Source organism: Acinetobacter sp. LT1, from assembly GCF_059800965.1.
On record NZ_JBBAXE010000023.1, the window covers coordinates 1 to 57671 of the forward strand.

Here is a 57671-nt window from a genome sequence, read left to right on the forward strand (position 1 = left end):
GGCAGCAATTGACCTTGCAGGGATTGTTGAGCATGTAACTCTGGTTGAGTTTGACACCAAGCTTCGTGCTGACCAAGTGTTGCAAAACAAATTGCATAGCTTGCCAAACACAACGGTGATTATGAATGCCTTAAGTACAGAAGTGTTAGGTGATGGTTCACAAGTGACTGGTCTTAAATATAAAGACCGTGCGACTGATGAAGAGCATGTGGTCGAGCTTGCAGGGATCTTTGTACAGATTGGTTTACTGCCAAACACTGACTTCTTGAAAGACAGTGAAGTTGAATTAACCAACCGTGGCGAGATCATTGTGAATGACCGCAACGAAACCAATGTGCAAGGTGTATTTGCTGCGGGTGACTGTACGACTGTACCTTACAAGCAAATCATTATTGCTACAGGTGAAGGCGCTAAAGCATCACTCTCAGCGTTTGATTACATCATCCGTTCTGGGCAGTAAAATTTAAGTTCAAAACGAAAGAGCCAAAGGATAACCTTTGGCTCTTTTTCTTTTTATGGTTTATATAAACCGTGTTCGACTAAATGCTCTCGTAAAATACGGCGTAACTCTAATACAGCTTGTGGTGTCAGTTGAATTGAATGGCCACCTGGAAGAACTTTCTCAGATTTTGCACCTTCTAAGTGAGCACTTTTGTACGGAACGATGCCATCGGTAATCACATTTGGATCATCACTCTTGGTAATATTTCCCATTATTGAATGGAAAACTAATCCTTGGTGTGGATTAATATTTTTAGTCAGCTCCATAAATTTAGATTGATGACTTAGATCACTTGGTCCATTTTGAATCAAACCATTATCAATATTACTCAAGAAATCCTTAACATCTAAATTCTCGGTTGTCAGTGAAGTCGCTACAGCCGACAAAAATGCACCCGGTAAACGAATAATTTTACGTGCTGCCAAGGTAAACCAACGATCCGCATAATCTGTACCGCGATGAGGGGAAGCCAAGAAAATTGCACGATCAAAATTATTGATTGAATGCATTTGCAATCGTTCAGTAACCATCGGATGTTTTTTAAAGCGGTTTTGCTGACGGATCGTCATTAACTCTAAGGCAGGTTTAGTAATATCTCCATCACTGACCAGTAAACGGCTGATAATACCTCCCATACTATGTCCAACAAGGACCGCATCATGCGCGGCAGGGTCACTTGGGTTTAATGAACCAAAAGCTTGTTTCAAGAGTGCATAAATCTGAAAACGACTTTCCAAAATTGGCATGTTGGTCGAATAGAAAACTTGCCAAACTTGGTAATTGTCTCTTAAAACCGTATCGCCCATAACATCATTGGTCAGCGCAATCCATGCCTCGGGGCTACTTGCCAAGCCATGCACCAACACGATAATTTTTTTGTTTGGATTATAAGGTTCGAGCATATATAAATGCGGCATAGTTAAATGCTGATCGCGGTCAATCAGAGTTAAATAAGCTGCAACTCCTAAATTGTTTTCGGCTAACCATAGGCCATAAGGTGCTGAAAAGTTAGCTGCTAGCGGATATTGCTTGCCTGCTACATTAATATTATCTGTCCGATATGGATCATAAACTCGAATCACGAATTCTGGATTATTAATAATTTCTTCGACAGTGGTCGCGTGTTTGGGTTCAGCTACAATAGTCGCAGCTAAGTAGCGTGCGTTATGAATATTTGGATTAACACCATTTTTATAATTATATTTAAGTGGATCTAAAATATATTCATTAATATCTTCATTTCCTGAACTCGGAAAAACAGCCACAAATTCGGAGCCAAAACCATCGCGGCGGTTAATGGTTCTTAAGCCAGAAAAATTCAGGTTATAACTTGAAATTAATTTCTCTAACTTTTGGCCTGATAGTTGTTTATGAAATTCAAAGTCTATTGAATAAACACTCTTACCAATATGGATTTGTGGCTCTACCACATTTTTTTTCGGGTATCTTAAATCATAAACACTGACCATTTTGGCGATTGCTTGATTATAGAAATCGCGAATTTGAACTTGTCTATTATCAAAAATACGGTCATTAGGCTTACGTTTTGTTGAAAATAGATAGGCATAGCTATAGCGAATACTTTTATCTAATAGGCTCAATTGTTGGTCTAAGCAATCATCATATCTATTCAGAATATTCTTTTGTTCTTCTTCAGATTTATGTTTAGTAAATCTACTTACTTTACAGTCAGATGTATCTGATAAAGCCATTGCTTTTGCGAGATACATCTCGCTTGCTGCTGATAAGAACTGTTCATCTAAAATTTGAGGAAGGTTTTTGAGTTGATTTACACAGGTTTCAGGTGTATCTGTACAAACTTTAGCTTCCTGACCAGACATTGATAAAACATTCAGACTCGCTTCGCTAAGTTTATCTTGGGTAAGAATACTATTACGTTCATTTGCAATCGTTACATTCAAAGCTTGCTGTTTAACATTTACGACCTGACAACCACTCAGAATTGAACCGAGTAGTATGACCGTCAACAGTGTTTTGCTTCTTTTTATTGAAAACATTATGGTCAAAATATAGTGGCTCAATGGTAGGTAAATCATACAAATTTTAAAATATTTTTCAAATGATCAAATATAAAAAAGGGCTGTCAAAACAGCCCTTTTTTATAGAATTAAGCTTATTTTTTAGGTGCAGCAGGAGTAGTTGCTGACATTGCTGGGTTAGTTAAAACTTGCCATACGTTCCAACGACCTTGTTTTTCAATTTCTTGAATTAAACGGTCAGCAATTTCCGCTTCATCTGGATATTTAACTTTATAGTTCTTTAGCGTCTGGATCGCGTTTTTCTTTTGCTCCATTGCAATATAGTTATTTGCAGCAGCTAAATATGCTTCTTGAACATTACCTTTAATGGCTTTGTCTAAATATGGAATCGCTTCACGTTGACCGCCACCTTCAGATAAACCAAAACCGAACCAGAAATTTGTCTCCGCATCATCTGGATTAATTTTTAAAAGTCTTTGAGCATATTCTAAAGATTTAGTGGTATGAACAGTACCTAAATCAAGGTTACGTGCAAGAACACTTGCTTTAAAAGCACGAATTAAAATATCAAATGATGCATTTGGATTTGCAGCAAGTGTATCAAGTTGTTGTGTTACTTCTTTAAGTTTACTTTCAAAGCCTTTACGTTCTTGACGGTCAGTAAAGCGAGGTGGGTAGTGACGTGCTTTACCTTCCACTAATTGTAAGAAGTCATCAATAGTAGTCACGTCAATTTCATTTTCACCGGCTAAAACTGCGTATTTCATTGAACGTTGTGAATTATTGACAGTCGGGACGATCAGTTTATTGACGTCGAGAGTAAGCTGTTTGGTTGGATCATCTTGACGATTAACGACCATTTTGGTTACAGGCTGTGCAGCAGCGTCTTTTAATGCAACTTCAAATGCCGGTGGCTGATCATAGTTAAAAGGGTTTAGCGCATAAAAAGGAGGAGTAAGCTCTGGTTCCTTGAAAACAAAAGGCTCAATTTTTTGTTCTTTTACGGGTGCCATTGTACAAGCGGTTAAACTTGAGGTCGCAAGGATTATATATGCCAAAGGCTTAAAATTCATAGGATCTTCCGTTCATTTTAGTAAAGTCAGATTTGGTACAGGTAAGTCTAGGAAAAGCTAAACATACATGCAAGGGTAAGCGTGTTACATTATGAATCAAGAATATTACGTTTTTGATGTCTTATCTTGCGCACCGCATTCACGACGAACTTCTTCAATAATTTTCAGTTCTTCATCACTAAAAGGCTGTTCATCCTGACTTTCTTTTTTGAAGCTCGGGTCTAGCTCTGATAAACGTTGGCATAAATTATTCATACGCGTTTCATTATGCTGAATACGATCAAGTAAAACGCGCATACCCTCTAAAATAGGGTCAGACTGATCAGCAGTTGTCGCATATGGAGCGAAACCAATACTTTGCGCATAATCACGGCGACGTTCTTCATCTTTATTCTTGTCAGGCGCATCTTTATAAATATAGCGAGCAGGGTTCCCTACAGCGGTCACGCCAGCAGGAACAGCTTTAGTTACCACAGCATTTGAACCGACTTTAGCACCTTTGCCTATGGTAAATGGACCTAAAATTTTTGCACCAGCACCAACAACAACGCCATCTTCTAAAGTTGGGTGGCGTTTGCCAGTCTTCCATGTTGTTCCACCTAGGGTAACACCGTGATAAAGCGTAACATCATCGCCAATTTCAGCCGTTTCACCAATCACAACACCCATACCGTGATCAATAAAAAAACGTTTACCGATTTTAGCGCCAGGATGAATTTCAATTCCTGTTGCAAAACGACTAAATGAAGAAAGAAGGCGAGCAGCACCTTTACAATCTTTTTGCCATAACTCATGTGCGACACGATGCATCATAATCGCATGAATGCCAGGGTAGGTCGTGAGAACTTCGAGTGTATTGCGGGCAGCAGGATCTCGCGCAAATACAGCCTTTATATCTTCTTTCAGCTGTTTAAGCATTGGGTTGATCCTCCTTGTCAGATAATGCTTTTTTCCATTTACCACTGGTTAGGGCTTGTACACGACTAAAAATACCGCGAAGTAAATGATATTCCATACGATCTAATTGTATACGACCAAATAAACGACGCAAGCGTAAAGGTAACAAACGTGGATTATCTGGATCTAAAAATTCAATTTCAGTCAGCATTTTCTCTAGATGAGGGTAAAACTCTTCCATTTGTTGCTGAGTAACCAAAGGCTCATCCCATTGCATGCTTTGACCTTGGACTAATGGCATTTCTTCTGCATCTTGGTCCACGTTTTGTTGCTCTAGAGCAGACATGCGAAGTTCGTAACATACGACTTGAATTGCTTGCGCAACATTTAATACGCCATAGTCAGGATTGACAGGAATTGTTAAATGATAATTGGCCAATGCTAATTCTTCGTTTGTTAAACCACGATCTTCACGGCCAAAAACAATCGCAATTTGTTGTCCCTGACAGGTGGCTTTAATGGCTTCTTTGGCAGCAGGTCTTACGTCAAGTAAAGGCCAAGGAATGGTACGGCTACGTGCACTTGTTCCAAACACTAAATGGCAATCTTTAATAGCATCTTCTAAAGTATCGACAATCTCAAGATGTTCAAATAAATCCTGCGCACCAGCAGCAAGCGCTTGTATGTCTGGGTGAGGATATGTTTTAGGTGCAACAAGAACTAATTTAATTAGCCCCATTGTTTTCATGGCACGTAAAGCACTGCCAATATTGGCAGGCAAGGTAGTGTTTACCATGACAATACGCACTTGTGCTAATTGTTTTGACACAGTGTTGTGATCAAACGAACTCATAAGATTTCCAGAAATTACGAATATTGAGAAACTTCGCTTTGGTATAAATCCAATGCATCGTCCATAGTCATGTCCGCGGGAGGGGAAGCAACGGTTTGCGGACGAGCAGGTTCTGCTGCTTTAGCTGCTTTCGACTTTACTTGATATTCAATATAAATATTATCTTTACCAAAATAATCTCTGAGTTTAGCAAGTAATTCATCGAGAGGAGCAACTTTCCATTGCGGACCAAGTTGAAGCTCGGCTTGAGCATAAGGTTGATCAATCTGTAGCTGTAGAGTGATATGTTGATGCATATCTACATTGCAAAATGGCAAGATGATATTTTGTAAATCTTTTGCCAAAGTGGCTTGCATAAACTCTTCTGTTAATTTGATCTGAATGCTATTAGCACGTTTTTGTCGTATTTCATTTAAAGTAAAAGCCTTGGTTAAACGGCCCATTGGACGTTCAAAGCCTTCTCTTTCATAAATTTCGCCTTCAAAGACGACAACACGCTCAACTTGGATAATATCTTTAAAACGTTGGAAACGCTCATGGTTGCAACTTACTTCAATACGAGCTGTACCATCATCTAGTACAATAACTACCCGATTTGGGAAGTTTGCGACGTCAATGACTAAACCTGCATAGACTGTTGTAACACCACGACGTGTAGCCGTAATTTCATTAAGTTTTACAGGAATAAAAGCTTTAAGCTCTTGGCGGTAAACATCAATTGGGTGACCAGTGAGATATAGACCAAGCGTGTCTTTTTCGCCTTTTAGACGAACTTCATCACTCCACGGTTTAACGGGTTTAGCTGGCTTACGCTGAACTTCTTCAACCTCACCAAATAAATCCATAATACCGCTTTCACGATTGCTGCGCGCTTGTTCGGCAGCTTGAACCGCCTCAGGCAATTGTGCCATTAGGCTTGCACGTTCAATTCCCAAGCAATCGAGTGCACCTGCACGAATCAACGCTTCAAGAGTACGCTTATTGATTTTCTTCAAATCAATACGATGGCAAAAATCGAATAGATCTGTATAAGGACCAAATTGTCGACGAGAGTCAATAACTGACTGCATAGCTTGTTCGCCGACACCTTTAATTGCACCTAAACCATACACAATAGTTTTATCATCGCTCGCATGAAAATGATAAGTCGACATATTGACTGATGGTGGTAAAACTTCTAGGCCATTATTTCGGCAGTCATCAATTAAAAATACAACACTGTCGGTGTTCTGCATTTCCGATGACATTACCGCTGCCATAAACTCAGCAGGATAATGTGCTTTTAACCATGCAGTATGGTAAGCAACTAGGGCATAAGCGGCAGCGTGAGATTTGTTGAAACCATAGCCAGCGAACTTTTCCATATAGTCAAAGATATGGTTGGCTGTACTTTCATCAATCCCTTTTTCTGCAGCACCTGCCAAGAAAATTTGGCGCTGCTTAACCATCTCCTCAGGTTTCTTTTTACCCATTGCACGACGTAGTAAGTCCGCGCCACCGAGCGTATAACCCGCACAGATCTGTGCAGTCTGCATCACCTGTTCTTGGTAAACCATAATCCCGTAAGTTGGCTCTAATACACCTTCAAGAAGTGGGTGAAGATATTCAAAATCTCCACCATGCATACGGTGAATAAAGTCAGGAATAAGATCCATTGGACCAGGACGGTACAATGATACGAACGCAATAATCTCTTCAAATTTACTTGGACGTGCTTCTTTAAGCATTCGTTTCATGCCGACGGATTCAAACTGGAATACCGCGGTTGTATTTGCATCGGCAAAGACTGAATATGCTTTAGCATCATCAAGTGGAACATGCGAAATAATGAGCGGATCATTACTATCGCGATTTTTATTAATATTTTGAATTGCGTCTTCAATAACGGTTAAGTTACGTAAACCCAAGAAGTCGAATTTGACGAGACCAGCTGCTTCTACATCGTCTTTATCATATTGAGCAACACGGCTTGTTCCATCTTCATCACAAAGTACAGCCGAGAAATCGGTAATCTTACCTGGTGCAATAACGACACCACCGGCATGTTTACCAGTATTTCGAGTGATGCCTTCTAGTTTTAAAGCCATTTCCCAGATTTCACTCGCATCATCATTATCTGGGTTTGATGGGTTGGTAACGATATCTTTAAGCTGAGGTTCCATCTCGATAGCAGTGGCTAAGTCCACACCGAGCGGTTTAGTCGGTACCATTTTTGAGATACGGTCAGCTAAACCGTAAGACTTACCCAATACACGGGCAACGTCACGAATTGCACCTTTTGCCGCCATCGTACCGAAAGTTGCAATTTGCGACACGGCTTCACGTCCATAGGTACGGGAAACATAATCAATAACGCGGTCACGTCCGGCAATACAGAAGTCGACGTCAAAGTCGGGCATCGAAACACGTTCTGGGTTTAAGAAACGTTCGAAAAGTAGATCGTAACGAAGAGGATCAAGATCAGTAATTTTTAAGCTATATGCAACGAGCGAACCCGCACCTGAACCACGGCCTGGTCCGACAGGAACGCCATTATTTTTTGCCCACTGGATGAAGTCCATGACGATAAGGAAGTAACCCGGGAATCCCATTTTGAGGATAATGCCGACTTCGTAATCAATTCGTTCATCGTAAGGTTTACGAATCTCTGGCCAGTCTTCGCCACGTTTTTCGACAGGGTAGAGATAATCTAAACGTTCTTCTAGACCTACTTTTGACAAATGCTCAAAGTAAGTGTCAATGGTAAAGCCATCTGGAATTGGATAGTCAGGTAAAAAGTAGGTGCCTAGTTGTAGGCTAACATTACAGCGTTTTGCTATATTGTAGGTGTTTTCGATAGCACTTGGGATATCTGAAAACAACTCGATCATTTCATCGGAGGTTTTAAAATGTTGCTCAGGACTATATAAGCGTGGACGACGATCATCTGCTAATACATAGCCATCAGCAATACAAACACGGGCTTCGTGTGCTTCAAAATCTTCTTTTTCTACAAAGTGCACATCATTATGCGCAACTACCCCGACATTATATTGGGCAGCAAGTTTAGCGGCTTCTTGAATAAAGTCTTCTTCACCGGGACGATCGGTACGTGTTAAAACTAGATAAACACGGTTACCAAATTTTTCGATCCATGCTTCTAAAAGGGGAGCCGCTTTTTGAGGGTTAGATGAGCAAAGCATCTGACCTACATCACTATGCTGGCCAAGTAAAACGATAATATCTTGATGTTGTTCAAGTACCCATTCTTTTTTTACACATGGAATACTAAGTTGTTGACCTTCAATAAAACCGCGTGAAACGATTTCAGTTAGACTTTTCCAGCCTACATTACTCATTGCAAGTAAAGTTGCACGATGTTGAGCATCGTCAAGGCGAATTGTGCTACCTAAAAGCGGCTTAATCCCTTTTTTTAAACAAGAATTATAAAATTTTACTGCTGCATGAAGGTTTGATAGATCGGTTAATGCCAGCGCAGGCATTTGGTCTTTAACCGCAGCGTTGACCAAGTCAGGTATGCGAACTATCGACTCTGTAATCGAAAATTCTGTATAAATACCGAGATGAACAAACTGCATAAACCAATCCTTAATACGACTGCAGCATAGTTTAGCACGCAAAGTTAAAACGAAATGCTTAATATTTTGGCAAACTGTTAAGGATTTTATTATTTAAGAAGAATGATTTGAATATCTATTGTACAGATTGAATATAAAAGAGCTTATTTTTAAGAAATAGGACCAACCCAAACTTTATGTTTGGGCTGGTTGAAAAACTTAGTACTGCCAGAACATGCGCTGAATTTCTTTCGTGTCATTAGTCTTAGTAAGAGCTAAAGCTGCAAGAAGACGCGCTTTTTGAGGGTTTAAATCATGTGCTGCTACCCAACCATATTTAGAGTCAGGTTGTTCTGCATCACGTAATACGAAACCTTGTGCGACACGTGATGAACGGATAATTTGAATACCGTTTTTGTCGTGAAGATTTTGTAAGGTTGGTACGATATATTTTGGTACAGAACCGTTACCAGTACCTGCATTAATGATCGCTTTAGCACCAGCTTTTGCATACGCTTCATATGCATCTGGAAGCATAGAGTCCGAACCATAAACGATCTGTACAGTTGGAAGTGCATCGCCTTTAATATTTTCAATATTAAACTCTGAAGCATTTGTATGACGTTTTACAGATTGTCTGAACCAATAAGGCTTGCCTTCAACCAATGTACCTAAAGCGCCCCATTGGCTAACAAAAGCATTTGTATGAATGTTAATGCCTTTAGTTACATCACGCCCAGCAAAAATAGAGTCGTTCATGAGAACCATAACGCCTTTATTTTTCGCATCATCAGAAGCTGCTAAAGCAACTGCACTATAAAGGTTAAGTGGGCCATCAGCTGAAAGAGCAGTTGAAGGACGCATTGAGCCAACAAGTACAATCGGTTTATCAGTATGGACAACCAAATTTAAGAAAAATGCTGTTTCTTCTAAAGTATCTGTACCGTGTGTAATTACGACACCATTAACAGATGGCTTTTTAACAAGCTCATTCACTTGACGAGCAATTTCTAATAATTCCTTGTCAGTAATACTCTCAGAAGCGATTTGTAATGCTTGAATACCAGTTACATTTGCCAAATCTTTGATTTGTGGAATTGCGTTAATTAGCGTATCAACAGGAACTTTTGCAGCAGTATAAGTTGCACTATTTGCCGAGCTTGCGCCAGCACCAGCGATAGTACCGCCAGTCGCAACTACAACAACATTATTTTTTGCATAAAGTGGGAGAGAGCAGGCTAACAAGCCCATCGCTAAACCTAAAGATTTAACAGTTTTAGTCAACATCGAAAATATCCTTATGAAGTGACGAAGTAAAAGTTTGTTGAATATGACTGCTTTTCCTAAGCAAAATACATACCATGTAAAACATATTCATAACTTGTTTGAATAAGAAGCATCCTTGAATAGCATTTTGTTTCATCAACAATTGCTTAGTCATTGCTTTTATTTAGCGCTAATAAATAACATGAATAAAATAAAAAATCTATTAAGTTTTTCTAATTTATCTTGATTTGTTTACTTTTTTATATAAATAAAACAAATGATTTTTTTATCTGTATAAAATTAAAAAATAATAGAGGTGTTTAAGTAATTTTTTGCCATTTGATATTTTTATATTGTTGATTTTTATTGTTATAATTTAATATTAAGATGATTTTAAATTTTTCAGTATGAATTGAAAAATAATTCCATTAATTTAATATAATTTAATTGTTGTAAATTGAATTAAAATTTAATCACTTGGTATTTATTTTTAAAAATATAAAATTTGTTTGAATCATTTTTATTCTATTTTTAAGGTTTGATTTAAGAAAATTTAATAGCAGTTTAAAGTCATTATTTAATATAAAAATATAGGTGAATTTCTGCCAGTAATTTTAAAATAAAAAAAGAGCAATTTTATAAGGTCATATAAAATTGCTCTTAAGTTGGGAGAGTGGGAGAAAAGAGAAACTTATGCGGTCGTTTGTTCTTGAGTTGATTTAATTAATACTGGCTCTGGTAGTTCTTCAGTATCGGCCACTTTATCGCCTTCAAGCTTGGCAACAACTGCGGTAGCAATACTGTTACCTACTACGTTTGTTGCGGTACGGCCCATATCAAGGAACTGATCGATACCGAGCAATAAAAGGATGCCAGCTTCAGGTAAGTGGAACATAGTGAGCGTCGCTGAAATAACTACAATAGAAGCTCGAGAAACACCTGCAATACCTTTACTTGTTACCATTAGAGTTAACAAAATTAAGATTTGTTGAGTGAAACTAAGATCAATATTGTAGGCCTGAGCAATAAAGAGCACTGCAAACGTGGTGTACATCATTGAACCATCAAGGTTGAATGAATAACCTAAAGGTAATACAAAGCTCGTTACTTTTTTAGGCACACCAAATTTATTTAGTGCATCCATAACTTTAGGATAGGCTGATTCACTTGAAGCTGTAGCAAAAGCAAGCGTTACAGGTTCACGAATTAATTTACCTAAGCGGAAAATATCTTTTTTAAGTACGATTGCACCTACAGAGAATAAGATGATCCACAGTAATAAAAGACCGAAGTAAAACTCTGCGATTAAAATGCCATAGTCAACAATCAAGCCTAAACCTTGTACTGTAATTGCTGAAGCGATTGCTGCAAATACTGCAACAGGTGCAAACATCATGACGTAATCAGTAATACGGAACATGATTTTGCTGAGTTCATCAGTTAAACGAATGATAACTGAATCTTTTTCTTTGCCTTGATTTACAAAAGCAAGGGCTGAGCCAAAGAAAATAGAGAAAACAAGGACTTGCAAAATATCATTGTTTGCCATTGCTTCGGCAATACTGCGTGGGAAAACATGGCTTAAAAATGATTGTAGAGTGAAGCCTGTAGTCGCTGGAGCAGAAGAGCTACTCAATTGTTGCGCAGTTGGTAATACTAAATCTAAAGCTGCACCTGGTTGGAAAAAGTTTGCCAGACCCATACCGATAGCAAGCGATACGAACGAAGCAGTAATAAACCAAGTCATTGATTTAAGGGTGATACTGCCGATTGATGTAGATTTCCCCATTGATACAATGCCTGAAACAATAGTGGCAAATACCAATGGAGCAATAATCATTTTGATAAGGCGTAAAAAGATATCTGTAGGTATGTTGAGATAAGAAGCGATTTGCTTCAATTGTTCACCCTCATTAAAGAAGTGGTGACAAATCCAACCTGTCAGTATGCCAAGTAAAATAGCAACAACAATATACTTGAGCAATTTCTTTTGCTTCATATGAACCTCTATCCATTTGATTCAATCATCCTTTGATGGGATTTGAATGATTGAAAGCTTTCCTTGTTAGTTCAGTTCGGTCGTTCTAACGATGTTATCTTCCTAGATCTGTATCTGTTTTAACCGAATCGAATATGGCGATGTTGTTATGGAGATGGATTGTTGCTCGATTTTGAAGCGGTGTGAAATGCAAAAAAATATTGATCCATGCATTTTTTGCATAATAAAGGTTAAGTAGATTGAAGAAAATCAAGTGATTTTAAACGTATGGTAAAAAATATATAAATCAAAAAATTAACTAATTTTTAAAGTTAAAAGAATTATAAAATTTATAAAAATAATTTAAATACAATAATTTATTTTGTGTTGGTAAAATTGTTATGTGGTTAGGAGATTCTTCTTTTATAAAAATGAAAAAAATAGAATTATAAAAAAGGCACCTATTTATAGATACCTTTTTTGTTATGCATTTTTTAACGACGATTGGCTAAGAAACGACCTAGACGGGTAATTGCTTCACGTAATTCATTTTCAGCAGGTAAGAAAACCACGCGGAAATGATCAGGTGTTGGCCAGTTAAAGCCTGTACCTTGCACCAATAAAACTTTTTCTGCACGTAGCAAATCAAGCATTAACTTTTCATCATCTTCAATTGGGTAGATGTTCGGGTCAAGGCGCGGGAAACAGTACATTGCTCCATCTGGTTTTACACAACTTACGCCTGGAATTTCATTAAGCATTTCCCAAGCAATATTACGCTGTTCATATAAACGGCCACCAGGACGGATCAAGTCATTAATTGATTGATAACCGCCTAGGGCAGTTTGAATCGCATATTGAGCTTGAACGTTAGCACATAGGCGCATTGACGCTAACATATCTAATCCTTCGATATAGTCGGCAGCACGGCTTTTATCACCCGTAATTGCCATCCAACCTGAACGGAAGCCTGCAATGCGATAAGCTTTTGATAAACCATTAAAAGATACACAAAGCTGGTCGCCCGCTAATGATGCTACTGAAACATGTTCAATACCGTCATAAATAATTTTGTCGTAAATTTCATCAGCAAATAAAATTAGATCATATTTTTTTGCAATCGCTACAATTTGTTCAAGAATATGGCGTGGATATACCGAACCTGTAGGGTTGTTCGGGTTAATGATGACAATACCGCGTGTATTCGGAGTAATCTTACTTTCGATATCAGCAATATCTGGATACCAGCTATTTTCTTCATCACATTTATAATGAATTGCTGTGCCGCCTGAAAGATTAACTGCTGCTGTCCAAAGCGGATAGTCCGGCATTGGAATCAGCATTTCGTCTCCGTCATCTAATAGGCCTTGCATAGCCATTACGATGAGTTCAGATACGCCATTACCAATATACACGTCATTGACATGCATATTGAGAATTCCTTTTTGCTGGTAATACTGACAAATTGCTTTACGAGCAGGGAAGATACCTTTTGAGTCAACATAACCAATTGCATTTGGTAAGTTTAAAGCAACATCATTAATAATTTCTTGGGGTGCTTCAAATCCAAAAGGAGCAGGGTTGCCGATATTCAGCTTAATGATTTTATGTCCTTGCTCTTCCATTTCATTGGCGGCTCGTAAAACTGGTCCACGGATGTCATAACAAACATGCTCAAGCTTCGATGATTTTTTGATTTCTCGAGTAGATGGCATGGAATGGATGGTAGCAGTATTTTTAGACATAACGGGATTCACTTTTGCATATCGGTATAAATAACTTTTAAATGTTTTAACTGTTACCAAATTTAGATCATGTTGATCTTTCAATAGTTCAACAATTTTTTCATGGGTAAAACCCGATTGTTGATATTGTTTGATAATTGGTAGTAGTTGTTGGAAAACCACACTTTTTTTCTGAGACATGTTCTGTCCTATACAACCGTGCGCACTTAGAATAGCACTATGTTTGCTTGCTTTAAAGTAGATTGGTAATAAATTTGCTTACTTTTGATTTTGTATTTTGCTTACTTTTTGCTTTTTGTTCTTTATATGTTTAAATTCCAACAAATTTTACGTTCAGAGACTAGTGTTTTTGTGATGAATGGCGTAAATATAAAACTCGATCATCAGAAATGTTTACTTCAGAATAAAAGGTGTATGTCATGGGAAAAGTCAATAAAACAGACCGGGAATGGCAAAGAGAGTTATCACCAGAAGAGTATCGGATTACACGACAAAAAGGCACTGAACCTGCATTTACGGGGCAATACTGGAATACTAAGCAACATGGTACCTATGTTTGCCGTTGCTGCGGCGCAGAGTTGTTCTCATCAGATACCAAATATGATAGCGGTTGCGGTTGGCCAAGTTTCTTCCGTCCGATCAATGGTGCTGTCATTGATGAACATGAAGATTTAACGCATGGTATGGTCAGAACTGAAATAGTTTGTCATGATTGCGAAGCTCATTTAGGGCATGTATTTGAAGATGGACCACAGCCGACAGGTTTGCGCTACTGTGTAAACTCGGCATCATTACAACTGAAAACAGAAGAAAAAAATGATGAGGAAACCTATCCATGAGTAATATTTATCAGTTTGAAGCTGAGCTGTTAGAGGGTGAAGTTAAGCAATTGGCTGATTACAAAGGTAAAGTTTTACTAATTGTAAACACTGCCAGTAAATGTGGTTTTACACCACAATTTGCTGGCCTCGAAAAACTATATGAAAAATATAAAGATCAAGGATTAGAAGTTTTAGGTTTTCCCTGCAACCAGTTTGGTGGGCAAGATCCAGGAAGCAATAAAGAAATTGGTAGCTTCTGTCAGCGTAACTATGGGGTAAAATTTCCCATGTTTGCTAAAGTTGATGTAAAAGGTCCGGAAGCCCATGTGATTTTTAGATATTTAACACGTGAAGCTAAAGGTATTTTAGGTAGTAGTAGCATTAAATGGAACTTTACCAAATTTTTGGTAGGCAAAGATGGTGCTGTTTTAAATCGCTATGCACCTACGACTAAGCCAGAAGCTTTAGAAGCTGATATTGAAAAAGCATTAGCGAGTTAATCGTTTAAATGAACGCTATTCCTCAAGCTTTTGAGTTTTGGCAAGATGGGCGAATGCCGTATGTTGAAACCAGAAGATCCTGTTTTAGCCGAACGTGTTATAAGTCTCATAGTCATCCAACGTTTTCTATCGGGGCTATAGACGAGGGGAATAGCGTTTTTCATAGTTCATTTGGTACGCCCCAAAAGATTGATGCTGGTACTTTGGTGATTGTACCAGCACATATTGAGCATTCATGTAACCCTTTGCCGGATCAGGCTTGGAGTTACCAAATGCTACATTTGGACATAAGGTGGTTAAATCAGCTGTATTCAGAATTTCGAGAACATGGTCTGGATTTACATCTGCCTCAGCATAAGCCGCTCATAATAAAAGAAGAAACTTTATATCAGGCTTTTTCTGATATGAATGAAACTTTATTCGATCCTGAAAAATTAATTATTGAAAAAGAACAGTCGCTGATCTATTGCCTTACCCAGTTGTTACTCCCACATTTCGTATTAGAAGAAATACAAAAAACTGAATATTTGTATGAAGATTTTTTGGACTTAATTCATATTATTAAATCGTCAGAACAATTTATTTCTCTTGAAGAGCTTGCAGAGCAGGTTGGTCTTAGTCGATATGCAATCATTCGTTTATTCAAGGCCAATGTTGGTTTAACTCCACATGCATTTCAAATTAATTTAAAGATTAATCAAGCCAGAGCTCAATTAAAGCAAGGGATTTCACTCGCAGAGCTAGCTGTCAATTTAGGCTTTAGTGATCAAAGCCATTTTCATAAAGCTTTTAAAGCACATACGGGAATTACTCCTCGACAGTTTCAACTTGCAGCCGCGCAATAATTTACAAGAAATTATTTTTCTCTATTTTTAAGCTACTCCATACAATTTTAAAGATGAAATCGTTATGGAAGTTTTTTTGGTTATCGCCTTTACTCACTTTTTAGCACTACTATCTCCAGGTCCAGATTTTTTTCTTATTTTGACCAGTCTTTTGCAAAAAGGAGCACGTTATACCTATGGCGTTATTCTGGGAATTACTTTGGGTAATGCTGTTATCTTAATGGTGTGTATATTTGGATTTATGGTGCTTGGCAATTTAAGCAAAACGATTCTTTTAGTACTTAAATGGCTGGGGGCTGGATATTTAGTTTATTTGAGTTTTCTTTGTTTTAGAGCCACTCAAGGAACAAACTTAAATATTACTGTTGCTGAAAATAGTTTGGTTGAACAAGAGTCTAGTTATAAGAGTAAAGTTAAAAGCTTGGCTCTGGGTTTGCAATCTAGTCTTCTTAATCCTAAAAATATTATGTTTTATAGTAGTTTAATGTTACCTATTCAACAGGAATTTAGCTTATTTCAAAAATTACTAATGAGTATATGGATGACAGGAGTGGTTTTCGGGTGGAATTTATTATTAGTTCGTTTATTGCGTCAAGAGCGTGTATTAGCACAGATTAAACGCTCTGCTAGAGGAATATATTATTGCTCCAGTCTGGCTTTCATTTTTTTCGCAGTGTTATTGGTTGCCTATAGTTAAAGCAGATCGCATAGCCTTCTAAACAAAATGAAGGCTATGCAATTTTGCTGGGTTTAAAGAATCGCTTTTAAACGTTTAACAACGTCTTCACATTGTGCCAAATCTGCTACTAAAGCCATACGCACATGATTGGCACCAGGGTTACCTTGTTCGGTATCACGAGATAGATAACGACCCGGTAAAACTTTAATGTGTGCTTTTTCCATCAGTATCTTGGCAAAAGTTTCATCATTATCGACTTTTAACCAGTAATAAAATCCAGCATCAGGTTTTTGTAATGGCAGTAAATGGCCTAGCTCAGATTGGAATAAGTCAAACTTTGCACGATATTGCTTACGGTTTTCTTCAACATGGTTTTCATCGTTCCATGCTGCAATTGAAGCAAGCTGGTGTTGAACAGGCATTGCCGCGCCGTGATAGGTGCGGTATTGTAAATATGGCTTTAACAGATCGGCATCACCCGCTACAAAACCTGAGCGCAAACCCGGCAAGTTTGAGCGTTTTGAAAGTGAATGAAATACGATACAGTTTTTGTAGTCATCACGACCAAGCTCAGCACAAACTTCTAATAGACCAGTAGGTGCTTGGTCAAACCAAAGCTCTGAATAGCATTCATCAGAAGCAATAACGAAATTATATTGATCAGATAAGGCAATTAGCTTTTTAAATTGTTCTTTGGAAAGCACAGTACCTGTTGGGTTACCCGGTGTACATACAAAAAGTAGGGCTGTCTTTTCCCAAACTTCTGCTGGTACTGCATCAAAATCACCTAAATAGCCATTTTCTTCCGTGCAATTAATGAAGTATGGCTTTGCACCTGCAAGTAAAGCTGCACCTTCATAAATTTGATAAAATGGGTTCGGCATCACCACATAAGGTGCATCTTCACGATTAATTAATGCCTGTACAAAAGAGAAAATGCCTTCACGTGTACCAGAGACAGGCAAGATGTGGTTTTCAGCACTAATGCTGTTAAGTTTAAAGCGCTTAGTTAACCAATCTGAAATGCTTTGGCGAAGCTCTGGTAAGCCTTTGCTGTTTGGATAAGTTGATAAATGGTTAAAGTTATCAATAATAGCCTGTTTAACAAACTCTGGTGCTGGATGCTTAGGTTCGCCAATTGATAGAGGAATCAAGGGAAGGTTAGCAGGAGTAGTATCCTTAAAAAGTTGGTTTAACTTTTCAAATGGATACGGGTGTAATAACGACAAGCTAGAGTTCATTAAACAGTTACCAAGTAGTTGAGTTTCAGTGCTGACAAATTTGATTAGATGCTTCATCTAATGCAGCTTTCAGTTTTTCCGAGAAGAGTTTGACCTCTTCGTTATTCAGCGGTTTTCCATCTTTTTTGGTGACAAAGAAAATATCTTCGGCACGTTCGCCTAAAGTTGCGATTCGGGCTGAATGGATGTCTAAACCTTGCATCATAAATAAACCACCGACGCGTGCAAGTAGGCCGGGGTGATCGAGTGTTGAAATTTCGACCATATTTTGCTGTAAGGCTTCATTTAATGTTACGTCGACTGTATTTTCAATATCGAAATGACGTAATTGACGTGGAATACGACGTTGCATGAGTCCCGGATATTGGTCTGGTTGGCTAAGGGCTTTCACTAATGCATTTTTAACGGTTTCTTCACGTTCTGGGTCGGTAAGCAATGTCCCGAAACGATCAAGTACAACATAAGTGTCTAAGCTAAATGCTGTACTTGCCGTGATAATTTTTGCGTCCTGAACGTCTAAGTTCATTCGGTCTAAAACGGCAACAGTGGTGGCAAATAGGTTAGGTTGATCGCGAGTATAAATAAAGATTTGCACCGCATCTTGAGCTGCTTTACGGTGAGCACGCAATAGGACTAATGGCTCTGGATTATCACCGTGTTTTAAAATTGCTTGTGTATGCCACGCAATTTCATCCGCCGATTCTTTAATGAAGTATTCATCACCTAGTTCTTGCCATACTTTTTCGACATCAGCCAATGCAAAGTTATTTACTAATAATTCACTTGCTGCAAACTTGGTGTCTTCAATCAGCATTTGGTAGTCAACAGGACGGCCTAAACCTGTACGGATTACATCACGAGCATGCGTATAAAGCTGACGCATGAGAGAAGCGCGCCATGTGTTCCATAGTTTTGGATTTGTCGCGTTAATATCGGCAACCGTTAAGGTATATAGATAATCGAGATGCTCCATATCGCCCAGTTTTTCGGCAAAATCTTTCACGACATCAGGATCAGAAATATCTTTTTTCTGAGCGGTCAAAGACATGAGCAAATGGTTTTGAATAAGCCATGCAATTAATTTGCATTCACGCTCTGTAAAGCCATGTGCACGGCCAAACTCAATCGCGTCTTCTGCGCCGAGTTCGCTGTGGTCACCACCGCGACCTTTTGCGATGTCATGGAATAAAGCAGCAATGAACACAATATCTTGACGAGCAAGACGTTGGAAAACTGAACTTACTACAGGGAATTCTTTGGCAAATTCAGGTTCTCTAAAACGATTTAAATTACGCAGCAATAATAATGTATGAGCATCGACCGTATAGATATGGAATAGGTCATATTGCATAAGGCCCATAATTTGGCCAAAAGCAGGAATATAGTTTCCTAAAACCCCATAACGTTTCATCGCAACCAAGGTATCGTATAAACGATATGGTGAACGAATAATCGACATAAACAGTGCTTGATGCTCTGGATTATCGCGATAACTTTGGTTGATTCGTTTTGCGGCAAGAATAAGTAAGCGTAAAGTTCGGGCGCGAATACCTTCAATATCTGGTCGATTGGCTAAAATATAGAACAGCTCTAAAATTGCGCTTGGATGTTCTGCGAATATTTTATGATGCTGTACCGCAAGTTTATTGTCGACAATTTTAAAGTGATCATTAACAACTTCAATTTTGCGTTCATAGTTGGGGAGTCGAGGAGTAATCACTGACTCGCTAAAATACGCCAGCAACATTTCATTGAGTGTTGAAACCTGTTGCGCCGTACGGTAGTAGCGCTTCATGAATTGCTCAACACCATAATTTACAGGTTGACCTTCTTGACGCACATATCCAAATTTAGCGGCAATTTCCCTTTGGTGGTCAAAGAGTAAACGGTTTTCATCACGTTTAGCTAAACGGTGTAAATGATGTCGAATTTCCCAAAGAAAACTTTCTGCTTCTTCTAAAACTGCCAATTCAAACTCTGAAATGAAACCTAAATGCACTAAGTCATAAATCCGGTTTACGCGAAAGTGACGTTTGGCAATCCAGCCAATTTGGTTAATGTCACGGATACCGCCTGGTGCATTTTTAATATCGGGTTCTAAATTACTTTCAGTATTGTTGTGTTGATGGTAACGCTTGGCTTGTTCGGCCATTTTTGCGTCATAAAATGTTTTGTCAGTCCATGTCTGCGAAACAATACGGCGAGGCCATTTCGCAAGCTGACTATTGCCAGTAATTAACCGCGCCTCAATTAAAGTTGTTGCAACGGTTAAATCGGTAGCGGCCTGCTCAACACAGCTTTGAATCGTGCGAACACTAATGCCGGGTTTGAAATTGCCAACGTCCCATAAAGACGAAATAAATGTAGAGATACGTTTTTCGTTTTCTTCGTTAATTTCATGCTCCGATAGGATCATGATATCGACGTCAGAATAGGGCAACATTTCACGGCGTCCATAACCGCCTACAGCAAAAAGGCCCAGTTCTGTCTGATCGAGTTCAGCATGTTTCCATAAAAAGATCAGTGCTTCATCTACTAAATCTGAACGGGCTTTAATGATTTCACGAATAGATTGCCCATTTTCATATGAATCTTGCAACTGCTTTTCTACATCCGTTCGCCATTGATTAATGGCTTTAATATCATGATGACTTGAGACATAGTTCAACAATGGCGATATATTGATCATGAAAATGGGTCTACCAATAAGTAAAAATTAAGAGTTTGTTTGAACGCTTACTTGATCAGCGGTTTCTTTCGCTAAGGTACGAGCAAGATCAGTATTTTCAGCACGAGCGGTTGCTACCCCCATACGACGACGTTTGAAACCTTCTGGTTTGCCAAACAGGCGTAAATCGGTGTCTGGGTGTGTTAAAGCTACATTGAGATTGCTATAACTTAAATTGCTGGCATCAACTCCAGCATAAATTACTGCACTTGCTGCAACACTGTGGCGTGCTGTGTTTACAGGTAAACCTAAAATTGCACGTGCATGCAGTTCAAATTCACTTTGAAACTGAGATGCTAAAGTTACGAGTCCTGTATCGTGTGGGCGAGGTGAGACTTCACTAAACCAAACCTTGTCACCTTTAATAAACAGTTCTACACCAAAAATACCACAGCCACCAAGTGCAGTTGTCACTTTATTTGCAATACGTTTTGCTTCTTCGAGTGCCGCCGCCGTCATTGGTTGAGGTTGCCAGCTTTCTACATAATCACCGGCATCTTGGCGGTGACCAATTGGGTCACAGTAATGAGTTTCAATTTCACCAGTTTCAGGGTTTTTAGCGCGAACGGTAAGTAATGTAATTTCAAAATCAAAATCAATTTGAGATTCAATAATGACCGTACCTTGGTTAACACGGCCACCTTGCATTGCATATTCCCATGCAGCATCAACTTCATCGAAACTTTTTACACGAGACTGTCCTTTACCTGAAGAAGACATGACTGGTTTTACAAAGTTTGGATAACCAATGTCATCGCAAGCGGCGCGGAAGCTTTCGAGCGTATCAGCAAAACGATAAGCAGAAGTAGGTAGGCCAAGTTCTTCAGCCGCAAGACGGCGGATGCCTTCACGGTTCATTGTGAGGTTTACAGCTTTAGCAGAAGGGATGACAGTTGCTGTTTTGCTCGCTTCAATTTCAAGTAAAACTTCTGTCGCAATTGCTTCAATTTCTGGAACAATTAAATTTGGCCTAATTTTCTCGATGAGTTGTTTTAATTGAGCAGGATCTGCCATGTTTAACACATAAGAAAAATGTGCAACTTGCATTGCTGGTGCGTGATCATAACGGTCGGCTGTATGTACTTCTACACCAAGGCGTTGTAAGGAAATTACAACTTCTTTGCCAAGCTCTCCTGAACCTAACAATAAAACTTTAAATGCAGAAGATTGAAGTGGGGTACCGAGTGTCACGCTCATGCGAATCATCCTGACAAAATTATTTTTTTAAGCATAGCAGAACTTATGGTGGAGTTAAGCCTTATCATGCATAAAAAAGTAATTTTGTCGGACAATTAAAAAAGTGTTTTTTAGACATTAACCTGATAGTTTAAAAGCAACTCATCAGCATTTTTACCACGGATGCCCCAATTTTCTTTAGGTGTTTCAAAAATAGTAATTTCAATGTCTTGTGGAGAAATTCTACATTGTTCTTGAATATTACGGAATAAGGTTTGGATAAGCTGCTTTTTAGTGGCTGCACTGCGGCCTGCAAACATTGAAAGTTCAATAATAATGTAATGCTGGCTTCTGTCAGAAGGGTAAATGAAATTTCCTGATTTAAGGCTAATAAAACGTTGAAATCTTTTCTCAACAGGATATTTCAATTCTTCAATAAGCGCCTGATGGATTGCATGAGAAAGTAATTCTCGGTAATGCATAATGGTTTGTTCATTTGCATAAATTTTAACTTGTGACATTTTTATCTCTATAAGTAGCTAAGGTTATCTTTTTAATCAATTCAAATTCAAAAATTAGATTTTTCAGGCCTGAAGTTTCAATCTTAAACACTTCTGGCCAGATTTTATTTTATATAAGAAAGATAAGTTTATCTATTTATAAAGGTAAATAAGTATAGATCAGACCATAAACAATTGCGGCAGTTAAAGTTGCTGGTACGATTTTCTTAAATTTAAAATAAAGACCTGCTAAAACTAAAAAACCGATAAGCATAGCTAGGCTTTTGTCTGGATTTTCAAGAAGTGGTGGAAGAGTGGCAACCACAAGCATGGCGCTAATTGCAGATATTCCAATACTTCCTAAAGCAATTTTGATCCAGATTGAGCCCCGTCTTTGTTGGTTGCCCTGTAGTTTTTGTATTACGAAAAAAGGTCCAAAGCGTGAAGCAAAATTGGCTATGCCCACGATAATGCCGACCAGAATAATTTCTAGGTTCATATTAAGCCTCAACCTCATCATGTTGTTTCAGCACATAATATTTAAATAGACCAGCTAAAATGCCTGAAAAAATACCAATAAAAATAGCAGCTGATAAGTTAATCCAATAACAGGCCAAAGCTGAAACTACTAAAGATACAGCAACAACAAGGCTATGCTTTCGTTCAAATGCCGCTAATAAAAAACTTAAAAATAAAGCAGGTAATAAGAAGTCTAAAGCTGCTTGTAAAAACTTTGGTAAATGAGCAACTTGATCGGCAAATAATCCACCTAACAAAGAGCCACTTGCCCAAGCCATCCAACTAAATAGGCTTAAGCCAAGCATCCAAGACTCGGTCCATTGTTGTCTGCGCTGTGAAAGTTGGATCATTCCACTGGCAAAAACTTCATCCGTTAAGCCCCAAGCCCATACTGCCGTTTTCTTAAGATTTAATTTGTTTGGAATCAGGTTGTATAGAGCAGGTCCATACAGGACATGGCGAATATCTAGTGCAATGACTGTTAATGCTGTTAGCCAGATGGATGAACCGCTAGCCAAAAGAGCGACAACCAAAAATTGGCTAGCGCCAGCATACATTGAACAAGATAGAAAAAAAGCTTCCCATGGTGTAAAACCAAACTGAGATGCAGAAACGCCAAAGGCAAAAGAAACGGGTAAATAGGTGAGTACGATAGCTTGGCTATCTTTGGCGCCTTGCCAAAAAGTTGCTGTTTGGGCAGGCATCAATTGTTGTTCGGACACAATACACCTTGGCAATAAACCAAATGATAAAAATACTTGAAAGATTGAGTATTGTAGCCGAATTTAATAGCATAGTGCCGAAATGTTTAATCGGCAGTTTGATATGTTCAAGGCAAAGATTCGTTTAGTTTATATCGCCATGATAAGTGCAGGTATTTTTACATTGCAGGGCTGTGATAATGGTAATCAGGGTGCAGAAAAAAAAGTAGAAATTAAGCCAGCACCGAAACTAACCAATGATGCAACTGTTTATGCTCAAAAAGCATGGACATTGATTAACACGGTTGAGCATTTAGTTTATGAAAAACAACTCAGCCAAATTGATGACAAAGTTCGTAAACCTTTACGCCAATTAAGTACAGACTGGCGCATTAATGTAAAAATGACGGATTCGGTGACAGAAGGGAAATATGCACTCTGCCGTAAGGCCCTGACAAGTTTAGATATATGGGCACGCGAAACACTAGAAAACAATAGTTCAGTTGCCCAAAAACAAGCGGACTATGAGCGAGATAAGGCTCAATGTAAGGATGCGATCGATACGCCGAATCTTGGAAATACTTCGCCAAAATAAAACTAATGAATGTAAAAAAGCGAGATGATCAATCTCGCTTTTTTTGCTTTTAAACAATAATGTGAATTACGGTTTTGTGGCAGCTTTAGCGGTGTTTGCAGTCTTCACAGCATCTTATTTCATTTGATGAGTCATTTGCTGTGATTCATGTTGAGCATGAGTCGCGCTGGTCATTGCATCATGTTTTTGAGTGCTTAAGTCTTTTTTAACATCCTGTTTAGTTTTAGTTACCTCTTTCTTGGCTTTTTGAGCGGTAGCTTTTCCATGTACCGCTACACATTTTCCACCTTTGTGATTTGGTCCTGTACCGCCTTGTAGTTGAGTCCCTTTTGGACATGCAAATGCCGAAACACTTAACATAGCCAATACGCCTGCTGTAAGAATTGTTGATAATTTTTTCATGTTAATCAGTGCCTTGTTGAGTATTATTGCTCAGCTTGAGTGTAGGGTGAAAATATCTGCTTTAACACATTTATTTTGTGGAAATAGAGTTTGAACAATGTTTTGATTTGCAGTGTTATCTAATTTTTTAATTTAATTTTAAGTTTTTATTATTTAGCCGCTTTTAAAAAATTAGAATTGTGCTTTAGCAACTACTTTCAATTTCTCAATATCTAGAATCTCAATTTTTCTAAAAGCAATTTTAATGATTTTCTGTTTTTCGAGCAGGCTCAGTTCATGATTGATCGTCTGTCTAGATGTGGTCAGCATATTTGCCAATTGTTCTTGAGAAATATGGATGTGATGATCTTGAATAAGAATATGATTCCCATATCCTTCTAAAATGAATAGAAGACGCTGAGCAAGCCTTTGAGAAATACTACGTGTTTGGATAGCAATCTGTTCTAAGAAAACGTACCTGAGTTTTTGGCTTGTTAAACGTGCGAAAAAATACCAATAATATGGATTGTCCTTGAGTAGATCATTTAATGGTTTTGCAGGAATATGCAGAACTATACTTTTTTTCAATGCAATCGCATCGTGTGAGCGCGGTTCATGATCAATCAATGATATTTCACCAAACCACATGATTGGCTCAGCAATAGCAGAAAGAGCTTCATTACCATTTACATCGACATAACCCAAGCTAATCGAGCCTTCAAGTACGGTATAAATGCCATTAAATAGATCTTGAGCATGGAAAACATAGCTATTTTTTTCAAAGGTGATTTGCTTGCCATGTTCTAAAATAAAATTTTGGAATGTTTCCGGAAGCACACTAAACCATGTGTTTTCTTTTAGTCGGTTAATATAAATTAGGTCCAAAATTCGGTCATCCATGAAAAAATTCATTACTTTGTCAAATAGCTGACAACTTTACGTTTTCCTTATATGTACAGTATGACTATATGTAAGTGAATAGGGAATAACTCATGTCAAATCTGGAGCAAGAGCTTAGCAAATATGCGGCTTACCACTTAAATCATAAAAATATTTTGACGCACTTTATCGGTATTCCGCTCATCGTGTTTTCAATTTTGTGTTTAACCGCAAGAGCTGGAGTCGATATTGGTAGTTTTAAACTGACTTTAGCCATAGTATTGATTGCAATGAGCTCAATTTATTATTTATTTCTAGATAAAGTATTTGGTTTACTCATGCTGATTATTTTAGCTGCTGTGTATCCACTAGCGAGCCAAATTGCTCAATTGTCTTTAGGAGAATGGTTAGCAGTAAGTATTGGCTTCTTTGTTGTCGGTTGGGTCTTTCAGTTTGTGGGGCATTATTTTGAAAAGAAAAAACCTGCTTTTGTTGATGATGTGATTGGACTTGCGATAGGGCCGTTATTTGTATTGGCAGAATTTATATTTATGCTAGGTTTTAGAAAGCTTTTGCATGCGCGTATTTTACAAGAGGCGCGTAGTAAACGAGAGGCGATGGATCTTAGTCATTAATAATAAAAAAAGCCCCAACATATTGGGGCTTTTTCTTAAGCTTTAACTTAAACGTTAAAACGGAAGTGCATTACATCGCCGTCTTGAACAACGTAAGTTTTACCTTCTAAACGCCATTTACCAGCTTCTTTAGCGCCGTTTTCACCGTTGTATTGTACGAAGTCATCATATGCAACAACTTCAGCACGGATGAAGCCTTTTTCGAAGTCGGTATGAATCACACCAGCGGCTTGAGGAGCGGTTGCGCCAACTTTTACTGTCCACGCACGAACTTCTTGTACACCAGCAGTGAAATAAGTCTGTAAACCTAAAAGCGCATAACCTGCACGAATAACCACATTTAAACCTGGTTCTTCCATGCCCATTGCTTCTAAAAACTCAGCACGATCTTCATCTTCTAATAATGAAATTTCAGCTTCGATTTGGTTGCAAAGCGGCACAACAATTGCGTTTTCCTCAGCAGCAAGTTTTTTAACTGCTTCTAAGTGTGGGTTGTTTTCAAAACCGTCTTCTGCAACGTTTGCAATATACATCGTTGGTTTTAAAGTCATTAAACCAAAACCACGAACTAATTTACGTTCGTCATCAGATAAATCAGCTGCACGAGCTGGTTTACCTTCGTCAAGTAACGGTTGGATTTTTTCTAAAACTGCTTTAGTTGCTACAGCTTCTTTATCACCGCCTTTAGCAACTTTAGTTAAACGTAAAATTGCTTTAGCTACGGTTTCAAGATCGGCAAGTGCAAGTTCAGTATTGATAGTTGCGATGTCGTCTAACGGATCAATTTTACCATTTACGTGAATTACGTTTTCATCTTCGAAACAACGTACAACATGTGCAATTGCATCAGTTTCACGAATGTTAGCAAGGAATTGGTTACCTAAGCCTTCACCTTTTGATGCACCAGCAACAAGACCTGCAATGTCCACAAATTCCATTGTAGTTGGCAAAATACGCTGTGGTTTAACAATCGCAGCAAGTTTGTCTAAACGTGGATCTGGTACAGGAACAATACCTGTGTTTGGTTCAATGGTACAGAAAGGGAAGTTTTCCGCTGCAATCGCTGCTTTCGTTAATGCATTGAAAAGGGTAGATTTCCCTACGTTTGGCAGACCAACAATACCGCAATTAAAACCCATGAAAACCACTCACAAATGTGTAAATTAAAAATTGTGGCTGATTTTACATGAAAGCCATGACAAAGTCATGGCTAGAGCAGGGTTGTATTGCGTTTAAACTTTACGTTTATCAAGTTGCTGGGCTAATGCATCGCCAGTCGCTTGTACCAACATGACTAAAACAATGAGCACTAAAATTACAGCCAACATAATTTGCATATCAAAACGTTGATAGCCATAACGATAAGCAATGTCCCCTAGGCCACCTGCACCAATAGCACCAGCAATCGCAGAAGAGTTAATCATAGTCACAATAGTCACGGTAAAACCCGCCACAATACCTGGCAAAGCCTCTGGTAAAAGTACATGCCAGATAATTTGTTTACGGTTACAACCCATGGCCTGTGCAGCTTCAATTAAGCCTTGGTCGACTTCGCGTAAGCTGACTTCCGCAATACGAGCAAAGAAGGGAATTGCAGCAATAGTCAGCGGAACAACCGCCGCCCAAACCCCATAACTTGTGCCTACGATCCAGCGAGTAAGTGGAATAAGCGCAACCATTAAAATAAGAAAGGGTACAGAGCGAGTAATGTTGATGACCCAACCTAAAGCTTGATTAATCTTTTGTGACGGGTGAATGCCGTGCTCAGAAGTGCTGACTAAAACAACAGCAATCGGTAAGCCAATTAAAAAAGCAATAAACGCAGATGCACCTACCATGAGTAAGGTATCTACAGTTCCAGTAATTAATAAATCAATGAGCTGGTCGTGCATAGCCAAGTACCTCAAATTGTGCAATTGCAGTTAATGCGTCTTGTCGTATAGATGAAAGATCAATTTCTACGTTAGGAATACCGACTAAAAGTGAACCAATAATATGCCCTTGAATGGTATCGACCTGACTTTGATATAAATTGACAGGTGCTTTAAATCTAGCTAGTAGTTCTTGAATATCCGGAACCTGATGTGCTTCAGCCTCATATTTCAGTTTTACAATAATATGAGTCGAATCTTCATCGGGTAGAGGATTGATTTTAAAAGGCAGAGTGATCTGCTCAAGGTTCAACAATTCCTGAGTAATTTCTTGCTCTGGTCGTGAAAATACAGACCAGACTTGCCCAGCCTCTACGATTTCACCTTGATCAATCACCACCACTTGATCACAAATTTCTCGAATGACCTGCATTTCATGAGTGATGAGTACAATCGTTAGACCCAGTTCCTGATTAATCTTTTTAAGTAAAGCCAAAATAGTGGCGGTACTTTCAGGGTCAAGTGCCGAGGTGGCTTCATCACAAAGTAAAATTTCTGGGTGGTGAACAAGTGCACGTGCAATACCGACACGTTGCTTTTGTCCGCCTGAAAGTTGCGATGGGTAGTAGCCAGACTTATCTGCAAGACCTACGAGTGCCAAAACTTCATTTACACGTTGGTCGATATCTGCTTTGTTGTAATTGGAAACTTTTAAAGGCAATGCCACATTTTCCCAGACCGTTTTTGCAGACATTAAATTGAAATGTTGAAAAATCATTCCAATTCGTTGGCGAGTTTGAATAAGCTCGGCATGACTCAATTCAGCAATGTTTTGTTGATGAATATGAATGCTGCCTGTATTAACTTGTTCTAAGCCATTTAAAGTGCGGAGTAGGGAAGATTTTCCAGCACCACTTTTACCAATAATGCCTAAAATCTTACCTTGGGGAACATCAAGGTTAATTTCCTTTAACGCATGCAGTTTTTGACCCTGCGATTGGTAAAACTTATTTAAACCACGAATTTTGATATGAGGTAGAGAAAAATCAACTTGTGATCCAAAACTCACCATTGTCATTCTCCTTATTTCCAGCCTTGAAACCACATACCTTGGCCAAAGTCTTTATCCAGAATATCTTGTGCTTGTTTTGAGTTCTGGAATGCTTTAACAAAGGATGCAAGTTTTTGGTTTTTATCTTGGTAATCGCGACGGGTCACAAACAAAATTGCATATTTTTTATCGATTGGATCTAAAAATAATGCGCTATGTGGGTCGGTTACTTTTGCCATTTTTAAGTAGTGAGGGAAGCCGAAAATTAAATCGACATCGTTATATGCATGTGCTGTCTGTGGGCCTTCAACTTCAACAAAGCTCAGCTGTTTAGGATTAGCAATAATGTCTTGAGTGGTTGAAAGCTCATTATTAATGTCTTTAAGCTGAATTAAACCTGCACGGTGCAATAAAATTAAAGCACGGGCTAAATTGACCGAATCGTTTGGAATAGCTACACGTGCTTTTGAAGGTAATTCTTCAAGTGATTTATATTTTTTTGAATATAAACCGACATGACTTCCTGAACCCACACCAAATGCATGTAGGTCATAGCCCGTTTCTTTAACAGCATTACGTAGAAATACGCTTTGCTGGAAAAAGTTCGCATCAATATCACCATTTTGTACGGCAACATTGGGTGCTCTCCAATCAGAAAATTCAACGAGTTTGACATGAACGCCTTGCTTTTCTACTTCATTGGCAACGCTTTGTAATAGCTCAGCATAAGGCGGGCTAATGCCAATCGTTAAAACATCATCGGCTTGTTTATTTTTAATATAACGGTAACCGACGAGGCCCAGAATTACGATCAAAATCGTAATTCCGAGTAACCAAGGCTTATGCTGTTTGAACTGAATCGCCATAATCTTTCCGTTATTACTTCCAGCCAGGGAACCAAAGTGTTGGCCCAATCTCAGCATCTAACACAGCTTTAACTTTTGGCGAGTTTTGATAGATCTCAACAAATTTCTTTAATTTGTCGCCCTTATCTTGATAGTCATCACGCACTACAAACAAAATTGCATAACGTTTATTGGTATTGTCATCAAGTAAAAGCGCACTTTCAGGGTCAGCTGTTTTTGCTAAGCGTAGGTAATGCGGATAGCCAAAAGCCAAGTCAACATCATCAATTGCACGAGCAGTTTGTGGTCCTTCAACTTCTACAAATTGTAAATTTTTAGGATTTGAAACTACATCTTTGAGTGCAGATAAATGATTATTTGAATCTTTAAGCGTAATTAATTTAGCTTGCTGTAAGAGTAGCAGGGCACGACCTTGATTGACTGGATCATTTGGAATGACTACACGTGCGTTTTGTGGCAATTCATCAAGGCTTTTATATTTCTTTGAATAAAGTCCCACATGTGATGCTGCACCCGCTGCAAATGCCTTTAATTTAAAGCCTGTTTCTTTAATTGCATTGTCTAAGAAAGGTTGGTGCTGGAAAAAGTTCGCATCAATATCCCCATGATTTAAAGTAATGTTTGGTGTATTCCAGTCAGAAAATTCGACCAGTTTTACATTTAAACCCTGTTTCTTTGCTTCATCGGCAGCAGCTTGTAAAGTTTTTGCAAATGGTGGGCTAATACCAATCACAAGTTCATTTGAGCCACTTTGACGATGTTTATTCCAAAAGAATAAAGCAACAACAAGGACTACAACGACTAAGCCGATGCCTAGCCATTTTTTAGAGGCTGTTTGAGCCATGTCTATCTCCAAATTTAAGCGGTTATTTCTTCAATTGTTGTTAAGTTTTTGCTGTTGTTATAGGGACTACATCGGAACGCTTGAACAGGGTGCTGTTTTGGTAATTGATCACCCCGACTAAAAATTTTGTTCCGTAGTGAACCCGCTTTATATGCAGTTTTATAGCGACCACGTTGTTGTAGCTCAGGAATGACCAAGCGAATAAAGTCGTGGTGAGACTCTGGTGCAACTGTACGTGTTAAATTAAAGCCATCAATATCAGTCTCATCTAAAAGATGAATTAAGTATTCAGCAACTTCTTCGCCACTGCCCACAATGAGGGGATAACGACCACCTAAAACATGCTGAGCTTTTAAGTCATTTTTCGTGATTTGTTGCTCTTTAAATTTTTCGGTAATCGAAACAATACTGTTACTTTTTTGGTAAGGAATCGCTTCATCGTCGGCAAATTTACTTAAGTCGATACCAGTTGAACTCGCATAATGTGCTAAGCCTGCTTCAGGACTTGCATATTGACGATATTCATTCAGTTTCTGTACGGCTAGATCATGTGTTTCGGCAACAACAACGGTTATACCGACAAAGACTTTAATATCATCCGCTGAACGGCCTTGCTGTTCTGCAAGAGCACGAATCTTTTTCACTTGTTCGCGTATTTTTTCGGGTTTGTCGCCGCCAATAAATACACACTCAGCATGACGAGTCGCAAACTGCATACCTTTGGGTGAAGCACCTGCTTGAAACAGTGTTGGAGTGCGTTGCACAGAAGGAGACACCTGAAATACACCTTCACTTTGGTAATATTTTCCGTGGTGGTGAATGGTGTGAACTTTAGATGGATCTGTAAAAACACGCTGTACTTTATCTTTTTTAACGGCGTCGTTTTCCCATGAACCTTCCCAATATTTATAGCAAAGCTCTAAAAATTCTTCAGCTTGTTCATAGCGAGCATCGTGGTCTTTTAAACCTTTTTGACCAATTAAGCGTTCCGCACTATCTAGATAACCTGTCACGATATTCCAGCCAATACGACCTTGAGTTAAATGGTCGAGACTCGCAAAGCGGCGTGCAAACTGATATGGATGTTCATAGCTTAAGTTCACAGTGACCCCAAAACTTAAGTTTTGAGTAACTGCTGCCATAGCTGAAATAAGTGTAGATGGGTCATGGCTCGGAAGCTGAATGGACTCTTTTAAAGTCAGATCAATACCGTTTTGATAGACGTCATAGACACCAGTAATATCGGCTATAAACAAGCCGTCAAATAAACCACTTTCTAAGGTCTTAGCTTGTTCTGTCCAATAGCTCAGTTCATTAAAGCGATGTGATTCATCACGTGGATGTGTCCATAAGCCATGATTGATATGCCCAACACAATTCATGTCAAAGGCGTTTAATAAAATCTCTTTTGCTTTGAAATCTGCCATTACAATGTCCCCCGACGAGGTGGAAGCACACCGTTAAGAACGTAGTTCCCAATAAAGTAATATTTCCATCGTGCGGCATCATGCAACGTATGTACACGCGCATTACGCCAGAAACGGTCTAGGCCATCTTGAGACTGACTACCACGGCTACCAGCAAGTTCAATCAGCTTAGACGATGCTTTGAGTGCGATATCTGTACTATGAGCACGCACTTTAGCCACATCAATGGATGCTTTAGCAATAGTTTCAGGTGTGGTCTCAATTTTTGCGGCATCGATTGATTGCGCAGCTTGTTTTAATAACACTTCACTTGCCCGTACATCTACGGCAATGCGTCCTAATTCATAAATCGTTAAAGGATCTTGGTTGGCCGTTTCTACATTTGAATCAATCCATGGGCGCGCTTGATGCACTCTTTGCAAGCTTTCTTCAAAGGCTCCACGTGCAATGCCTACCTCAATTGATGCATGCATAATTTGCGCAAAAGGGCCCACTAAGGTTGGTTGTAAAAATGCAGTATCGAAAGGAATAACATCATCTGCATCGACAAAAACCTGATCAAATTTAACAGTGCCGCTACCTGTGGTTTTCTGCCCAAAGCCAGACCAGTCATCAACAAGTTTTAAACCTTGTGAACCACTTTTTACAAAGGCTAAATACTCTCGGCCGGCATCATCTAAAACTAAGGTTGGAATACGGTGAGCAAATAAACTTCCTGTGCAGTAAAACTTTTCACCCTGAATGAGATATCCATTTTCATGCGGACGAATGTTAGTTTGTTTATGGGTTGAAGTTTTAGTTTTAAACTCAGCAAGTGCATTACCAAAGCGAGTGCCATTTAAAACTTCGCCATATAAACGTTGTTTTTGAGCTTCTGTGCCTGTATTGCGCAATACTTCTAAAGCATAAAAATGATTTTGAGGAATTTGTCCGATTGAACCATCGGCACCGCTTAAAAGTGCAATCACTTTAGCAACTGTATGGCTTGAAACTTCGGCACCGCCATATTGCTTAGGTACTGTAATTGCCCAAAGACCAGATTGGCTCAAAGCATCGATTTCGGTATACGGTAAAATTCGTTTAGCGTCTCGCTCAACTGCGGTTTTTTTAAATTGCTCAGCAAACTCTTTGGCAACTTCTAATGCTTCAGCATCATTTTGAATAATGTGCGCTTGACCAGATGCCGATGTTTGTTTGGTTTGAATCGATTGATATGAAGTCATGACAATTTCTCCTTAAATCCAAGCATGGCGGGCAGGGAAATGACCATTAAGGTAATAATTGCCAATGGCATGTAATTTCCAGCGAACAGGGTCGTGTAAGGTATGTACACGGGCATTTCGCCAATGTTGATCTAAATTATGTTGGCTTAAGCTTGAACGACTACCGCCTAGCTCTAGTAGTTTTTCTGAAATTTGTAGAGCCGCATCATTGGCGTAGACTTTCGCTTCAGCAACCAAAATTGAAGCTTTAGCTACTTGTTCATCAGTCACCGTTTGAAGTTGATCAAGTTCATCTAAATACTCAGCAGCTTCATCAAGCAGTAAAATTGCAGCGTCCAGCAAAATATTTAACTTACCTACTTCTTGCAGTGTGTAATGTTCAAAGCTGGCTTTTTCAACCTTTGCATCAATAATTGGACGTGCTTTATGTATGGTTGATAAAGTATCTTCAAATGCGGCTTCAGCGATGCCTACATCAATGGCAACTTGTAATAACTGTGAATAGGCACCGCGATAGGTTGGGTTTTGCGTCAATAATCGTTCATCAAAAATAAGTTCAGGATTAACTTCAACATGATTTAATTTAACTGTACCGCTCGCGGTAGTACGTTGACCAAATCCATTCCAGTCATTAATGACTTCAATGCCTTGAGCATCTCGGTTAACAATGACTAAAACCACATGACCTTCAGGATGAATTGCTTTAATCGCGAGCCAATGCGCAAAGCTCGTACCTGTAGAATAAAACTTTTCGCCGTTTAAAATATATTTGCCGTTCTCAACAGTAAGATTGCTTTTTAATGTTTTTGAATCATGGGTATTACGTTCTGGTCCACCGTTGGCAAGACGTTTACCTGCTAATATTTCTGAAAAGATGAATTGTTTTTGTTGTTCTGTGCCCATGATTTCGATCAGGTTTAACAGGCTAATCTGATTTTGTGGAATCTGACCAACATTCGCATCACCTTTACTCAAAATACGGAAAACTTGAGCCAAAGTTTTATTGGAAACAAAAGCACCACCGTATTTTTTTGCAATGCGAATACCACCTAGGCCTTTTTGACTAAAGCTTTCTATTTGCTCATGCGGTAGTAAGCGTTGTTGATCACGTGTATTACGACCCTCTAAAGCATAATCAGCCACTTGATAAGCAGCATTAATGGCTTGTTGATCATTTTGAATGATTTGGACGTATGCCGTCGTTTTAGATAGAGAATTAGACATAATGACACCTTGTATTACTGTCATTACCTTACAAAAGAAATATTTTTCCACTAAACGAGGACTTATGCTCAGCTTATGAATAAAAATGCAAAGCACTTTTTTTGCTTTTTAATGAAAAAATAGAGATATTGAAAGATTATAAAAAACAATGGTTTAAGATTGTTATGCGGAAAAATAATAATAGAATTGGTTTTAATATGAAAACGAGCAATAAGTACGGTAAAAAAAGATATAAAAAAATAGACTTAAGTGTCAGTGAAAAATGAGCACAATATCCATTGTTTTAACTAAAAATAGCTTCTAAAGTATCTACTTACCGACGACCATTTTTGTACAAATAGTCAAATAAAAATAAACGTGGAGATTTTATGCGGGTTTTGTATCAGTTTCCTTTGTCCCATTATTGTGAAAAAGCTCGCTGGTTGTTAGACCATAAAGAACTTGATTATGTGGCTCATAACTTAATTCCAGGCTTTCATCGTGCTTTTGCACAACTCAAAACAGGCCAAAATTTACTGCCTATTTTGAAAGATGATCATCAATGGATCGCTGAGTCGACTAAAATTGCACTTTATCTGGATGATACTTATCCAGAGCATTCACTGTTACGTCGTGATGAACAATTAAGACAGCAAACATTAAAAATAGATAGCTTGGCTGATGAGCTGGGTATTCATGTCCGTCGTTGGGCTCTAGCTCATACGTTGGCGCAAGGAGACCATGCTTTAGAAATTATGATGGGTGAACAAGGTTATTTACGTCAGTTTGAAAAAATATCGAAGCCATTCCTCAAAACACTGGTAAAGAAGAACTATAAACTTGAAGAAGAGCTAGTCAACCAGTCAAAAGAGCGCATGGATGAACTCATAAATGAACTAAATAACTGCTTAATCGAAAATCAGGCACGTTATATGGTAGGCGATCGCTTAAGTCTTGCTGATATTTCTGTATGTTCTATGCTTGCTCCTTTATTAGAAATAAAGGGTACGCCGTGGGAGCGGGAAGAGGCTGAAGGTGTTTCGGAAGAATGGAATAACTATCAACAAAATTTACTCGATTTACCTCTAGGTCAGTATGTTTTAAGAATATATCAAACTGAGCGTAATGCGCGAGTAGATTGGCGCGGAATTTAAAATTATAAAATGCCCTGAGAAAATCGGGGCTTATTTTTATCTTTGCTAGTTATTTTATTAATGTAGATATTACTATCAATTTTCTAAATGATTTTTATTAAGCCATTTGTTTATATTATTTTGATGCCAAAATTACTTTTCACAATATAAATTCCATTTTATCTAAATGACTAATAACTTTAATTTTTATGATTTTTTGGAAAATACAATTTTTCTAAATACTATTTTTAGCCAAAGTTAAGCCACTTTATTGTGCATGTGTTTACAATGTAATCAATAATTGCCACATTTAAGTGTAAATAGATGAGCTTAATAATAGACAGAAGATTAAAACATAGATTAAAGTAGAAACATGTGAGCAGTTTTAAAGGTATTAATTCTGCAAAACAGATTGAATAGAATAAGTGAAGCAAATGGATGGGTCCGACTTGGAAAAGTTGGCTCGATAATTGCAATTTAATAAAAAATCACTCTATTGCTCTATATGAATGATTCTATAGATAAATAGAGAGAATGATCATCAAGGAGTTCTTATGAAACGTTCTGCAACCTCTCTCATTATTTCAACAGTTATGCTTTGTACGGTTGGCGCTACTTCTCAAATTCAAGCAGCAGATACATTAGCTAAAATTAAAAGTACCGGAAAAATCGTAATTGGTCATCGAGAATCCTCAGATCCAATTTCATATGTTGTTGCAGGTAAACCAGTAGGTTATGCAGTCGATATCTGTAACCAGTTTGCAAATGACATTAAAAAAGAATTGAAAATGCCTGGCTTAAAAGTTGAGTACAAGGCAGTAACTTCATCAACACGTATTCCTGAGCTTTTGGCAGGCAATATCGATATGGAATGTGGTACCACTACAAACTCTAAACAACGTCAGCAACAAGTCGGTTTCTCAACTAACTACTATGCAACAGAAGTGCGCATGGCTGTTAAAGCAAACTCTGGTATTAAAAGTTTGGCGGACTTAAATGGTAAAGCAGTTGTTACTACTCAAGGCACTACATCTGACAAATACATCAAGATGAATGAAAAAGGTCAGGCAGTTAATGTTCAAAATATTTATGGTAAAGATCATGCTGACTCTTTTGCCATGATGGCATCTGGCCGTGCTGCTGCATTTGTAATGGATGATAATATTTTAGCAGGCTTGATTGCTAAGTCTTCTACACCTAAAGCTTTCGCAATTGTAGGTCCGGTACTTTCATCTGAACCTTATGGAATTATGCTTGCTAAAGATGATCCAAAATTTAAAGCGATTGCAGACCGTACTGTAAATAACTTATGGAAAACTGGTAAAATGGACGCTTTATATAAGAAGTGGTTCTTATCTCCAATTCCACCAAAAAACACGAATTTGAACATGCAACAAAGTTCATCTTATAAGAAATTAAAAGCTAACCCAACAGATGCAGGAATCTAACTGGATCTTTTTGTCCTAAATTTACTTGTGTAAGTGTAAAGATTCATTTGCACAAGTGGTCTATTTTCTAAAGATATTAATTTAAGGGGCAAACATGTCAGTCGGCTCGCTAAACTGGACTATATTCTGTGCGGAGTCTAATGAATATGGTGTCGATAAAGCCGCATGGGCAGAATCAGTTTGTAAAGCTATTGGTAGCTCAAGCTACAATGCTTATGCTGAGGCACCCACATGGTTACAAATGTTAGGTTCAGGCGTGTTCACTATGGTTTGGACAGCTATTATAGCCTTTCTTATCGCATTTTTATTAGGTTCTCTCCTAGGGGTAATTCGTACATTACCCAACAAACCTCTCGCATTTATCGGCAATTGTTACGTTGAAATTTTCCGTAATATTCCACTTATTGTGCAACTATTCTTCTGGGCTTTTGTTTTTCCCGAGTTTTTACCGGACAGCTTAAGTGCAGGTAGTGGGGATGTAGTTGCTGGTGGTTGGTGGAAAAATATTTTAAATCAGCAACCTGCGGTTATTGGTGTTTTTGCATTAGGTCTCTACACGGCTGCCCGTGTATCTGAGCACATACGTGCCGGAATTAATACCGTTTCTCGTGGACAGAAGTTCGCAGCTTCCGCTATGGGTTTTACTACTGCACAAAGCTATCGTTATGTCATTTTACCGGTTGCATATCGTACCGTATGGCCAACGATTACATCTGAAGCAATGAACGTTTTTAAAAATTCAGCTGTTTTATATGCGTTGAGTGTGTTGAATTTCTTTGCTTACACGAAAACCATGCGTGAAGAAACTTCTCAGGACATTATCATTCTTATTCTCTCTACACCTGTTTATTTGATTATCACTTATAGCATTAAGTTTGTGATGGCATGGATTGAGAAACGAATGGCTGTACCTGGCTTAGGTTCAGGAGGGAAGTAATCATGGATTTTTCTTTATTACAAAACCCTGATGTGATCGCGGCACTCAAAGAAGGTTTCATTTTTACGCTTACCGTAACGGTATTAGCAATGATGGGCGGTATCCTAATTGGAACCCCATTGGCAATGATGCGTTTATCTAGCAGTGCCATCGCAAGTAATTTTGCAAAATTTTATGTTGATCTGTTTCGTGGTATTCCACTGATTCAGGTGATCTTTATCTTCTACTTTTTGTTGCCGAAAATATTTGAGTTTCAATCTGATACCTATTGGGGACCATTATTTTCGAGTGTCGTGACCTTTGCTATTTTTGAAGCAGCTTTTTTCTCGGAAATTGTACGTTCTGGAATTCAGTCTATTTCAAAAGGTCAGGTACATGCAGGCTATGCGCTAGGTTTTACCTACGGTCAATCAATGCGCTATGTGGTATTACCTCAAGCCTTCCGTAATATGCTCCCAGTATTGTTAACTCAAACAATCATTCTATTTCAGGACATCTCTTTAGTTTATGTGATTAGTGCACCTGACTTTTTAGGCCGTGCAGATACATTGGCTAATACTTATGGACCTGAAACAAAAGCAACATTCTATTTAATCGTCGCTGTAGTGTATTTCTGTAGCTCGTTTGTGCTGTCGCATTTAGTCAAACGCTTACAGCAAAAAATTGCCATCATTCGCTAATTGGAGATTTTAAATGCCAATGATAGACATCCAACATATCTCTAAATGGTATGGTGATTTTCAGGTTTTAACAGATTGCACGACGAGTATTGAAAAAGGTGATGTCGTTGTTGTTTGCGGACCATCTGGTTCGGGAAAATCAACACTCATCAAAACAGTAAATGCTTTAGAGCCATTTCAACAAGGTGATATTATTGTTGATGGAATTTCACTTAAAGATCCAAAAACAGATCTTGCTAAATTCCGTTCACGAGTGGGAATGGTCTTTCAGCACTTTGAGCTTTTTCCGCACATGACTGTTTTGGAAAATTTGACGATTGCTCAAGTTAAAGTGTTAAAGCGTTCAGTTGCAGATGCTCGTGCAAAAGGTTTGAAATATTTAGAGCGTGTAGGCTTACTTGCTCATAAAGATAAATTTCCGGGGCAGTTGTCGGGTGGTCAGCAGCAACGTGTAGCGATTGCACGTGGTTTGTCTATGGACCCAATCTGTATGTTGTTTGATGAACCGACTTCTGCACTTGATCCTGAAATGGTCGGTGAGGTTCTTGAAGTTATGGTGCAGCTCGCACATGAAGGCATGACCATGATGTGTGTTACTCATGAAATGGGCTTTGCTAAAAGAGTATCTAACCGTTTAATTTTTATGGATGAAGGTAAAATTTTAGAAGATTGCCCAACCCATGAGTTCTTTGATAATTTAGAAGCTCGTCATGAGCGTGCTAAACTTTTCTTAGAAAAAATTCAGGCGATGCACTAATAACCCTAATAAAAAAAGAGCCATTAAAGGCTCTTTTTTTATATCTAATTTTTAGAAACTATATTTTGCTAGCAGGTTGATACGTGAATAATCACCCTTGTCAACTGCAAAAGTTTCACGTTGACCGTAAGTATATTCTGCTCCTAAATCAATATTTTTAACTGGGTTCCAGATTAAATTGACTAAAGCGTTATAAATTTCTTTGTTATAGCTGGTATTGGTTAAATTGCTATTTGCATAGACATTATCATCTTTGTATTGAATACCACCTACAGCAAAAGTAGAACGCAGAATAGGGCTCCATTTACGTTGATATCCAATTACTGCGCTATCGAATTCTCCTAAATTAATATCTTGTGTTGTTGTGTCATAGTTATAAGCCGAATTGCTATAAAGTAAATAACGGCCATCGCCTTTAACATGATAGTAGTTAGCAACTACGCTATCTTGAGGCGTTAAATCATATTTACCACCAACGCCTACACCCCAGCCAAATTTCTCTTCAGAAGTACTATCTTTTGGAGCTACACGGTTTTCATGGGCAAGACCATGTAACTGTAATAGGCCTTTGTTATCCGTAGTTTTGAAATCATATCGTGCTGTTAAAGCAGGAAAACGGCTTCCACCGGCAGCATTACCAGCTTTTTCAACATCGCCACCCTCTAAGGCAACTAATATTTTTTGTTGTGCATTAATTGGCTGGGTGTAACGAACCTGTACTGTACGTGTAGTACCTGTACCAATAGCGCCATTAAAATCTACTGTTTCTGGTGATGTATCTGTGTTTACAAAGGGTGAGGTTGTTTGACCAGCTAACCATTTTCCTAAAGACATATAGGCATGACGAACACGGAAAGTACCATTGCCATTATCTCCATTGCCACCCATGAAATCGGCTTCAATTTTACCTGTTAAATCTCCATATTGAGTTGGACGAGTAATATCTAAGCCAATTCGTGAAGTTGCTGCAGATACATTGAGTGAGTCTTGTTTTGGATCATCTTTATTCAGTGGATAATTGGCACCATTTGAAATACTGCCATTTGAACCTTTAAAGTCATAGGTTGCATCTGCGCGAACACTACCATAAAGCTTGACTTGAGTTTGCCCATCGGCCATAGCCATCCAACCTGGTTTTGATGCAGGGGGTGTAGGGGTGGCAGGTACTGCGGGAATTGTTGCTGGAGCAGTGACAGTTAAAGCTGTTTTTTGTTGATCAGATAGTTTCTGAACGAGTAGTTTTAACTCCTTTACCTCATCACGTAAGGCGTTAACTTCAGCATCTGTAGCGGCATGCACAGACATCGTCACGCTCATTGCACCTAAAGAACTCATTGCTAACACTAGTGTTTTGATTTTATTCACAGGAACTCCCCCGACATGGATAAAAATTTTCCTGCAAATACATAACAAAAATGATGCCAACTTTGCGAAGATTAAAAAATAGTCAAATTTTGATGATTAATTCCTTTTTAGCCTCAAATGGTAGTGAGAATAAGGATTCTGAATAGATAAACCAGATTTAAGCATAAAACTGACTCTCTAAAATGAACCGCCTCTGACACTACTTGCACGTTTAAAAGGCATAATCGAAATAAACTCTATAAAAGAAATAGAGTTTTGCTGTCCATAAACCTTTGTATTTTCAATGCAGAGGTGATGGTATAGGGTTATACTGTCTTTACTGTGAAATTCTGGCTGGAGATTAAGAGTGGAGTTAGATCGTTTTGATAAACAAATTCTAGAAATTTTGTCTCATGAAGACTTAAATTTGAATGAACTTTCAGAACGGATCAATCTGTCAGTCAGTTCTGTGCATCGCCGTATTAAGCACCTGATTGAAGCCAACATTATGGGACAGCTCAAAAGGGAAATTAATTTTAGTAAGCTTGGTTTTACTTTACATATTTTATTGCAAGTTTCACTGAGTAAACATGATAGTGAAACATTTGATAAGTTTCTGTCTGAAATAGAAGCAATTCCAGAAGTAACTAATGCATTCTTGGTAACGGGTCAGAGTGCTGATTTTATTTTAGAGCTTGTAGCACGCAACATGGATGACTACAGTGAAATTTTATTAAGACGTATTGGAAAAATCGACAATGTAGTTGCTTTGCATTCTAGCTTTGTCATTAAAGAATATAATGTGTTTAATTGCTATAACTTGCTCAACAAACTATAAAAAAACGCACCATTTGGTGCGTTTTCTTTGATTCAAATGTTTGATTTAAGCATCAAGTTGAGCCAAAACCTCATCCGAGAATTCAACGTTAGTATAAACGTTTTGTACATCGTCAAGATCTTCAAACATATCAATCATTTTAAGAATTTGTTTTGCTTGGTCAACATCTGTAATTTCAGCTTTTGTAGATGGACTCATCACAACTTCTGCGTTATCAGATTTTAAACCAGCAGCAGTAAGGGCATCTTGTACTTCACCAAAAGTTTCTGGTGAAGTGATTACCAAAATTTCGTCTTCTGAAACTTCAATATCTTCAGCGCCAGCTTCTAAAGCAACTTCCATGATTTTATCTTCTAAAGAAACATCTTCAAAAGTAATCTCACCACGTTTAGTAAATAGATAAGATACAGAACCCGCAGTTCCTAAGTTACCATTTGTTTTACTAAAACAGTGACGTACGTCTGGTACTGTACGGTTTAAGTTATCTGTCATTGTTTCAACAAGAACAGCAACCCCGCCAACACCATAACCTTCATAAGTTACTTCTTTTAGATCATCATTATCTTCACCACCAGCACCACGTTGGATAGCACGGTTAATGGTGTCACGTGTCATATTAACTGAGAGAGCTTTTTCAACTACTGCACGCAGACGAGGGTTGCTAGCAGGATCTCCACCACCAAGTTTGGCAGCAGTCACAATTTCACGAATATATTTAGTAAAAACCTTACCGCGACTTGCATCTTGTTTAGCTTTACGATGCTTAATATTGGCCCATTTAGAATGACCCGCCATGGACGTGAACTCCAAAAAAAGAAAATGCAAAAGTGCTGGAATATTAGCATAGGCTTGGTTTTGTTGAAAACTGTTGCCCTGCGTTTTGTTAGCCAATTGAATAAGAACAATAAGCTTAAGACCTAATGATTGAGATTAGGTCAAATCAAGTCCAATTTGATTTAGTTAATTTTTACATCTATGTCAAATTGAGCGTACAGCTCTTTAATGGTTTCCAAGTCTTTTTGTAAATCAGTCGGGTAAATTTTACCTAAAATCCCACCTTGTTTACTTCGAGCATTGGCATACATTAAAACAATAGGAACATTGGCTGCTTTTGCAATATGCCAAAAACCTGTACGGATAGGCTTACGTTCAGAGCCATCTTTAGCACGTGTAGCTTCTGGAGCAATCACTAAGTTAAAAGTTTCATGGGTTTGAAATTGCTCAACCATTTGCGAAACGATATCTTTACTTGCTTTACGATCAACAGGAATGCCACCCAATTTTTCTAAAATTGGCTTAAGTGGGCCTTTGAAAAGTTCTTTCTTTATTAAAGTATGAATTTTGATGTCTAACATTTGGAAGAGGGCAATCGAGAGCACTGCATCTAGATTTGAAGTATGTTCAAAGCCAATAATAACTTGTTTTTTCTCAAGAATTTGTGGGTCTACATTGTAGGTCCAACCAACGGCTTTAAAGATAGAGTTACCTAGAAATTTTTTCATACATCAGTGCAAATTGATAAATTTTCAGGATTCTAATATGAGTTTGTAAAAAAGCCTAGAAAAATTATGAAAGCTAAAGTAGACCACAAAAGTTAAGGATTATCTAAGTTCTAAAATATTTTAAAAGTTCTTTTTTTATTTTTCTCAAACTTCGTCTGAAAGTAATAAACCTAGATAATTTTAAAATTAAGATACTGGTTGTGGTATCTCTTCATTAATTAAATATTCAATATATTTCCAAATTTTTTCAGGGTTAATAAGGTTTTTATCGGTCGTTCCATCAATAATCATCCCATCAATAATAGAAATAATGATATGAACAAGGGGAGTTGGGTTTTCTATACCTAACTGAGTAAGTTTTTCATGTAACAGATTAGTCAACCATTTTGTATATTCATAAAATGGTTCACGAATTGAAGTATATTGTTTAGATACTTCAATAAATGCCTTTTTAAATAAACAGCCATTAAATGTTTCGCTATTGATCCATTCAATATACCAATTAAAAATAATATGAATTTGCTCAAGAGGACTAGCATCTTGATGTAAACTTAATTGTTCATTGATTGAGTTTTGGATATTTATATTTCGATGTTGCAAGCATTCCATAATTAAATTTTCCTTTGACGGAAAATATTTATAAAAAGTCATTTTTGCAACATTTGATTCAGCAATAATACGGTCAACACCAGTAGCATTGTACCCAATCTGATTAAATAAATTTAAAGCAGTATTTATAATATCTTCTTTTTTTGACATTACTATTCCATATAGTTAAAACTAATTATAACTTAATCTAAAATATTAAATTTTTAATACAAATTATGATAATAAAAAACTGATTTTGATTCAAGTTGAGATTGTGATAATGATTATCATTAATTGGAGTTTTTTTAAATTTTTTATTTGATTTCGTACGATTTTAATTCTAATATTAATCAATGAAGGAACATATTTAAATATTAATTTAAGTCATTGTTTTTATAATAAAATATGTAAAAATCGATCATGCTTCAATAAGTTTAATGAGAGCGGATATGCCTAAGAAATTTGAGAATTTTAATAATCCTAGAAAGAAAGCGCTTACAGGGATGAAACAAAGCATTTCAGCTGAACTATGGGAAAAAAATTCAAACTTTTTAACCCGATTAAGAGCAAAGATTGCGAAACATCCTGTATCTCATCATCCTGCAATCGATACTTTAAATAATGGCGAAATTAATAAAGAAGATTTAAAAAAAATTCATTTAGAGTATCGCCATGCAATTGTGCAAACTTTTACTGATGCATTGCTCATGGCTCAATTTCAAACTAAACAATTAGAGCCGAGATTGCATGCTGGTGCAAAAATGTTCCCGCGTTTTCTTTTGAGTTTAAATATTTTTGATGAGTTTGGATTTCGGCCAGGGTTGGATAAAGACGGCTACTATCAGGGAAATCCTGAATATGCTCATTATCCCTTATTTGAAGATATATTGAATGATTTCGGTATTACAGAACAAGATCGTCTAACTTATCATCCGACTGAAATTGCAGATCAGGTTAGGGTATTTTTAGAAAATGCTTATGATGACTATAAAGCTGTTTCAGCTTTATTAGCAGTCGCAGAAGAAGAAGTCATTCTGTATAGTCCACCTTTACGTAGAGCAACTAAAGCAGTTGGTCTAGATGTGGAGGGTGGTGGTTATTATCATGTACATGGTATTTCTGAGGATGAAAGTGCTGAAGCAGCAGATGATGATCATGAAGAAGATTTATGGTATGTCTTGATGCAAGCTTGTACAGAAGAAGACTATAACTATATTGAAAAATTATGCTTAGAATATTGTGATTTATGGGAAAAGTTCTGGGATACACAATTAGAGAATTCTGAGCCCATGCGAAAGCAAATCTTAGCTTAATAGATGAAAGATGAATATTTAGTACGGAACGTAAGTGTATTTTAAAACATCTAAAATTTAGGGATAAAATAAATTTAAATTTTGAGTATTTTTTATAAGAGTAAAGCATATTCTATTTGGATATATATTAAAAAACCCCATAAACTTTTTGTTTATGAGGTTCGGTATTTGGTGGGCCCACACAGACTTGAACTGTGGACCAACGGATTATGAGTCCGCTGCTCTAACCAACTGAGCTATAGGCCCTATAAGTCAGAAAAGCTTTTAATCTCAATGCTTTTCAGTGCGTGCAATACTAATCAATTTTTTAATTAAACACAAGTCATTTTCTGAAGTAGACGCAAACTAAACCCAAAAATATTGTGTCATATTGGCTAATATTTCAAGCGATAGTGATTCTAGCTTATGTGTACTTCAAGAGTAAAGTGGAAGAAGTTATTTATCGATCAATTAGAATTTATTCCAACAATCTATTGTGACGATGACTTAATTGTATTTGTAGTTTGAGACATTAATTTATATAAAATAAATTTTGTTTAAAATATAAGCAGGAAGTGTGGATGTGCTGTTTGAGTATTGTGAAAATATAGAATTAGAAAAACTTATTTAAGATAATATAAATAGAGATTAAAAATACTATATAAAAGTTTCTATATTTTCATATTGTAATTAAAATTTAGGTATAACAAATCGTCTTTTAATTATATCTTTCGAAAAATAATAGTTGAAATAACTCTCTTAATAAGTTCTAGTCCATATAGTAAAGAACATAGACTATTAGGGCTAAATGACTTTAGACAATAGCATCATGAATTTTTAGAGTAGGTCGAAATTTAAAATCAACTTAAAAAGTAAACACTGAGATATAAAGTTAGCAACTTTAATAATGAAACATAAAAGTAACAAATAAAGGGATTCAAGATTTTTTTGATGCAAATAAATTTAATTAAAATATAATAATTTTTCTTAAGGTGTTTTTTGTGTTTTTCTAAAAAAGCTGTTAAGGACGGTAATAGAAATTTTTATCATTAAACTATCTTTCCTTCTCTAAAGTATTTTCTATATAAAACCTAAATTGTGATTGTTTTCACAATAGTGTAAATGTTTGTATCTTATAAATTTTATTCTTGACTAAAACACTTGGTTTTAATAAAGTATAAGTGTATTTTTTACAAAATAAAATATTATTGCTTAATCCTGAAATACAGCAACAGGCCTACTTTCTAAGTAGGCTTTTTGTTTTTAGTAGTATTTAAATATAGAGTACAGAGTAATAAACTTAAGCTTTAAATAAACTAGATTTAACAAGAATCAAAATTATAAAAATCCTTAGACTTTCAGAACTAACCTATAAAGTTTTATAAATTTTCTTGAATAATTTTAATTAACTCTCTAGCTGCTTTAGGTAAAGGGCGGTCTTGGAGCCAAATTAAATAAATAGATAGAGGTAAATGATTTTTCGTATTTTTAAAATCTAAAAGGACTAAGTGACCTTGATCAATTTTATCTTGTACTAGTGATAACGGAAAATTTCCCCAACCAAGTCCAGCTTCAACCATATTAATTGCTGTTTGTAGACTATTGGTTTTCCAGTACATTGCACCAATAATTGAACGGGAATCTGTCATTTCATGCTCACTACTCGCCACAACAATTTGTCTAATATTAATTAATTCCTCGATAGAAAACCGTTTTGTTCCATCTTGTAGAAGAGCGTGGTTAGAAGAAATCGTAGCCGCCACTGTTTCAGTCATTACCAATTGTAGATTCTCGCGCATTTTTATATTGAGGTCTGAACCCGCTAAGCAAAGACTGATTTGCTCCGTATAAAGTAAATTAACAATGTCGTCTTGGGGAGCAGTAATAACTTCTATGTTCAGTAAAGGGAATTTATCAGCTAGTTTCTTTATTGAATGGAATAATAATTTTGTATTTACATCGGAAACAACGCCAATACGCAATTTACTTTCAAGTCCTAAAGAAAGTTCATGTGCATGAGTGCTAAATAGCCTAAGTTGTTCAGAAATGATCCGTGCTTGAGGTTCCAAGGCTAATGCTGTAGCAGTAGGAATGACCCTTCTAGGAGTCCGTTCAAATAATATATAACCCAATTCTGCTTCTAAATTAGCAACGGCCATACTTACTGCTGAGGGGACTCGATTTAGTTTACGAGCAGCCGCAGAGAAAGAACCCGTATCGAGTACGGTTATGAAAAGTTCAATATTTTCACTGTTAAAATTCATTTTGATATCAGCTGAACTGAAAGCTATTAACTTTATATATGATTTTGACTGAAATTAAAATATAAGGAATGAAGCAGAGTTTATTGATTATGCAAGGTATAAAGCGTCGAATTGTATATGTTTCTTCCTATGAAATAATCGGAATGGTTATTTCATCAGTAGGGTTAGCGATTTTGGCAGGTGATAGTGTTGAACATACTGGACCACTCTCTGTCATGATTACGACCATCGCTGTAACTTGGAATTTTATCTACAATATTTTATATGAGAAATGGGAAGCTAGACAAAGCAGTCATATCCGTACAGTTAAGCGTAGAGTGGGGCATGCTATTGGTTTCCAACTTACCTTAGTCTTGTTTTTGATTCCTCTTATTTCATGGTGGATGGATATTTCCCTGATTGCTGCTTTTTGGTTAGATGTGGCCTTTATTATCATTATCCCTATCTATACTTTTATATTTAATTGGAGCTTTGATAAGTTATTTGGATTGCCTATTTCGGCACAGGCTAAAGCGCTATCAGAATAACCGTAAAATTATTTTATAAGCTATCAAGGTGATCGACGTTGATAGCTTATCTAGTTTCATTATTTGATTTGATCAATGACTAACTGTTTTGAAAACTTGAGTTGAGCTTTCTTGGCGAAAATGTAGTAAATCAATGCAGTAGAGATAAGTCCTACAAGCCACGATAAATCGATTCCTCCTAACATTGCCGCAATTTGACCCGTATAGAATTTACTATCAATAAATGGTAGTTGAATCAAAATACCTAGAAAGTAGCAGGTAATTCCAATCCGATTCCAACGGCCATACTTACCATTTGGATCATAGAGTGCATCTACATCATATTCTTCTTTAGAGATAAAGTAGTAATCAACAAGATTAATAGCACTCCACGGAATAAAAAAGGTAAGCAAAAACAAAATAAATGCTTTAAAGGTGCTTAAAAAAGTATGTTCACCTATAATTGCAATAAAGGTTGAGACTACAACCATAGCAAGGACAATCAGTAATCTTGTTATTTTTGAGATTTGATTTGTCGATTTGAAACTATTCCAAATCGTAGCAATACACATAAAACTGCCATAGGCATTTAAGGTCGTTAGAGTAACTTTCCCAAAAGCGATACTGAAATATAGAAAGGTTACGACAATGGCAATTGGGTTCATACCCACAACATATTGAACTTCATTTCCGACAAAATTGCCGTTTGCAACCTGAGCGATTAAAACGCCTAAGCTCATAGAAATTTGTGAGCCAATTAAAGAACCTAAGCCGACAGCCCAAAAAACACGAGATGAAGATGTTTTAGTTGGAAGATATCGAGAATAATCTGCAACATAGGGACCAAAAGAGATTTGCCAAGAAGCAGAAAGGGAAACTGCTAACAAGAATGAAGACCAGCTGAAATGACGTACTGCTAAGAGTTCAGAAAAATCAGAAAGTGCGAAGATCTGAGTCAAAATAATCACAAAAGCAATCAAACCAATAATACTGGCTACTTTGCCTACCAAATGGATTAAACGGTATCCAATCGTTGCGAATAAAATGATTAAACTTGCATAAATTAAGATACCAGTTGTATTGCTGACATGTGCCAAATGTGCAATTGCTTTACCCGCTAAAACCTCTCCAGTTGCGGTAAAACCAATATACATAAGGCAAACGAGTATGATTGGAATACAAGCGCCATAAACCCCAAATTGCACACGACTTGAAATCATTTGAGGGAGACCAAGTTTAGGACCTTGGGCAGCATGCAGTGCCATGACGGCAGCACCAAAACATTGTCCTACTAATAAGCCGATAATAGACCAAAAAACATCTCCGCCTAACACAACGGCTAGCGCGCCTGTCACAATGGCTGTGATTTGTAAGTTGGCACCGAACCATAGGGTGAATTGAGCAAATACTCCGCCATGTCTTTCATTTTCAGGAATAAAATCAATACTTCGGTTTTCTATAAAACTACTATTAGGTTTCCCAGCCGATGAGTCCATTTCACTCTCCTTATCCTTTAAGAGCCATCCTATTCTTATTCATTCATATTTGTATAATCAAATATAAACATGTATATACAAGTAATTTTAAGAAGAATCAAATATTTTTGAAGTATTGGACGTTAAAATTGAGTTAAATAATTCATAGATAAGTAGAAAAAGTATTTGACTGATTTTATTTTTAAAATTTAAATGATAAAAAAATAATATATGAAAAAGCCCTCTGCAGAGGGCTCTATTTTATGCATTTGCGTCTAAAACTAGTTGGAAATAAGTGGGAAGTTCAGAAAATTGTACCAGTTGGGTCTTATCTTCTTGCTTAAAATAATACTGATAATTTGGAGTGTCTAAATGGTTATCTAGATATTGGGTTGCATCTGTAAACTGTGCTTTTGCAATCGGCTTATCTTTCTTGCATTTAATAATAACAGGATTTACGGAGTTTAATTTTACAGGAACACCATTTTCAAATTTAGCAGTTTCAATCAATAAGGAAATTTTGAAATCTCCGAAGGTTACACAGAAGTGGCCTCCATTTTCTGTCTTAATTTCTCTGTCAGAGAAAAGATCTTTAAATAAATTCTTAAGGGATTCTCTATGTTTATCTAAGGCAACTTGAAATTCATGATCTCGTTGCTCGATCTTTTCTTGCTCTTCTTGTAGCAATTTGGCTTGCTTTTCAATTGTTGTAAAATCCAGCTTCATTTTAATATCTCCTTTGGTTGTTTTAAAACTATATATGGCAATCTTTTATTAAGTTTTAAAGAAACATACAGTATTTGTTACAACGGAATAATTAAGATGAGCTTTTGTATAAACCATCACAAATGTAAAAAATATTTTGAAAATATAAGAATTTAAAGAAATAATTTATATACTTGAAATGCTGCTACATATTAAAGATAGATTTTTAATGTAGCAGCATATTTCTTATTTTGTACAATGTTTTGCCATAAGTGGAGTGCTTTTAATTTTAAAAAATCCTCCGCTACTCATTACACCAAGCATTACTAAAACTGTTCCTACTAATTGCCAGATATTAAGGGCTTGTCCAGTAAGTAGAGCAATTATCATACTGAACACTGGCACAAAGTTAAAAAAGACAGAAGCACGACCAGCACCTAACTTTTGTATGCCATTAAACCAGAATAGATAAGCAATCATGGTAGAGCAGATAACAACATATCCCATGGCTAAGTGCGCATTTATAGGGGCAGATGTAATCGCTGTAAGAGGATCTTCAAATATCACACTCAACAAACCAAGTGTTATTGCCCCGAACAGCATAGAAAAAGTTGTTGTTTCTAAGGGAGTAGCATTTTTTACATAACGGCGAGACAGTACATTTGCAAGACAAAACCCAAATGCGCCCAATAATATAAATAGATCTCCAATGTCTATTTTGAGGTGCAGCAAAGTCGTTATATGTCCCTGACTAATCACCAGTAACACGCCACTTAAGCCAAATAAAACGCCTAAGAATTTATTAGTAGTAAGTTTTTCACCATCTAAAAGGATTGTCATTAATAGAGTCATTAATGGCGTGGTTGCCATAATTAAAGCACCGTTAACAGCTGATGTGGTTTGAAGTCCATAAAAACAGCCAATGTTAAATCCCGCAATTCCGATAATACCAATAATCAGATAGATAGCTAGATTCTGTCTTAAGGCTGTCCATCTAAGCTGGCCTGTTATTGAAAAGATTAAGAGTAAGCCTAGACTTGCAATAAAAAAACGTTCAGACGCAGCAGATAACGGGGGCATATGTTGAATAATATAAGACATTGCATTAAATGCTGATCCCCAAAAAAACATCGTTAAGACAACACCAGCATAGGCATAAGCCACCGTTCTGTTCATGGACAGGCTCCCATTAAGAAAGGTTTTATTCTCGACAAATCTATAAAGGTGTACAATTCCATATTAATACACTTCTAATGTGAAAATTTGCACAATGATTGATTGGGAAAATTTGCATTACTTTTCAGTTTTTACAGAAGAAAAGTCACTTTCTGCTGCTGCCAGAAAATTGGGAGTAGATCATGCAACTGTATCTAGAAGAATTGCCCAGCTAGAACAAAATTTAAAACTTAAATTAGTTGATCGTAGGCCACGGACATACATTCTGACTCCTGACGGAGAACGTCTTGCACAAGTAGTTGCTCGTATGATGGAAGAAACTTTTTCTATTGAACGTTTAACTCAAGCAGGTCAGCAAGAAGTAATGGGAAGTGTCTCTATTAGTATGCCTCCTTTAACTGCTGCACATCTCATCATGCCTCATTTGGGTAAATTTTATCGCTATTATCCGCAATTAAAATTACGGGTGCTCGGTGATGTTCATTATGTTTCTTTACAGCATAGTGAGGCTGATATTGCGGTACGATTTGGACGTCCAAAGGAGGAAAATTTAGTTGCTCGCAAAGTAGGTGAAATACCTTTTGGAATATATGTAGGTCCAAATTATTTAGCTTCAAAAGATCCTGAAAATTATGATTGGATTAGCGTAGAAGTGGGGGGAGTGCATGGTCAAAAACAGCAAAAGTTAAAAGAAAGGTTAAATCATAAAGAACCTATAATGGTTACCAATAATCCCGAGTTACAGTGGAGAGCTGCATGTGGGGAAATTGGTTTAGCGGTCTTACCAGATTTTTTAGGAGCTCTTAGTAATTTGGTCAGATTACAAGATGATTATCCGATGAGTGCTGAAATATGGTTAGTCACACACGAAGATTTACGGCATAGCCCTGCAATACGTGTAGTAATGGATTTTCTTATGTCTTGCTTTGAGCCATTTAAAGTCTAAGCTATTAACTGCATTCATTTAAAAAGCTGCTGGAGTCCGCAGCTTTTATATTGAGATAAATTTTAAGCCAGACTGACTTCTATTCCTCTACGTAAATTAGATTGGTCCTGATCGGAGTTTAAATCAATTTTGGCATACGATTTGGCAAGTATGCGTCGAGCAGCAAAATTAATTGGTTTTTCTATCAACTTAGGTAATTTGATACCTAAGGGGTTGCTTTCGGTTTGAGATACCTCGGTTTTGACCCTAGTTCCCATAATATAGTCAAACCATGGTTTGGTAACGCACCAATTAGCATTTTGATTGCTTGTCATATGATGATCATAGTGCCAAGGGATGCGTTTCTTAGCATATTCAGGGTCTAAATGGGCTTTTGAATGCACACGCCAATAATTCCATAAGCCATAATAAAGCCCAGCTGTAAAAAAGGGCGCTACTGGTAAGAATACTGTTGCAGCACCAGCTAAACTAATTAATGCTGTTTTTTCATTATAAATTTCTGCATTTTTGAACATTGATTCTGCATAACCTTCATCATGAAAATTATTTAAGCGAGCACGTTTATGATGGGCAATATGAGTAAAAAAAGGGCTATTACGATACTTAGTTGGATATTCGTGTAACCAAACTTTATGGAAGTACCATTCAAGGCCATTTGCAACAAAAATACCGACAGGAAACCCGAGCATACTAATTACTTCTCATGAATCATAATTTAAATGCATTGTAAAATAAGAAAGTTTTATCGCTTTGACTCCATAGGCAGTCCAAGAACTGCCTATAAAATCAATTTTATTGCTTTTGTTTGCGTTGGCGATATGCGCTTGGAGTTTCACCAGTCCAACGTTTAAAGGCTCGTGTAAATGCAGAGGGTTCAGAAAAGCCAGTTAAATAAACAATTTGATCAAGGGTTTCTTTGGTATTTGCAAGTAAACGTCTTGCAAGCTTCTCTCGATGCTGGTTTAAAATTTTTTCGTAATTAGTATTAATTGCTTGTAAATCAGCTCGAAGGGTACGTGGGTTACGATTTAATTGTTCAGCAATAAATTTTTGATCGAATTGACCGGATTCAAGTAAACCATTGCTGAGCAAGCGCTCAATCGCATAAACAAGTTGATGCTTTTCTAAGTTTGATAGTTGCTGTTCAGCAATTGTTTCATGAATTTTTAATAATTCAGGTTCAGCCGCTGGTGATGCTTTATTCAATAATGTACTAGGAAAAATTATAGCGCCTTGTTTTTGGTTTAAAATTACCGGACATTTCCAAGCTTCTTGATAATTATGAGCTGAAGCACCTTGTTGATAAGGTAATGTAATTTGGCTAGGCCTAAACTCGTTATTTGTAATATATTTAAAAAAATTAAGAAAAATACCGATGCCACATTCAAGATAATGTCTTACAGAGTGTTCAAAACCTACTAATAACGCGATATCTTTTTCAACAATTAAAGAAAGATTAAATACATCGGTTAACAGGTGCTGATATCTTAAAGCACGTTGTAAACCTTCACCGAAAGTAGAACTACTTAAAAATAAATATTCAATAACTAAACCTCTGAAAGCAGGCATTTGACTACCTACATGCAAACCAATATCAGGATCTTCACTTATTTCTTCTGCCGCTGTCCAAAATCGCTGTTGAGTAGAATTGTCTCTACGAATATTTTTATCTGGCAGTTGATTGGGTAAATTTACACTTGCAAAAATAGATGCTGCATCTAATCCCATTTGCTGCATAGTTTGATAAGTCATCCATAAAAAAATTCCAGCATCGGAAGAATTTTTTGACATGTTTTTTATAAATATCCAGAAAGTTGTACAATGCATTCAATCATGAATTTATTGTTAATACGATATTTTTACCTATAAATTTCATTGATCAGAAAAAAAGCCTGCATCTTCACGTGCCTGTTTTAAAGCTAAAATAAAAGATATTAGTAAAAGTAGTCCTATGAGGAAAAGAAAAAGATCAATTTTACTGATCGCGTAACCTATACTTATAGCTCCTAGACTTAGTAAAACAATACATAATATTTTCCAAAAAATGAGCATGTTACGTTCTGATAAAAGCCTAAGAATATTGTTTGTAATTGAAGGGGATTTCTAAATTTATTTATGTTTTTTTTATTATAGATTATGTAATTCTTTATAATTTTATAAAATTCGTTTTTTATTAAGCTTTTGAAAAATAAAATAAATTATTTTTAGGTCATGTATATCGATTTCTTTCTTTTTTCTTAAAATTAAGTTTTTATTAATTAATAGAATGATAATTCTTTAGAAACACTATAAAATAGGAATGTAAAAAATAAATTTAATTTTTTAAATAATACAAAACAATAGCTTACTGTGATTATTTAAATTTTTGTTAAAAAAAAGACTTGATTTTTAAGCTAAATTTTGGAATTATAGTTATGCAAATTGTGATCTATTTCCCACAATTTGTATTTCAGGTTAAGTGGTTATCACTAATGCTCATTTGCTATTTTTGCTTATGAGCATTTTTTTATGTGACTTTTTAATATAACTACAAAATTTTTGAATTGTTAAATTTTAAGATTATTTAGCTGAGCTAAGCTTAATTATTTTTAATAAATTTTTAGAGACGAATTAATCATATTGAATAGTCACAGTGGCTGTTGCCGTAACCTCACCCGCGCTTACATTAGCCGCTGTTTGATAGTAACGAGCAGTTAAGGGAATATCGTACTCTATAGTCTGATTAGAGCTGACTGTGCCTATATTTTGTTTTATTGTTTTTTGAATTGGGGTAGTGGCACCATTCATATTCCATAATAATTCTACACCCACACCATTGGCTTTGGTTGAGTTTGCTGCACTATTATTAATGACCTGATTATTTTTGGGATCAGAATTATAGTCAAAACTTAAGCTGATGGTGTTACTTGTTGCTATACCCGAGTTGTTTTCGCCGCCGTTACATAAAATCGATAGATTAAAGCTCTGCTCGCCTTGTGTTGAACCAATCGCTTTAAAACCTGACTTTGTAACAGTCGGGAGTTGAATAGGTATATCTACACCATTTTGAATTTCACATGATGAAGACGCGATCAAAATAGGAGCATTACTTAATACTGTAGTAGTTAAAAATGGTCGGTTTTGTTGACCTGATACATAATAGGTGCTGTAACGTCCTGCTACTAATGCTCCTGAACCTGTGGTCATGGATGTTTTAATAACTTCCATAACAAAATATCCCGGTGAAAGGGTATATGCAGTATTTGGGGTTAAAGTACGTCTATATGGATAATACCCAGAAAAATCTGAAGCATCTGCTGCTTCACGATAAAGACGAATACCAATACCGGGAATATTGGTTGCATATACATTATTACCTATTGGGCTAACTGGATAATTTAAGGGGAGAGCCGCAATAATTTGATCACTAGCACGACTACATGTTGCAGTGGAATTATTGGGAGAAATCGTAAAAGTATTCCTTTGTAAGATAGTCCCTATAGGGTCAGTCGGTTTTACGACGATTTTACCAATATTCATCGGGATATCGACGGTGGTAAATCCCTTACTTAAATTACAATTTGCATTTGTATGGCTATAAGCAAATAGACTCGCTGCCAAAAATCCAATTTTTTTTAAAATCTTATTCATTTACAGACTGCCTTTGTCATAATAATTGATTGATTGTTATGCTTTATTTGATCCGTGATATCGTATTCAAGTTCGCATTTTTCAGTATTCCTTTCTCCCCATTTCACATATAAAAGGTCATGGGTTAAGGGGGTTCGTAAATAAATACGGCTGCCTTGCGCAACAATACCTATTACTTCGTTATTCTGGTTATATACCTGTGCGGCAAAAGGTAAATGTGAGCCATCTAAAGTGGTCGGGCTGATAAAAAGTGCGTAACCTTTTTTTGTTGTGAATTGAACTTTAGTGATTGAGCCTGCATAGGGAGCAATACGTAAGCTACTTTCAGCTAGCTCAACCTGTGTAGACATGTTTTGTGGGTCAAGGCTAATGTCATTCATATGGTAAGGCGTAACATATGGGATAACCGCATATCCCTTTTTGTTTATGCTGAGGCCTGGTGTATTACCGACTTGTGCTCCTGTTGCATCTGGTGCATAAACTAAAACCATTGTTTGAGCTTGATCTGGACCAAACAGAATTCCTTGGGAGTGAGTAACGATATTGCCACTCAAGTTAAGCATTTCTTGTTGATATGAGTCAGCGTAACTAAAAGAAGCACCTAATGTTGTGTAGTTTGTCTTATAGTTGCCATTGATATTGAGATTCGTTTGCCCATGGTTTTGACTGGAAATTGATGCGCCGTAATTCAACCGGTTTCCTGTAAAACCGCTAAAACTCAGAATTTGGCTATCTTCACTTATAAGACTATTAAAATTTAAAGAGCTTTTCTTAAAATCTAAGGGAAAGGATAGAGAAATGAGATATTGAGTATCTTGGTTAGCTCGCCCGCTAGCTTCAATAGTTTCACTATTAATTGCAGAGAAACTATAAGTTAAATCTTTAAATTGGTTGCTATAACCTAATTGCAATTGCTTATTAGTAGTAGACTGGTTCCAATAGTTTGTCCACGAACCTACTAAATAGAAATTTCCCCATTGGTTTGGAAGAGCTTGATTTAAATTAAGCTGGAATTCACTTTTTTGCTTACCTACCGAAAAACTATCAATGTTTTGCTCTTGTAAGTCCCGAATCAAAATTGCATCACGTAGTTTGAGATAGTTTTGTGTTGAATAACGATAAGTTGCTAGTGTTAAGTTAGTATGCGTTGGAGAAAATAACTTATTGTAACTTAAACGATAACTTTGCCCTGTCATTTTAGGTTGATAAGAAAAATTGGCATTTGAATGTGTTGCATCAAAAGAAATAGCGCCAATAGGCATTGAAAAAGCTGTACCTAACAATACAGAGAAATACTGCTGTGTTCCTTGAATTGCGCTATAAGTTGTAAGGTAATTATTGATTCCGCGTTGATATTTACCCTGTATTAGCCATGGAGTTAACTTAATGTTTGGGTCTCGAAATTGTCCTAAGGTGAATGAATATCGACTCATTTGAGGACGTAGCATTTCAATTACAGAAGCATATGGAATAGAATATTTTTGAACTACTCCATTAGATTCAAGTACCGAAACTTGTAACTCACCTCCAAATCCTGTGGGATAGAGATCATTAATTTCAAAGTTTCCTGGTGGGACTGTGGTTTGGTAAATTAAATTACCTTGTTGTCTAACTTCGACTTTTGCATTGGTTTTGGCATAACCTCGAACTCTTGGAGCATAACTGAGCATACTATTTGGAAGCATTCGGTCATCACTTGAAATATTCATTCCACGATAGGGCAAAGAGTTAATAAAATCGCTATTAGTAAAATATTCTCCTAAAGTCACAACACCATGGATATCTGGAAATGCCTTTTGTACATATGTATTTGTCGAGGTATAAGAAGAATTATTAGATTGAGAATTAGATTGGCTTTGCCATTTCCATTGTCCATTATGGCGAAACTGCCAAC

The 57671-nt window shown here is 37.0% G+C and carries 53 protein-coding genes and 1 tRNA gene (1 of these 54 running past the window's edge); 16 read left to right on the forward strand and 38 right to left on the reverse strand.

Annotation, left to right across the window (positions count from 1 at the left end):
• The coding region (locus WBW42_RS17310; protein WP_336735392.1) for an FAD-dependent oxidoreductase at positions 1 to 460 on the forward strand (460 nt) is incomplete at its 5' end.
• A gap of 53 nt (positions 461 to 513) precedes the next feature.
• On the opposite strand, the gene WBW42_RS17315 is transcribed toward WBW42_RS17310, so the two are convergent.
• The 8 genes from WBW42_RS17315 to WBW42_RS17350 all read right to left on the reverse strand — a co-directional run bounded on the left by WBW42_RS17315 (position 514) and on the right by WBW42_RS17350 (position 14051).
• Entirely contained in the window at positions 514 to 2520 is a 2007-nt protein-coding gene (locus WBW42_RS17315; protein ID WP_032057074.1) for an esterase/lipase family protein, read from the reverse strand.
• 116 nt (positions 2521 to 2636) lie between these two features.
• Positions 2637 to 3575 carry an ABUW_2363 family tetratricopeptide repeat lipoprotein gene (locus WBW42_RS17320; RefSeq protein WP_017399898.1) on the reverse strand — a complete coding sequence of 313 codons (939 nt, stop codon included), beginning with the start codon at positions 3573 to 3575 and terminating at the stop codon, positions 2637 to 2639.
• Between the two features lie 105 nt (positions 3576 to 3680).
• The gene (gene cysE, locus WBW42_RS17325) at positions 3681 to 4493 is read right to left on the reverse strand and encodes a serine O-acetyltransferase (protein ID WP_014206521.1); all 813 of its coding nucleotides are present in this window, start codon (positions 4491 to 4493) and stop codon (positions 3681 to 3683) included.
• Positions 4486 to 5325, reverse strand: coding sequence for an RNA methyltransferase (locus WBW42_RS17330; RefSeq protein WP_017386153.1), 840 nt, complete (start codon positions 5323 to 5325; stop codon positions 4486 to 4488). The genes cysE and WBW42_RS17330 overlap by 8 nt, the downstream gene beginning before the upstream one ends.
• A 14-nt stretch (positions 5326 to 5339) precedes the next feature.
• On the reverse strand, positions 5340 to 8903 hold the full coding sequence (gene dnaE, locus WBW42_RS17335; RefSeq protein ID WP_032057073.1) for a DNA polymerase III subunit alpha: 3564 nt from the start codon (positions 8901 to 8903) through the stop codon (positions 5340 to 5342).
• Positions 8904 to 9101: 198 nt separating this feature from the next.
• Complete coding sequence (locus tag WBW42_RS17340; protein WP_032057072.1) at positions 9102 to 10169, reverse strand: type II asparaginase; 1068 nt, start codon at positions 10167 to 10169, stop codon at positions 9102 to 9104.
• Positions 10170 to 10839: 670 nt separating this feature from the next.
• On the reverse strand, positions 10840 to 12147 hold the full coding sequence (locus WBW42_RS17345) for a dicarboxylate/amino acid:cation symporter (protein WP_002114420.1): 1308 nt from the start codon (positions 12145 to 12147) through the stop codon (positions 10840 to 10842).
• 473 nt (positions 12148 to 12620) lie between these two features.
• Positions 12621 to 14051, reverse strand: coding sequence for a pyridoxal phosphate-dependent aminotransferase (locus WBW42_RS17350; RefSeq protein ID WP_014206525.1), 1431 nt, complete (start codon positions 14049 to 14051; stop codon positions 12621 to 12623).
• Between the two features lie 239 nt (positions 14052 to 14290).
• Between WBW42_RS17350 and msrB the strand changes: the two genes are divergently transcribed.
• From msrB to WBW42_RS17370, 4 genes are all read left to right on the forward strand, one after another.
• Positions 14291 to 14710, forward strand: a complete 420-nt coding sequence (msrB, locus tag WBW42_RS17355) for a peptide-methionine (R)-S-oxide reductase MsrB (RefSeq protein WP_002114184.1) — start codon at positions 14291 to 14293, stop codon at positions 14708 to 14710.
• Positions 14707 to 15192, forward strand: coding sequence for a glutathione peroxidase (locus WBW42_RS17360; RefSeq protein WP_002114194.1), 486 nt, complete (start codon positions 14707 to 14709; stop codon positions 15190 to 15192). Before msrB ends, WBW42_RS17360 begins: the two co-directional genes overlap by 4 nt.
• Before the next feature lie 8 nt (positions 15193 to 15200).
• Positions 15201 to 16037: an AraC family transcriptional regulator gene (locus WBW42_RS17365; RefSeq protein WP_032057071.1), complete on the forward strand. Its 837-nt coding sequence runs from the start codon at positions 15201 to 15203 to the stop codon at positions 16035 to 16037.
• A gap of 64 nt (positions 16038 to 16101) precedes the next feature.
• Positions 16102 to 16734 (forward strand): LysE family translocator, encoded by a 633-nt coding sequence (locus WBW42_RS17370; RefSeq protein ID WP_032006690.1) that lies wholly within the window; start codon positions 16102 to 16104, stop codon positions 16732 to 16734.
• A 53-nt stretch (positions 16735 to 16787) separates the two neighbouring features.
• Here the strand turns inward: WBW42_RS17370 and dapC are convergent, their stop codons facing one another.
• From dapC to WBW42_RS17400, 6 genes are all read right to left on the reverse strand, one after another.
• Positions 16788 to 17957, reverse strand: coding sequence for a succinyldiaminopimelate transaminase (gene dapC, locus WBW42_RS17375; RefSeq protein WP_032006689.1), 1170 nt, complete (start codon positions 17955 to 17957; stop codon positions 16788 to 16790).
• A 25-nt stretch (positions 17958 to 17982) separates the two neighbouring features.
• On the reverse strand, positions 17983 to 20646 hold the full coding sequence (gene glnD / locus WBW42_RS17380; protein ID WP_000608324.1) for a [protein-PII] uridylyltransferase: 2664 nt from the start codon (positions 20644 to 20646) through the stop codon (positions 17983 to 17985).
• A gap of 27 nt (positions 20647 to 20673) precedes the next feature.
• On the reverse strand, positions 20674 to 21891 hold the full coding sequence (gene purT / locus WBW42_RS17385) for a formate-dependent phosphoribosylglycinamide formyltransferase (protein ID WP_080776853.1): 1218 nt from the start codon (positions 21889 to 21891) through the stop codon (positions 20674 to 20676).
• A 101-nt stretch (positions 21892 to 21992) separates the two neighbouring features.
• Entirely contained in the window at positions 21993 to 22382 is a 390-nt protein-coding gene (locus WBW42_RS17390; protein WP_032057069.1) for a tautomerase family protein, read from the reverse strand.
• A 136-nt stretch (positions 22383 to 22518) separates the two neighbouring features.
• Complete coding sequence (gene ygaH, locus WBW42_RS17395; RefSeq protein ID WP_032057067.1) at positions 22519 to 22860, reverse strand: L-valine transporter subunit YgaH; 342 nt, start codon at positions 22858 to 22860, stop codon at positions 22519 to 22521.
• Between the two features lies 1 nt (position 22861).
• The gene (locus WBW42_RS17400; RefSeq protein WP_068938178.1) at positions 22862 to 23584 is read right to left on the reverse strand and encodes an AzlC family ABC transporter permease; all 723 of its coding nucleotides are present in this window, start codon (positions 23582 to 23584) and stop codon (positions 22862 to 22864) included.
• 121 nt (positions 23585 to 23705) lie between these two features.
• On the opposite strand from WBW42_RS17400, the gene WBW42_RS17405 reads away from it, so the two are divergent.
• Positions 23706 to 24176: a hypothetical protein gene (locus WBW42_RS17405; RefSeq protein WP_025469827.1), complete on the forward strand. Its 471-nt coding sequence runs from the start codon at positions 23706 to 23708 to the stop codon at positions 24174 to 24176.
• A 114-nt stretch (positions 24177 to 24290) separates the two neighbouring features.
• On the opposite strand, the gene WBW42_RS17410 is transcribed toward WBW42_RS17405, so the two are convergent.
• Positions 24291 to 24578, reverse strand: a complete 288-nt coding sequence (locus tag WBW42_RS17410) for a hypothetical protein (RefSeq protein ID WP_005069685.1) — start codon at positions 24576 to 24578, stop codon at positions 24291 to 24293.
• Between the two features lie 171 nt (positions 24579 to 24749).
• Positions 24750 to 25457 (reverse strand): Crp/Fnr family transcriptional regulator, encoded by a 708-nt coding sequence (locus WBW42_RS17415; RefSeq protein WP_032057065.1) that lies wholly within the window; start codon positions 25455 to 25457, stop codon positions 24750 to 24752.
• A 92-nt stretch (positions 25458 to 25549) separates the two neighbouring features.
• On the opposite strand from WBW42_RS17415, the gene WBW42_RS17420 reads away from it, so the two are divergent.
• Entirely contained in the window at positions 25550 to 26071 is a 522-nt protein-coding gene (locus WBW42_RS17420) for an Mpo1 family 2-hydroxy fatty acid dioxygenase (RefSeq protein ID WP_032057064.1), read from the forward strand.
• 47 nt (positions 26072 to 26118) lie between these two features.
• Here the strand turns inward: WBW42_RS17420 and ychF are convergent, their stop codons facing one another.
• The 8 genes from ychF to WBW42_RS17460 form a co-directional block, all read right to left on the reverse strand.
• On the reverse strand, positions 26119 to 27210 hold the full coding sequence (ychF, locus tag WBW42_RS17425; protein ID WP_002050104.1) for a redox-regulated ATPase YchF: 1092 nt from the start codon (positions 27208 to 27210) through the stop codon (positions 26119 to 26121).
• 93 nt (positions 27211 to 27303) lie between these two features.
• Positions 27304 to 27963 (reverse strand): methionine ABC transporter permease, encoded by a 660-nt coding sequence (locus WBW42_RS17430; RefSeq protein WP_005069679.1) that lies wholly within the window; start codon positions 27961 to 27963, stop codon positions 27304 to 27306.
• Positions 27944 to 29020, reverse strand: a complete 1077-nt coding sequence (locus WBW42_RS17435) for a methionine ABC transporter ATP-binding protein (protein ID WP_080776857.1) — start codon at positions 29018 to 29020, stop codon at positions 27944 to 27946. Before WBW42_RS17435 ends, WBW42_RS17430 begins: the two co-directional genes overlap by 20 nt.
• Before the next feature lie 5 nt (positions 29021 to 29025).
• Positions 29026 to 29859, reverse strand: a complete 834-nt coding sequence (locus WBW42_RS17440; protein WP_032057061.1) for a MetQ/NlpA family ABC transporter substrate-binding protein — start codon at positions 29857 to 29859, stop codon at positions 29026 to 29028.
• Positions 29860 to 29872: 13 nt separating this feature from the next.
• Positions 29873 to 30703 carry a MetQ/NlpA family ABC transporter substrate-binding protein gene (locus WBW42_RS17445; protein ID WP_032057060.1) on the reverse strand — a complete coding sequence of 277 codons (831 nt, stop codon included), beginning with the start codon at positions 30701 to 30703 and terminating at the stop codon, positions 29873 to 29875.
• Between the two features lie 14 nt (positions 30704 to 30717).
• Positions 30718 to 32130, reverse strand: coding sequence for an LLM class flavin-dependent oxidoreductase (locus tag WBW42_RS17450; RefSeq protein WP_032057059.1), 1413 nt, complete (start codon positions 32128 to 32130; stop codon positions 30718 to 30720).
• Positions 32130 to 33353: an SfnB family sulfur acquisition oxidoreductase gene (locus WBW42_RS17455; RefSeq protein WP_032057058.1), complete on the reverse strand. Its 1224-nt coding sequence runs from the start codon at positions 33351 to 33353 to the stop codon at positions 32130 to 32132. The genes WBW42_RS17450 and WBW42_RS17455 overlap by 1 nt, the downstream gene beginning before the upstream one ends.
• Positions 33354 to 33365: 12 nt before the next feature.
• Positions 33366 to 34601 carry an SfnB family sulfur acquisition oxidoreductase gene (locus tag WBW42_RS17460; protein WP_080776860.1) on the reverse strand — a complete coding sequence of 412 codons (1236 nt, stop codon included), beginning with the start codon at positions 34599 to 34601 and terminating at the stop codon, positions 33366 to 33368.
• Between the two features lie 344 nt (positions 34602 to 34945).
• On the opposite strand from WBW42_RS17460, the gene WBW42_RS17465 reads away from it, so the two are divergent.
• From WBW42_RS17465 to WBW42_RS17485, 5 genes are all read left to right on the forward strand, one after another.
• Positions 34946 to 35710 (forward strand): glutathione S-transferase family protein, encoded by a 765-nt coding sequence (locus WBW42_RS17465; RefSeq protein ID WP_017386781.1) that lies wholly within the window; start codon positions 34946 to 34948, stop codon positions 35708 to 35710.
• Positions 35711 to 36243: 533 nt separating this feature from the next.
• Positions 36244 to 37137, forward strand: coding sequence for an amino acid ABC transporter substrate-binding protein (locus tag WBW42_RS17470; RefSeq protein WP_014206541.1), 894 nt, complete (start codon positions 36244 to 36246; stop codon positions 37135 to 37137).
• A gap of 94 nt (positions 37138 to 37231) precedes the next feature.
• A complete protein-coding gene (locus tag WBW42_RS17475) occupies positions 37232 to 38074 on the forward strand; it encodes an amino acid ABC transporter permease (protein WP_002114400.1) in 843 nt (280 codons plus the stop codon).
• 2 nt (positions 38075 to 38076) lie between these two features.
• Complete coding sequence (locus tag WBW42_RS17480; protein ID WP_005076376.1) at positions 38077 to 38754, forward strand: amino acid ABC transporter permease; 678 nt, start codon at positions 38077 to 38079, stop codon at positions 38752 to 38754.
• A gap of 13 nt (positions 38755 to 38767) precedes the next feature.
• Positions 38768 to 39511 carry an amino acid ABC transporter ATP-binding protein gene (locus WBW42_RS17485; RefSeq protein ID WP_002114298.1) on the forward strand — a complete coding sequence of 248 codons (744 nt, stop codon included), beginning with the start codon at positions 38768 to 38770 and terminating at the stop codon, positions 39509 to 39511.
• A 51-nt stretch (positions 39512 to 39562) separates the two neighbouring features.
• On the opposite strand, the gene WBW42_RS17490 is transcribed toward WBW42_RS17485, so the two are convergent.
• Entirely contained in the window at positions 39563 to 40876 is a 1314-nt protein-coding gene (locus WBW42_RS17490) for a DcaP family trimeric outer membrane transporter (protein WP_214285929.1), read from the reverse strand.
• A gap of 346 nt (positions 40877 to 41222) precedes the next feature.
• On the opposite strand from WBW42_RS17490, the gene WBW42_RS17495 reads away from it, so the two are divergent.
• Positions 41223 to 41693 (forward strand): Lrp/AsnC family transcriptional regulator, encoded by a 471-nt coding sequence (locus tag WBW42_RS17495; RefSeq protein ID WP_002050132.1) that lies wholly within the window; start codon positions 41223 to 41225, stop codon positions 41691 to 41693.
• A 45-nt stretch (positions 41694 to 41738) separates the two neighbouring features.
• Here the strand turns inward: WBW42_RS17495 and WBW42_RS17500 are convergent, their stop codons facing one another.
• The 3 genes from WBW42_RS17500 to WBW42_RS17510 form a co-directional block, all read right to left on the reverse strand.
• Positions 41739 to 42488, reverse strand: coding sequence for a YebC/PmpR family DNA-binding transcriptional regulator (locus WBW42_RS17500; RefSeq protein ID WP_002114471.1), 750 nt, complete (start codon positions 42486 to 42488; stop codon positions 41739 to 41741).
• A gap of 161 nt (positions 42489 to 42649) precedes the next feature.
• On the reverse strand, positions 42650 to 43195 hold the full coding sequence (locus tag WBW42_RS17505; protein WP_017386783.1) for a 1-acyl-sn-glycerol-3-phosphate acyltransferase: 546 nt from the start codon (positions 43193 to 43195) through the stop codon (positions 42650 to 42652).
• 186 nt (positions 43196 to 43381) lie between these two features.
• On the reverse strand, positions 43382 to 43954 hold the full coding sequence (locus WBW42_RS17510) for a TetR/AcrR family transcriptional regulator (RefSeq protein ID WP_005076373.1): 573 nt from the start codon (positions 43952 to 43954) through the stop codon (positions 43382 to 43384).
• Positions 43955 to 44232: 278 nt separating this feature from the next.
• Between WBW42_RS17510 and WBW42_RS17515 the strand changes: the two genes are divergently transcribed.
• Complete coding sequence (locus WBW42_RS17515; RefSeq protein WP_032003481.1) at positions 44233 to 45096, forward strand: heme oxygenase-like domain-containing protein; 864 nt, start codon at positions 44233 to 44235, stop codon at positions 45094 to 45096.
• Between the two features lie 169 nt (positions 45097 to 45265).
• On the opposite strand, the gene WBW42_RS17520 is transcribed toward WBW42_RS17515, so the two are convergent.
• Together WBW42_RS17520 and WBW42_RS17525 are read right to left on the reverse strand one after the other, a co-directional pair.
• Positions 45266 to 45342 (reverse strand) — tRNA-Ile (locus WBW42_RS17520).
• Between the two features lie 1112 nt (positions 45343 to 46454).
• Positions 46455 to 47339 carry a LysR family transcriptional regulator gene (locus WBW42_RS17525; protein ID WP_032057054.1) on the reverse strand — a complete coding sequence of 295 codons (885 nt, stop codon included), beginning with the start codon at positions 47337 to 47339 and terminating at the stop codon, positions 46455 to 46457.
• Between the two features lie 89 nt (positions 47340 to 47428).
• On the opposite strand from WBW42_RS17525, the gene WBW42_RS17530 reads away from it, so the two are divergent.
• On the forward strand, positions 47429 to 47866 hold the full coding sequence (locus tag WBW42_RS17530; protein ID WP_032057053.1) for a PACE efflux transporter: 438 nt from the start codon (positions 47429 to 47431) through the stop codon (positions 47864 to 47866).
• Positions 47867 to 47925: 59 nt separating this feature from the next.
• On the opposite strand, the gene WBW42_RS17535 is transcribed toward WBW42_RS17530, so the two are convergent.
• From WBW42_RS17535 to WBW42_RS17545, 3 genes are all read right to left on the reverse strand, one after another.
• The gene (locus tag WBW42_RS17535) at positions 47926 to 49341 is read right to left on the reverse strand and encodes a purine-cytosine permease family protein (protein WP_284106481.1); all 1416 of its coding nucleotides are present in this window, start codon (positions 49339 to 49341) and stop codon (positions 47926 to 47928) included.
• Positions 49342 to 49581: 240 nt separating this feature from the next.
• Positions 49582 to 50046 (reverse strand): hypothetical protein, encoded by a 465-nt coding sequence (locus WBW42_RS17540; protein ID WP_014206549.1) that lies wholly within the window; start codon positions 50044 to 50046, stop codon positions 49582 to 49584.
• A 225-nt stretch (positions 50047 to 50271) separates the two neighbouring features.
• Positions 50272 to 51201, reverse strand: a complete 930-nt coding sequence (locus tag WBW42_RS17545; RefSeq protein ID WP_005076361.1) for a DMT family transporter — start codon at positions 51199 to 51201, stop codon at positions 50272 to 50274.
• 94 nt (positions 51202 to 51295) lie between these two features.
• Between WBW42_RS17545 and WBW42_RS17550 the strand changes: the two genes are divergently transcribed.
• Positions 51296 to 52147, forward strand: a complete 852-nt coding sequence (locus WBW42_RS17550) for a LysR family transcriptional regulator (protein WP_032057049.1) — start codon at positions 51296 to 51298, stop codon at positions 52145 to 52147.
• Between the two features lie 62 nt (positions 52148 to 52209).
• On the opposite strand, the gene WBW42_RS17555 is transcribed toward WBW42_RS17550, so the two are convergent.
• The 5 genes from WBW42_RS17555 to WBW42_RS17575 all read right to left on the reverse strand — a co-directional run.
• Positions 52210 to 52836: a sterol desaturase family protein gene (locus WBW42_RS17555; RefSeq protein ID WP_002115991.1), complete on the reverse strand. Its 627-nt coding sequence runs from the start codon at positions 52834 to 52836 to the stop codon at positions 52210 to 52212.
• A gap of 103 nt (positions 52837 to 52939) precedes the next feature.
• Entirely contained in the window at positions 52940 to 53938 is a 999-nt protein-coding gene (locus WBW42_RS17560) for an AraC family transcriptional regulator (protein WP_032057047.1), read from the reverse strand.
• Between the two features lie 81 nt (positions 53939 to 54019).
• Positions 54020 to 54199, reverse strand: a complete 180-nt coding sequence (locus tag WBW42_RS17565; protein ID WP_032057046.1) for a hypothetical protein — start codon at positions 54197 to 54199, stop codon at positions 54020 to 54022.
• A gap of 558 nt (positions 54200 to 54757) precedes the next feature.
• On the reverse strand, positions 54758 to 55777 hold the full coding sequence (locus WBW42_RS17570) for a fimbrial protein (protein WP_014206552.1): 1020 nt from the start codon (positions 55775 to 55777) through the stop codon (positions 54758 to 54760).
• Positions 55774 to 57671, reverse strand: the 3' portion of a protein-coding gene (locus WBW42_RS17575) for a fimbria/pilus outer membrane usher protein (RefSeq protein WP_032070440.1). The gene runs 643 nt beyond the window's last position; the window shows 1898 of its 2541 coding nt (coding positions 644-2541); its start codon lies off the right edge, out of view — the gene reads right to left on this strand; the stop codon is at positions 55774 to 55776. The genes WBW42_RS17570 and WBW42_RS17575 overlap by 4 nt, the downstream gene beginning before the upstream one ends.

What these genes read in the sequence shown, in the direction of transcription:
- WBW42_RS17535 (WP_284106481.1), bottom strand. Translation starts at nt 49,341, where the DNA reads ATGGACTCATCGGCTGGGAAACCTAATAGTAGTTTTATAGAAAACCGA.
- WBW42_RS17560 (WP_032057047.1), bottom strand. Translation starts at nt 53,938, where the DNA reads ATGTCAAAAAATTCTTCCGATGCTGGAATTTTTTTATGGATGACTTAT.
- WBW42_RS17570 (WP_014206552.1), bottom strand. Translation starts at nt 55,777, where the DNA reads ATGAATAAGATTTTAAAAAAAATTGGATTTTTGGCAGCGAGTCTATTT.
- WBW42_RS17320 (WP_017399898.1), bottom strand. Translation starts at nt 3,575, where the DNA reads ATGAATTTTAAGCCTTTGGCATATATAATCCTTGCGACCTCAAGTTTA.
- WBW42_RS17510 (WP_005076373.1), bottom strand. Translation starts at nt 43,954, where the DNA reads ATGTCAAAAAAAGAAGATATTATAAATACTGCTTTAAATTTATTTAAT.
- WBW42_RS17550 (WP_032057049.1), top strand. Translation starts at nt 51,296, where the DNA reads ATGATTGATTGGGAAAATTTGCATTACTTTTCAGTTTTTACAGAAGAA.
- WBW42_RS17505 (WP_017386783.1), bottom strand. Translation starts at nt 43,195, where the DNA reads ATGAAAAAATTTCTAGGTAACTCTATCTTTAAAGCCGTTGGTTGGACC.
- WBW42_RS17470 (WP_014206541.1), top strand. Translation starts at nt 36,244, where the DNA reads ATGAAACGTTCTGCAACCTCTCTCATTATTTCAACAGTTATGCTTTGT.
- WBW42_RS17485 (WP_002114298.1), top strand. Translation starts at nt 38,768, where the DNA reads ATGCCAATGATAGACATCCAACATATCTCTAAATGGTATGGTGATTTT.
- WBW42_RS17420 (WP_032057064.1), top strand. Translation starts at nt 25,550, where the DNA reads ATGTCAAATCTGGAGCAAGAGCTTAGCAAATATGCGGCTTACCACTTA.
- WBW42_RS17440 (WP_032057061.1), bottom strand. Translation starts at nt 29,859, where the DNA reads ATGGCGATTCAGTTCAAACAGCATAAGCCTTGGTTACTCGGAATTACG.
- WBW42_RS17475 (WP_002114400.1), top strand. Translation starts at nt 37,232, where the DNA reads ATGTCAGTCGGCTCGCTAAACTGGACTATATTCTGTGCGGAGTCTAAT.
- WBW42_RS17530 (WP_032057053.1), top strand. Translation starts at nt 47,429, where the DNA reads ATGCAAGGTATAAAGCGTCGAATTGTATATGTTTCTTCCTATGAAATA.
- WBW42_RS17435 (WP_080776857.1), bottom strand. Translation starts at nt 29,020, where the DNA reads ATGACAATGGTGAGTTTTGGATCACAAGTTGATTTTTCTCTACCTCAT.
- msrB (WP_002114184.1), top strand. Translation starts at nt 14,291, where the DNA reads ATGGGAAAAGTCAATAAAACAGACCGGGAATGGCAAAGAGAGTTATCA.
- WBW42_RS17340 (WP_032057072.1), bottom strand. Translation starts at nt 10,169, where the DNA reads ATGTTGACTAAAACTGTTAAATCTTTAGGTTTAGCGATGGGCTTGTTA.
- WBW42_RS17360 (WP_002114194.1), top strand. Translation starts at nt 14,707, where the DNA reads ATGAGTAATATTTATCAGTTTGAAGCTGAGCTGTTAGAGGGTGAAGTT.
- glnD (WP_000608324.1), bottom strand. Translation starts at nt 20,646, where the DNA reads ATGATCAATATATCGCCATTGTTGAACTATGTCTCAAGTCATCATGAT.
- WBW42_RS17460 (WP_080776860.1), bottom strand. Translation starts at nt 34,601, where the DNA reads ATGACAGTAATACAAGGTGTCATTATGTCTAATTCTCTATCTAAAACG.
- WBW42_RS17370 (WP_032006690.1), top strand. Translation starts at nt 16,102, where the DNA reads ATGGAAGTTTTTTTGGTTATCGCCTTTACTCACTTTTTAGCACTACTA.
- WBW42_RS17465 (WP_017386781.1), top strand. Translation starts at nt 34,946, where the DNA reads ATGCGGGTTTTGTATCAGTTTCCTTTGTCCCATTATTGTGAAAAAGCT.
- WBW42_RS17515 (WP_032003481.1), top strand. Translation starts at nt 44,233, where the DNA reads ATGCCTAAGAAATTTGAGAATTTTAATAATCCTAGAAAGAAAGCGCTT.
- WBW42_RS17315 (WP_032057074.1), bottom strand. Translation starts at nt 2,520, where the DNA reads ATGTTTTCAATAAAAAGAAGCAAAACACTGTTGACGGTCATACTACTC.
- WBW42_RS17500 (WP_002114471.1), bottom strand. Translation starts at nt 42,488, where the DNA reads ATGGCGGGTCATTCTAAATGGGCCAATATTAAGCATCGTAAAGCTAAA.
- WBW42_RS17545 (WP_005076361.1), bottom strand. Translation starts at nt 51,201, where the DNA reads ATGAACAGAACGGTGGCTTATGCCTATGCTGGTGTTGTCTTAACGATG.
- WBW42_RS17525 (WP_032057054.1), bottom strand. Translation starts at nt 47,339, where the DNA reads ATGAATTTTAACAGTGAAAATATTGAACTTTTCATAACCGTACTCGAT.
- WBW42_RS17540 (WP_014206549.1), bottom strand. Translation starts at nt 50,046, where the DNA reads ATGAAGCTGGATTTTACAACAATTGAAAAGCAAGCCAAATTGCTACAA.
- WBW42_RS17555 (WP_002115991.1), bottom strand. Translation starts at nt 52,836, where the DNA reads ATGCTCGGGTTTCCTGTCGGTATTTTTGTTGCAAATGGCCTTGAATGG.
- WBW42_RS17410 (WP_005069685.1), bottom strand. Translation starts at nt 24,578, where the DNA reads ATGAAAAAATTATCAACAATTCTTACAGCAGGCGTATTGGCTATGTTA.
- purT (WP_080776853.1), bottom strand. Translation starts at nt 21,891, where the DNA reads ATGATTCGCATGAGCGTGACACTCGGTACCCCACTTCAATCTTCTGCA.
- WBW42_RS17330 (WP_017386153.1), bottom strand. Translation starts at nt 5,325, where the DNA reads ATGAGTTCGTTTGATCACAACACTGTGTCAAAACAATTAGCACAAGTG.
- WBW42_RS17445 (WP_032057060.1), bottom strand. Translation starts at nt 30,703, where the DNA reads ATGGCTCAAACAGCCTCTAAAAAATGGCTAGGCATCGGCTTAGTCGTT.
- WBW42_RS17415 (WP_032057065.1), bottom strand. Translation starts at nt 25,457, where the DNA reads ATGGATGACCGAATTTTGGACCTAATTTATATTAACCGACTAAAAGAA.
- dnaE (WP_032057073.1), bottom strand. Translation starts at nt 8,903, where the DNA reads ATGCAGTTTGTTCATCTCGGTATTTATACAGAATTTTCGATTACAGAG.
- WBW42_RS17430 (WP_005069679.1), bottom strand. Translation starts at nt 27,963, where the DNA reads ATGCACGACCAGCTCATTGATTTATTAATTACTGGAACTGTAGATACC.
- dapC (WP_032006689.1), bottom strand. Translation starts at nt 17,957, where the DNA reads ATGAACTCTAGCTTGTCGTTATTACACCCGTATCCATTTGAAAAGTTA.
- WBW42_RS17565 (WP_032057046.1), bottom strand. Translation starts at nt 54,199, where the DNA reads ATGCTCATTTTTTGGAAAATATTATGTATTGTTTTACTAAGTCTAGGA.
- WBW42_RS17400 (WP_068938178.1), bottom strand. Translation starts at nt 23,584, where the DNA reads ATGCCTGCCCAAACAGCAACTTTTTGGCAAGGCGCCAAAGATAGCCAA.
- WBW42_RS17345 (WP_002114420.1), bottom strand. Translation starts at nt 12,147, where the DNA reads ATGAAGCAAAAGAAATTGCTCAAGTATATTGTTGTTGCTATTTTACTT.
- WBW42_RS17365 (WP_032057071.1), top strand. Translation starts at nt 15,201, where the DNA reads ATGAACGCTATTCCTCAAGCTTTTGAGTTTTGGCAAGATGGGCGAATG.
- WBW42_RS17480 (WP_005076376.1), top strand. Translation starts at nt 38,077, where the DNA reads ATGGATTTTTCTTTATTACAAAACCCTGATGTGATCGCGGCACTCAAA.
- WBW42_RS17455 (WP_032057058.1), bottom strand. Translation starts at nt 33,353, where the DNA reads ATGACTTCATATCAATCGATTCAAACCAAACAAACATCGGCATCTGGT.
- ygaH (WP_032057067.1), bottom strand. Translation starts at nt 22,860, where the DNA reads ATGAACCTAGAAATTATTCTGGTCGGCATTATCGTGGGCATAGCCAAT.
- WBW42_RS17350 (WP_014206525.1), bottom strand. Translation starts at nt 14,051, where the DNA reads ATGTCTCAGAAAAAAAGTGTGGTTTTCCAACAACTACTACCAATTATC.
- WBW42_RS17450 (WP_032057059.1), bottom strand. Translation starts at nt 32,130, where the DNA reads ATGGCAGATTTCAAAGCAAAAGAGATTTTATTAAACGCCTTTGACATG.
- ychF (WP_002050104.1), bottom strand. Translation starts at nt 27,210, where the DNA reads ATGGGTTTTAATTGCGGTATTGTTGGTCTGCCAAACGTAGGGAAATCT.
- cysE (WP_014206521.1), bottom strand. Translation starts at nt 4,493, where the DNA reads ATGCTTAAACAGCTGAAAGAAGATATAAAGGCTGTATTTGCGCGAGAT.
- WBW42_RS17390 (WP_032057069.1), bottom strand. Translation starts at nt 22,382, where the DNA reads ATGTCACAAGTTAAAATTTATGCAAATGAACAAACCATTATGCATTAC.
- WBW42_RS17405 (WP_025469827.1), top strand. Translation starts at nt 23,706, where the DNA reads ATGTTCAAGGCAAAGATTCGTTTAGTTTATATCGCCATGATAAGTGCA.